Genomic DNA, 57,146 nt, shown 5'->3' with positions numbered 1-57,146 from the left:
TATTTGCGGAAGGCGCGGATATTGTCTTCCTGCTCCGGAAACTCGTCGATCAACAGCGCTTCCGCCTCTTCCCAGCTGCGGCCACGGTCCTGCTCGATGTTCCAGTCATGGGTGCAGACGGTCGCGAAGAAGGCCGCCCGCTCGTCCGGATCGGGAATGATCCGCTGAAACGGCAGGTTCGGATCGTAGTGGATGAGCACCTTGCCGATGTCGAAGACGATGTGGCGAATCTCGGTCATGTTTTATCCCTTAGGAGTTGGAAAGGCTGTCGGAATAGCCGCCACAATTGCCTTCTTCATGACAGTCGGCAGCGCTTCCCCATCAAGTTCCGCAACGGGAACCCAGAAACCGTGATCACCTTCGGGTGGATCGATCGGTCCGGCCCGGAAGATCGAGAGCCTCAGCTCGAAATGGGTGAAGACATGGGAGACGACCCCGGCCGTCTGCCAATCGGCGGGGAAGGGGGCAGCCACCACGCCGGTCTCGCCGTCCTGACGTGAGGTCCAGTCCGTTGTCGGCACCTCCGTCATGCCGCCCAAGAGCCCGCTCTCCACCCGCTTGCGCAACAAGAGCCGCCCTTCGCGATCAACCGCAATGAAGGCCGCCCCCAGGCGCACCGGCTTTGCCTTTTTCGCAGCCTTCACCGGAAAACGCTCCGGCTCGTCGGAGGCAAGGGCGATGCACGCGTCATTGAACGGACAGAGCGCGCAGGCCGGTCGCTTCGGCGTGCAGATCGTCGCTCCCAGATCCATCATCGCCTGGGCAAAATCGCCCGGCCGGTCGCTCGGCGTGAGTTCGGCCACGCGCGCCTTCATCTGCGGCTTGGAACCCGGAAGCGGCGCGTCGATCGCGTAGAGCCGTGAGATCACCCGTTCGACATTGCCGTCCATGACCGCAGACGGACGGTTGAAAGCAATCGCCGCGACTGCCGCCGAGGTGTAGTCGCCGATACCGGGCAGCGCCCGCAGGCCATCTTCCGTGTCAGGAAATTCCCCTCCAAAACTGAAGGCGACGGCTTCCGCACATTTCTTCAGGTTGCGCGCACGCGCATAATAGCCAAGGCCAGCCCAGGCAGCCATCACGTCTTCACTTGGCGCCTGCGCTAAGTCCGTCACCGTCGGCCAGCGACTGATAAACTTGGCAAAATACGCCTTCACCGCCGCAACTGTCGTCTGCTGCAGCATTACCTCCGACATCCAAATGTGATAGGGATCGGGTGTGACTCCACGTTTTGCGGCAGCCGGCGAAATGCGCCAGGGCAACTCGCGGTGGTGGCGGTCATACCAGGACAACAATGTCCGGGCATCGGGCTTCGTCTTGTGATGCATTCCGTTTCCGTCTACCTCTTCGCGCGAACGAGGACCTTCTCTTCTATGCGTGTATTCGACAGATCGATGGCTGAAAACAATATTGCAGCCCTCTTCGCTGTTTTCGGGCTGGCAGCGCTGGGCGGTTCCGTGGTCACCGCGCTCCTGGTAATGACTGCTGGTTGGGCTTTGATCTACCTCCTGATTGGCCGGCTGCCGCTGCGTCGTGATCCTCAACTCCTTATCTTCAGCGCGGTCCTACTCTTATATATTGGTACCAACGCCCTGTTTTTCCTGCTGCATTTTGGCAAAAACTTCGACTCGCAGCTTGCCGAATTTCGCAAGTTTGCGCCGCAACTGCTGTTTCTTGCCCCGATATTTCTGTTGCAGCGGCTCGCCGTCAGCCGCCGCGAAGACCTGCTCCTCACGCTATCGCGCGCAGCTGCCATCGGTGCTTTGCTGGTGTTGCCGCTCGCCTTGTACGAGAGTTTTGTTCTTCATACCCGGGCCGAAGGCGGCGGCGGTAACGCCATTCCCTTTGCCTTGATCTGCGCGCTGCTGAGCATGCTGTCGCTGCCCTGCTTGCTGGATGCCGACCGTCGTTGGCGCCTGGTTGGCGCCCTCGGCTTCGTGGCTGGCTATCTCTGCGTCTTCCTCTCCCAGACTAAGGGGCTGATGCCGGCGCCGCTCGTCGCTGCCTTGGTCTTTGGTGTCTTTCTCCTCAGCAAGCGTGCAAGCCGCGCCGAGTGTCTGGGGGCCGTTGGCGTCGTTTTCGCCGTCGCTTTGATCGGATTTTATGTCTCCGGCAGTGACAGTCGGTTCGACGAGGTCTCGGACCTTGTATCCGGCAGCAAAGAGGTCGTTTGGAGCGCGTCCTATACCGTGCGGCTGGATCTGTGGACGAAAGCTTTCGACCTGATCCAGTCTGGCCTGCTGAATGGCCACGGCCTCCAGAACCGTCGGGCGCTGATCACCGCCGCCGGATACAGCTATTCGCATTTCCACAACGGCTTCCTGACCGCTCTCGTCGACAACGGCATCCTCGGTCTCGTCGTCCTTGTGACCCTGCTGGTCTCGCCCTTCGTCATCGCCCTTCGGGCGCCGCGCGACGCGCTGTACGGCCCCCGCCTATTCATCGCCTTTTGCCTGGTCCAGACCTATGCGATCGGTGGCATGACCAATTTCATCTTCGGTCATGATATCTATGATGCGGTGTTTCTGTGGATCGCCACGGTGATCGTTGCGAGTACTCTCGGTTCCAACAAATCGGTGGTGTCGGTGGATGCTACCGGGGACCGCCAACGCAAGGTAGGCATAGAGGGTTGACCATGGAAAGCCGCAGTTTCACCCGCAAGGGTGCCAACCAGATCTCCGAGATTGCGAATGGCATCGTCGATCCGGTGCTGGCGCGTCGTGCCGGCATCAATACGGCGCTGCTCGGGTCCTGGGAGGATATCGTCGGCGAGAGTTTTGCCGATTGCACCCGGCCGGAAAAGATTGCCTGGCCCCGGCGCGGCGATCTTGCCGAAGACGGTGGCCACCGTCCCGGCGTGCTCACCATCGCCTGCGAAGGCGCCCGCGCGCTTTTCCTCTCCCACGCCCAGGGCGAACTGATCGCCCGCATCAATGGCTTTTTCGGCTATCCCGCCATCGGCCAGATCCGCATCGTGCAGAAACCGGTCTCCAATGCCGCCCTGCGTCGCCCGATCCCGAAGAAGTTGCAGGGCGAGAAGGCAAGGCATCTGGACAGCCTGATGGAGGGGATCGAAAGCGACAGCCTCCGCCGCGCGATCGAGCGCCTCGGCACGGCCGTTTTGTCCCGCTCCAAGGGTCCGAGCGGCCCGCGCTGAGGCGAGGGTTAGGTCTTTCTCAGCCTTGAAAATCAGCGCAATCGATTGCTTTTCAAGGGAAAACGAAAATGCTGCACTGCAGCGACCTTTTCTGGGCTGATCAGCCCGTCGCCGTTGCTGCCGATCATATGTGAGGTTTACCACTAGGGATAAGCCCCGCTTGTGGGGCGCTTCCTGTTTGGGATGCCTAGGTGACCCTTAACACGCCGACAAGCCAGCCTGGACCCTCACTCGACGCGGCGTCAGAGCCCCTGATCGGCAACGCCCCGGCCGCCCCGGACGCGCCGCAGCACCCCATATCCGCCACACGCCCATCCTCCGCCCCGTCGGATCGTTTAAGTAACCTCTCGGCCTCTCTCTTCTTTGCCCTTGTTGCCGGCATGGATGGGCTCAGCACCAGTATCGCCTTTTCAGCCCTGATCTTCACCGGATCGCTTGCCGCAGGCTTCGGCATGGGCGTTGGGCTCATCCTGCTGTCCAGCCTCGTGCTGGTGCTCGCCATGGCCTTGTTCAGCTCCCATCCGGCGAGCATTGGTCAGGTCCGCAAACCGAGCGTGGCCATCCTTGCGACCGCGATCGCCGGAATAACCTCGGCCATGGCGGACGCTCCGGTCGAGACGAAGATCCTCACCGCTTTCGCCGTCCTGGCGGTCAGCGGCCTTGTCACCGGCATTCTCTTCTGGTTTTTCGGCGCCTTTCGCTTCGGCAGGTTGATACGCTTCCTGCCCTATTCGGTCATTGCCGGCTTCCTGGCCGGCTCGGGCGCGCTGATGGTCCAGGGCGCGGGCATGATGGTGCTCGGCGAGGGAGGCATTGCGGGCCTGGTCCAGCCGCAAGGCCTGCCGGTGGCCGGCAATCTGATCGTCGCGCTTTTGTTTGCCGCGATCCTGCTGTTAAGCCTCGACCGCTTCTCCCATCCGGCCACAGGCCCCATCGTCATGCTCTTGGGCGGTCTGCTTTTCTACAGCCTTATCGCAAGCCTCGGCATACCGGTCGAGCAGGCCCGGCTCCTGCATTGGCTTCCCGCCATGCCGACAGCCCAGGGCCTGAACCTGCCATCGCCGCTCGAAACCCTGTCCGGTGCGGATTGGCTGGCCGTTGCACAAACCCTACCAGCCATCGCCTCGGTCGTGCTGCTCAGCATGATCGGCCTTCTGCTCAACACCAGCGGCCTCGAAGTCGCCACCCGCCGCGAGATCGATGCGGACCGGGAAATGCGCACCGCCGGCCTCGCCAATATTGCCGTCGGACTGCTGGGTGGACCGCCCGGCTTTTCCAGCCTGTCGATGACCATGCTCGCGAACCGCATGGGCGCACGCACCCGGCTCGTCGGACTGGCCACTGCGGCGGTTCTCGTCGTCATGCTGCCCTTCGCCAGCCAGCTTGCCGGCATCATGCCGATCTTCATCGCAGCCGGCCTGATGATGACGCTCGGCTTCGAATTGCTGCGGGACTGGTTGTGGAAAGCGCGGCGGAAACTGTCGGTCAGCGAGTGGCTGACCGTGCTTGCCATTCCGCTCGGAATGGTCTGTTTCGGCTTCCTCTGCGGCATGGGCCTTGGCCTTGCTTTGTCCGTGGTGACCTTCGTCTACAACTACGCTAGCCTCTCCGTCATTCGCGCCGAAACCTCGAACCGCGAACGCCGATCGAGCGTCGACCGCCCGATCGCGGAAAACGAACTGCTCGACCGCGAGGGCGAGCGGGTTCAACTGCTCGAACTGCAGGAGTTCCTCTTTTTCGGGACCGCCGAATATGTGATGGACCGCATTCGCCGGCGCCTGCGCGACCAGGCGCGACCGAAACTCGGCCACGTCATCATCGATTTCCGCCGCGTGAGCGGCATGGACGCGGCCGCCGCCGTGACATTCCTCAAGACTCGCAATCTTGTTGCCGGCAGCGGTGCTGTCCTCGTCCTCTGCGGTCTGTCGGCCGAGATCGAAAACACGCTCCGCCGCAACGGTGTGGACCTCGATGACGATCCGGCCGTATGGCTGATGGACAACCTCGATCAGGCCCTGGAGCGTTGCGAGCAGCATCTGCTTGGATCACTGCCGCGCGAGGAAGCCTGGCAGGATGTCGAGGATTGCCTGGCACGGACGATCGGGCCTAACGAGCGGATCCATGATCTCGTCGCGGTCATGCAGCGCATCGACTTCGCCGCCGGTGACCGGATTATCCGCGCCGGCGAAAGCGGCGATGATCTGTTTCTTCTCTGGAAGGGCCGCGCCAAGATCGAAGCCCGTCTGCCGAATGGCCGGACCTTGCATCTGCGCACGGTGATGCCGGGCGTGGTGCTGGGTGAAATCGCCCTTTACCGGGAGGGGCCCCGCACAGCCGACGTGGTGGCCGAACTGCCCTCCATTGCCTACCGCCTCGCAAGGGCAGACCTTCTTCAGCTCGAACAGTCGGATCCGCAGCTCGCCGTGCTCGTGCATCTGCTGTGCGCAACGACGCTTTCGGAGCGACTGACCATCGTCAACCGCGTGATCCAGGCGCTGCACGAATGACCTTGGCCGCTTCACGCAAAGGGCTTTCCCCTTCCGCTTTCACCATCGGCCAAGTTTGGGCGGATAGGGGGCAGGCCCGTTGTCGGGCCACGGGGCCGGGGCTACCAATCCGATCGAACTCCTCGCCCCACTAGCGCACGGACCGCCCGCTTGCAGGAATGGCCACGGTGAACGTCAGCACCACGAAATTCGAGCCGGAACTTCCCGCCGACGCCCTTGTGCCGGGGCCGGATGTCGTGGCGCCTCGGTTCGTCCCGAAGGGGCGGTTTGCGACCGCGGCCGCGCCCTTGCTCTTTGCCGCAATCGCCGGCATCGACGGTCTCGGCACCAGCATCGCCTTCGCTGCCCTCATTTTCACAGGACCACTGGCCGCCGGCTTCGGCATGGGCGTCGCCGTCATCCTGCTCTCCTGCATCGTCATCGCGCTGCTCATCGGTCTGCGCAGCCGCTACCCGTCGAGCGTCGGTCAGGTGCAGGAGGCAAGCATCGCCATTCTCGCCACAGCCATTTCCACCGCCATGGCGGCACCGGCGCTCATGGAAGGTACGGAAGCTCTCCTGATCCACACCGCCTTCGCCATTCTCGGAACCAGCGCCGTGCTCACGGGGGCAATCTTCTGGATTTTCGGCGTGTGCCGTTTCGGCAAGCTCGTCCGCTTCATGCCGTTTTCCGTGGTCGCCGGTTTCCTTGCCGGCTCCGGTTTCCTGCTCATCCAGGGTGCTGTGATGATGATCGTCGGCGATCGCTCCCTGTCCGATCTCCTCATCCAGCCGCTCGGCCACCAGGCGCTCGCCAACCTCTACATCGCGCTGATCTTCGCCATTGTGCTGACGTTGGCGTTGAAGAACTCCGCCAATCCCGTGACGGCCCCGCTCGTCATGCTGGTGGGCGCCCTCTTATTCTACGCCATGCTGGCATTCATCGGCGTGACCTCGGAAGAGGCACGGTTGATGCAATGGTTGCCATCCATGCCGCCGACCTCAGGCCTGCAATTGCCGTCGCCGCTCGGCATCGTCTCCGGCGCCGATTGGGGCGTGGTCGCCCACGCACTGCCGGCCATTGCCTCGGTGGCGCTGCTCAGCATGGTCGGCGTGCTGCTGAACACCAGCGGCCTCGAAGTCGCGACACGCCGCGAGATCGACGCGGATGCGGAACTGCGCATTGCCGGCATCGCCAACCTGCTGGCGGGTGGTCTGGGCGGCGCCCCTGGCTTCAGCGGCCTCAGCATGACCTTGCTCGCCAACCGTATGGGAGCGCACAATCGTTCGGTCGGCATCGCAACCGCCGTCGTGCTCTTGGCGATGCTGCCCTTTGCCGGACAGCTCGCCGCCGCCATGCCAAATTTCATCGCTGCCGGCCTGATGCTGACCCTCGGCGTCGAACTGATCCATGACTGGCTCTGGGGCGCGCGTCGGCAATTGCCGGTCAGCGAATGGCTCGTCGTTCTCGCCATTCCCGTAGGCATGATCGCCTTCGGCTTCATCGGCGGCATGGCGCTCGGCCTTGCACTCTCGATCGTCACCTTCGTTTACAACTATGCCAGCCTCTCGGTCATCCGGGCGGACAGTTCGGGCCGTGAACGGCGCTCGAGTGTCGACCGGCCGATCGCAGAGAATGCGGTTCTCGCGCTGGAAGGCGAGCAGGTCCAGGTTCTTGAGCTGCAGGAATTTCTCTTTTTCGGCACGGTCGAGCAGATCATCGGCGCCGTACGCCGGCGCCTCAACGACCGCACGAAGCTGTCGCTCCGCTTCGTCATCCTCGATTTCCGCCGTGTGAGCGGCATGGATGCCGCCGCCTGTGCCGCCTTCGTCAAGATCCGCAACATGCTGGTGGCGAGCAAGGTAACCTTGCTCGTCTCCGGCATGAACGCCAAGGTGGAGACGGCACTGAGGCGCAACGGCCTTGACGTCGTCGATGATCCGAGCGTCCGGGTCGAACGCGATCTCGACCACGCTCTGGAACGCTGCGAGGAGCGGCTTCTCGCAGGCCTGCCCCGCGAGGCGAGCTGGAACGATGTCGAGGACTATCTCGCCCGCACCATCGGTCCCAATGCGCGTCTGCAGGATCTTGTGGCGGCGATGGAAAAGATCGAGCTTCAGCCCGGTGACCGGTTCATCCGCGCCGGCGAGGCTGGCGATGATCTGTTCCTGCTGTGGAAGGGCCGCGCCAAGGTCGAGGCCCGCCTGCCGAACGGCCGCCGCCTGCGGCTGCGCACCGTGACCCCCGGCGTGGTGCTGGGTGAAATCGCCATCTATCGGGGCGGCCTCCGCACGGCCGATGTCGTCGCCGAAGTGCCCTCGACCGTCTATCGCCTTGTGCGCCAGCAATTGCGCCACATGGAAAAGGCCGATCCGCAACTGGCGCTGCTTGTCCACCGCCTTTGCGCCACGACGCTTGCCGAGCGGCTCACCAGCGCCAACCGCGTGGTTCAATCACTGCACGAATAGGGCAGGGCGCTACGAACCCCCTTTTGACAACAGCGACGCAGCCCTACTTGCTCTTCGCCGTAAACACGCCGTCCCAATCTTCCGGCGCCGTCTCCGGCAGGGCGGCCAGCCGCTCGCAATAGAGAGCATGGGTGCCAGACAGCGGGTTCTTGGGTTCGCCCACAAAATCCTCGATCATCCGTCGGCATTCGGCAAAGTCTCCCGCCTGCCAGGCGTCGATGAAGGCTTCGTGGCGCGTAACGAGGGGTGCCGTTTCGGCCAAAGCCGGATCGCCATCGCGGCCGAGCAGCGTATAGAGCCGAACCGCTCCGCGGCGTCCAACGACCCGTACGCGGTCGACTTCGGCGAAGACGAAGCCCGGCGATTGCCGGCTGACCTCTTCCGTCACCAGGATGGTCACGTCATAAAGCTTGGTCATTCCCTCGACGCGCGAGGCGAGGTTGACGCTGTCGCCAAGGCAGGAATAGCTGAAGCGCTGGTCGGAGCCGAGATTGCCGACGCAGGCCATGCCGGTGTTGAGGCCAATGCCGATCTTGAGCGCCGTGCCGCGCTCGCGGTTCATCGCGTCGAGCGCCTCGACCATTGCGAGCGCCGAGCCGCAGGCTTTGGCCGGATGGTCGGCGATGTCGAGCGGCGCATTCCAGAAGGCCATGATCGCATCGCCGATATATTTATCGATCGTCGCTTCGCGCTCCAGAAGCACATCCGTCATCGGCGTCAGGAAGCGGTTGAGGAGTGCGGTGAGTTCGGTCGGCGTCAGGCTCTCCGACAGCGTGGTGAAACCGCGAATATCGGAAAACAGGATGGTCAACTCCCGGTCTTCACCCCCGAGCTTCAGCCCTTCCGGGTTTTCCGACAGCCGCTCGACCAGCGTCGGCGAGAGGTAGCGGCCAAAACTTTCGCGCACGAAGCGCTTCTCGCGATGCGTCAGCATCAAGAGGAGGGGAAGGGCGGTCAGCAGCACCGAGGCAAGCCCGCCGAGTGGTAATAGCGGATCAAACAGGACCAGCGACTTCGAAAAGGCGAACCAAGAGATGGCGCCGATCATCGCAGACAGGAGCACTGCGGACAGCACCGCCATCGCCGGCGACCCGAGCGCCAGGACCACAAGCAGCAACAGCCCCGCCACGACCGCTAGCCCGCGTTCCGCCCCGATGATCCAGTCTGGCCGCTGCAGGAAGACCCCGCTGGCGATCTGGTCGATGATCTCCGCATGCACCTTCACCCCCGGCATGGCGGGATCGATGGGCGTCGCGACGAGATCGCGCAAGCCGACCGCACTGGTGCCGATGAGGAGTATGCGTCCCGCAACCTGCGCGGCAAGGGTCTCGGCCTTTGTCGGATCGATGAGATCGGCGGCGGAAATGACCGGCATCGCCGGCAGGCCGGAATAATAGATCCACATCTCCCCGCCCGGACCGACGGGCACTTCCAGCGCGCCGACCCGCAGATCCGTCATGGCGAGCCGCCCGCCGCTGGTTGCCGAACGCACGATGAAGGAACCGGCCTGCTGGGCGATGCGCAGGGTCTCGATGGAGAGCGCCGGATAGAGCTTGCCCTGCGCCGTCGAGACCAGCGGAAAGCTGCGGATGATGTTATCGGCCGACGGCGGGAACGAGAAGTAACCGATCGCCGAAGCCGCGTCGCTGAGTTCAGGAAGGTTGGACAAGGCGCCGGAATAGCCGGAAAGCGCCTTGGCCGGGTCTTCGCCCAGAAAGGAAAAACCGGCCTTGGGGGCAGGGACCGGAGCCTGGGACTCATTGGTGAGCGCAATGCCGAGCGCCACCGCATGGCTGCGTGTCGCCTCGGCAAGCGCGAGGTCCGGATCGGGAAGCGAGGTGGCTGCAATGTCGAGAGCCACACCCTGGCGCCGCATACTTTCGATCAGCCGCGCCGGCGCAGTTCTGTCCGGCTCGGAAAATACGATGTCCAAGCCGATGGCGGCAGCCCCGAGCGCGCTCGCCTGTGTCACCATGTCGCCCACGACGCTGCGCGACCAGGGCCACTGGCCAAGCTTGGCGATCGACGCCTCGTCGATGTCGATCACCACAACCGGCGGATCAGTCGCCTCACGCGGCTTGATCTGCTGGTAGCCGTCGAAGACGAGCGCGGTCAGCCGGAAAGCCTGATCGGCAAAGATGGCATGAAAGGTGATGAACCCGGTCAGCGCCGCGGCCCCGATCAGCATCACCCCAAGCCTGCGCCGCTGCGACGACGACAGCCGCCGCGAGCTTGGTCGACCCTGATCCTGCCGCGCCCCCGCCACAGCCCGCCTTATCGGCTGCCGGCGAAGATGCCGGTCGACGACCAGGTGCCGTCCTCAGCGGTGAAGCTGCCCATGATGCCCTTCACGTAATCAGTCCCGTTCGAGGCGAAAGCCCCGGTGACGCTGCTCGAAACGGTTCCGGTTGTCCCGGTGCCGCTGAAAGTAGCCGTGCTGGAGCCGAATGTGACTGCCGTCGTGAAGGTCCTGCTGTCGAAATTCGAGATCTGAACGCTGCCGGTGCGTGTGCCGAAGTTCATTGTCGAGGACATGTCGCCGGTCGCGATATACTGCGAGCCACCCGACAGCACCGTGCCGACTGCATGGCCGGCATAGGTCGCTGTCCCTGAGATCGGCACATTGCTGTTGTTGGGAGTGTCACCAATGATCCAGTTGCCTAGGTGGACCTTGTACTCGACTTCTCCATAGGAGTTACGGCCCCACCAGCCCCAGGTCATGAATTCACAACTGCTGCAAATTTCCGCAGATGTATTGTTGTCGAAGATTTTCGCCGGCACAGCTGCCGAGGAGACCATGTAAGTGCCATCCTTCGAGCTGGTTGCCGCGATCAGTTGGTCGCTCAAGTACGTCCGGTCATCTTCATCGTAGAAGTCAGCATAGTATGTGCCACCGGGGGAGGTGATCCCACCGTAAAAGGTCCCCGCGGCCGCGTCAAAGGTCAGGGAAACCCGGCCGGACTTGATGGTATCCGTTCCGTACTCCGTGAGCACCCAGGACGAAAAACCATTGAGCGTTCCGCTGAAGGTGCGGCTGGCCGTTGTGGTGGCCGTATCGTCGCGGCTGGCGACGTGAACATAGTCGTAACCTTCGAACTCTCCGTCATCGTCGCCGAACTCGACGGTCGGAAGGCTGCCCGTGCCGACGATCAGGTACTCGCCGTCGGATCCGTAAAACTGATCGGCTCCGCTCTTTGTGCCGATGGTCGTCGTGACGCCTTGTCCGTGTTCGACTGAGGAGCTACCTGTATCTTTACCGGAACCTGCGGTTGACCCCACCAATCCATAGCCGCCACCGGTCAGCAGTTCGATGTTGCCAGCCGTGACGTTGATGGCGCTTGTCTGGCTTGCTCCGGTGCCGTCGATCAGCAGGGAAGCTTGCATCGCACGCCCTATGACGCCAGTCGTGCTGGAGACGCCGGCAACAAGAAGGTCGCTGGACACGGCCGAAGCAGTCGCATAGCCGCCGGTAAAGGGAATGGTCGTCCCGTCGATGTTCACCATCCCCTGGTTCAGCGCGTCGGGCTCCAGCACATAATGGAGGATCTCGCCGCTGGCCAAAGCATTCGTGGCACTCGCAGCGGTGCCCCCGATGACATAGAATGGGTTGCCGGTACCTCCGGTGCCCGTCGTCAGCATGTAAGCCACAAAGCCGTTGCTGCCCGTGTACACGGTTCCACTTACGGCAGTCCCGTTTGCCGTGCCGGTGACGGTCTGAGAGGTGAGAATTGCCGTTGATGCGAGAGTCGGCAGCGTAAAACTGTCGGATCCATATGTCCCGGTGGTCGTGCCATCAGCATTGGTCTTAATGGTAGCGTAACTGGTGTTGGTCTTGCCGGAGGATCCGACACCGCCACTGGGCACCAGAACAGCGACTGTTTCGCCCGTCGTCGCCTCCGGCCGCGTCGTATCCCGCGTTGCCTCCGCAGCAATCTGCTCCGGCGATGTCACCGGCAACGGCCGGGGCTGCGGAACCGGAATGCTGTTTTTCGCCGGCGGCTGTTGCGAATTGTTGTTTGCCACCTGGCTATTGCGCACGCTGTTGTCGCTCGGCACGGTCTGCGCGCCGCCGGTCTGGCCGGGCCGGCCGGCGAGATATTGCTGCAGGCTGCTCACCCAGAGCGGCGGCGTGCGCTTGACGCTGTTGCCGCCATCGCCGGCAACGATGGAGAAGCCCGGACGGAACACGCGCTCCGAACTGCCGCGGCTGTTCAGTTCCACCTGCTTGCCGAAGACCAGCGAGACATGCGGCGGGATGACCTGGCCGTCGGCGGTCTTGCCGTCGAGATTGATGTCGACCACGGCGCCACGAATGCCGGCCGTGCCGATCGGGGTATTGATCGTCACATCGCCGCTCGCCTTCGAGGCCTTGCCGCCGATGAAGCGCAACGCCCCCTTGGTCATGGTGGCGGCGAGCGATGCCGTTTGCGTTTCCGGATCATAGACGAAGCTGTCGATGACGATGGAGGAGTTCGGCCCGACGGTAAACGAGGTGCCGTCGGCCAGCAGGATCTGCACGAGGCCCTGCGGTCCGGTCTCGATGCGCTGATTGCGCACCACCGGGTCGCCAAGCGAGATCAGCTTGCGTTTGCCGCTGCCCTCGACGACCGAGGCGGTTGGGTTCACCGCAGCGGTGACGCCGGCAACATTGGTTTCGGCATGGCTCAAAGAGGCGCCCGAAACGACCACGGCGACAGAGGCGGCGAGAAGCGCGGAGCTCGACAGGATGCGGTTCATGGTCATCTCCTAGAAGCTCGACTGGATGCCAAGGGACACACTGATATTATCGAAAGTCTTGATGTCGTAGTTCGACCAGACCTTGCGGTAGCCTGCCTCCGCCACCAGCGCCACGTGTTCGTTGAACGGTATAATCTGCCGCAGGTTGACGCTGAATTCGGTGTCCTGCTGGCTCTCGTCCGCATTGATCATGGCATCCGGGCCGTCATAATTGCGCCGGGAGAGGCCGCTGTCGAGCGCCAGAACCCAGGCCGGCCCCTCGCCCACCGGCGAGGCGAAGCGCCAGGCGCTGCCAAGGCCGAGGCCCACTTCCGTCGACGAAAGATAATCCGCTTCGGCGCTTCTGCGGGTGGCAAGCAACCGCGCTGAGAGGTTGAAATCTTCGGTCACCTGACGCGAATAGGAAAGCTGGCCGTCGAAGCGGTCGCCGGTCTGGTATTCCGCAGTCTTGCGCGACTTCGTGTTGTTATAGTCCTCGTAGCGATATTCGACCTGCGCGCCGATGCCGTCGCTTGGGGTGACCTGCCAGTTGAACACGGTCGAAGCCCCGATCGAGGCGAGATAACGGTCGCCCTCGATCAACACGCCGCTCGACAGCAGGAACACCGACAGCGTGCGATCATCGAGACCGAAGCGCGCCAGATCAAAGGTCGGGCCGACAAAGGCTTCGAGCGCACCCGTGTTAAGCGTGTCGCGATCCCGGTAGCCGGCGGTGTAGCCGGAAAGTCCCGCCTCGATCGCGATACCCTGTTCATCCAGCTCGTGGCGATAGCGGACGGAACTGGTGAGGAAGGCGTTGAAGTCTTCGCCCGCGACAGCCAGGCTGTCGAGCGTATAGGGCAGGCCGTTCAGCGTCACGGTCGAGTTGCCGGGACCGGCATTGGCATTGCTCTGATAGCGGATGCCGGCGCGCACCATCCCGGTGAGCGATGTCGGCGCTGCCCGCTTGTCGATCGCCGACAGATATTCCTCGACCTTGGCCGTCACCTCGGGTGGCACGTTGCCGGCAGACTGTGCCCCTTCGAAATATTGCCGCGCGGTCTCATAGGCCCCGAGCCGGTAATAGAGCACACCGAGCTCCAACTGCAGGCGCGGCAGGCCGGGCGCATAGATCAGCATGCGTTCCAAGGTCGAGACGGCACCTTCGAGGTCGCCTGCCTGCGATGACAAAGCGGCATATTGAAACGCCGTATCCAGATCGTCGGGCTGCGCCATCATCCGGGCAAACAGCGCCTTGCGTTCGGCCTCGATCGTCTCCAGCGACTGCCCTGCAGGGCGCGGCACGACATTCTGCGAAGACTGGGCAAGGGCATCAACAGCGCAGAGCGACAAGCCGCACGCGACCAGCATGCCGGCGATGGGAAGCGAAGAAAAAAAGAGCTTGCTGAAACTAGGGGATGAAAAAATCATGACGGCAACTCTTTGCAGCGGACGGATGAACGGCATTTACGATGAGTTGAACCGAAGTATGAAGCAGAGAAACGGGCCCTCAACGGCCAAGTTTGGGGCCTTCCCCGCCGAAACCACGCCTGTGTCACATCTGTAAAGCTGCAGTGCAGCAAGGGCAAGAGCCGGCCACGCGCTGTCGCATCTTGGTGGGGGCCGCTCCCGGGACCTCGATCTAGGTCCTGAACCGAGCGTGCAGTTCGTGCAAAAGGTCACGGAACTTTGATTTTTCTGCCCGGCCCCCGCCTTGTTTGCCGCAATCTGGCGTTATAACGGTTGAGCCCAGAATAACCGTCATTCCAACAGGTAAGAGACCGATGTCGATGTCTGAACTCACGATCACCAAGCGCCGCCTGCTGAGCGGCATTGCCATGGCTGGCGCGCTTGCCGCCCTGTCGGCCTGCAGCGATGAAAAGTCGGCCAGTGCCGAACAGCCGGTGCCGGCGGTCAGCAACGAGACCACGGCCTCGACCACCGCAGTGGAAATGCCGAAATCCGATCGCGATGTCGACATGGAAGCCGCCCTGAAGCCGGGCCCGCTCAAGGAAATGACGCTCGGCGACCCGAACGCGCCGGTCAAGATCATCGAATACATGTCGATGACCTGCCCGCATTGCGCGCACTTCCACGAAACCACCTTCGACGCGATCAAGACCAAGTATGTCGACAGCGGCAAGGCTTACTTCGTGCTGCGCGAATTCCCCTTCCCGCAGGACACGGCATCGCTCGCCGCCTTCATGCTCGCGCGCTGCACGACCGAAGACAAGTTCTTCCCCTTCGTCGGCATGTTCCTGAAGCAGCAGCGTGCCTGGGCAGCCCCTGACAACGGCGATGTACGTGCCGCCATGCTGCAACTGTCGAAACTCGGCGGTTTTACACAGGAGACCTTCGACGCCTGCTTGACGAACGCGAAGCTTGCCGGTGATGTGACGGCAGTCCGCGACCGCGGTGCACAGGAATTCGGCGTCAACTCGACGCCAACCTTCCTGATCAATGGCAAGGCCTATTCGGGGGACATGTCGGTTGACTCCATGTCGGCCCTCATCGACAGCCTGCTCTAATCGACGCTCCGTTCTGACGACGGGCGCCGGGGAAACCCATGCGCCCGTTTTTCATGCGCCCCAGCAGGGGATTGAGGCATGAAATTCAACCGCCTGCGTCTCCTCGGCTTCAAGTCCTTTGTCGAACCCTCCGAATTCGTCATCGAGCGCGGCCTGACCGGCATTGTCGGCCCCAACGGCTGCGGCAAGTCGAACCTTGTCGAGGCGCTTCGCTGGGTCATGGGCGAAAACTCCTACAAGAACATGCGCGCGTCCGGCATGGACGACGTCATCTTCTCCGGCTCCGGCAACCGTCCGGCCCGCAACACGGCGGAAGTCGGCCTCTATCTCGACAATTCCGACCGCACGGCACCGGCCGCCTTCAACGATGCCGACGAGATCCAGGTCACCCGCCGCATCGAGCGCGGCGCCGGCTCCGTCTACCGCATCAATGGCAAGGAAGCCCGCGCCAAGGACGTACAGCTTCTCTTTGCCGATGCCTCGACCGGCGCGCGTTCGCCCTCGATGGTCGGCCAGGGCCGCATCGGCGAACTGATCCAGGCGAAGCCGCAGGCCCGCCGTCAATTGCTGGAAGAAGCCGCCGGCATTTCCGGCCTGCATTCCCGCCGCCACGAGGCGGAACTCAGGCTGCGCGCCGCCGAGACCAATCTGGAGCGGCTGGAAGACATCACCGCCCAGCTCGAAAACCAGATCGAGAGCCTGAAACGCCAGGCCCGCCAGGCCAACCGCTTCAAGCAGCTGTCGGCCGACATCCGCGCCCATGAGGCCATGCTCTTGCACATCCGCTGGTCGCAGGCCAAACAGGCCGAGGGCGAGGCCGAAAGTGCGCTGAACCAGGCGATGTCGATCGTCGCCGAAAAGGCGAACCACCAAATGGAGGCGGCCAAGCTCCAGGCCATTGCCAGCCTGAAAATGCCGGAGCTGCGGGAGGAGGAGGCGAAATGTGCCGCAGCGCTCCAGCGCCTGCAGATCGCCCGCAGCCAGCTCGACGAGGAAGCAAGCCGCATCCTGCGCCGCCGCGACGAACTCACCCGGCGCTTGGCCCAGCTCGACGAGGACATCCGCCGCGAGGAGCGCCTGGTCTCTGAGAATGTCGAGGTCATCCAGCGGCTGGCGGAAGAGGAGGCCGAACTCGAGGAAACTCTCGCCGATGCCGGCCGCTTCGCCGAAGAGGCCAAGGAGATCTTCGACGCGGCTGCCGCAACCCTTGCCGACAGCGAACGCGACTTCACCCGGCTGACTGCCGAACGCGCCGAGGCCGCCGCCGGCCGTAACCAGCTGGACCGCGCGATCCGCGATCTTGCCGAGCGTCGCGCAAGGCTGGAGCGTCAGGTCTCCGACGCTTCCCGCGAACTCTCCGACATCTCCGACCGGATCGCCGCTCTCCCCGATCCGGACGAAAAGCGCGAAATGGTCGAGATCGCCGAACAGGCCGTCGCCGATGCTGAAAGTGCTGCCATGGAGGCCGAGGCGGCGCTCAATGAGGCCCGCCGCACCGAAAGCCATCTGCGCCAGCCGCTCGAAGCAGCCCGCGCCCGCGTCAACGGTCTGGAGACCGAAGCCCGCACCATCGCCCGCATCCTCGCCTCCACCTCGACGGGCGACTTCCCGCCGGTCGCCGATGAACTCTCCGTCGATCGTGGCTTCGAGACCGCACTCGGTGCCGCCCTCGGCGACGACCTCGATAGCGCCCTCGATCTCACGGCCCCCGCCCACTGGCATGGCAATGGCGACGGAGCAGGGGACCCGGCGCTGCCGTCAGGCGCAAAACCGCTGATCGCCCATGTCCGTGCACCCCCAGCGCTCACCCGCGCGCTCCGCCAGATTGGCGTGGTCGAGGAAGCGGATGCGCTCCACCTGATGGCAAGCCTCGCCCCTGGCCAGCGTCTGGTCACCCGCGACGGCGCCGTCTATCGCTGGGACGGCCACGTCACGGGCGCCGATGCCCCGAGTGCCGCAGCGCTTCGCCTTGCCCAGAAGAACCGCCTCGCCGAAATCGAGATCGAGACCGAAGAGGCCCGCGACCAGATGGTCGAGGCCGAGGATCGCTTGAACGAGGCCGCCGATGCCATCCGCACGGAAGAGGCGCGTCTGACCGACGCCCGTGACCGCAGCCGCCTGACGGTCCGTGCGCTCGCCGAAGCCCGCGATGCCCTTGCCCGGGCCGAACGCGCCTCGGGCGATCTCATCCGCCGCCGCGAGGTGATCGAGGAGGCGGTGAATGGCCTGAAGGGGCAGATCGAGGAAATCGTTGAGCAGGAAGAGACTGCCCGCATCGAGATGGAGGAGACGCCTGATCTCTCCGCCCTCGACGCTCGTCTGCGCGATGCCGAATCCGTCGTCGCCCGCGACCGTGGCCTGCTCGCCGAAGCTCGCGCCCGTTTCGAAGGCCTTGCTCGCGAGGACGAGATGCGCCGCCGCCGCATTCTCTCGATCCGCCAGGAAAAGCAGAACTGGCAGAACCGCGCCAAGTCTGCCGAAGAACACATCGCGACCCTGCGCGAGCGCGAGGTCGAAGCACGGGAGGAGATCACCGATCTCGAAATGGCACCCGACGAGTTCGAGGACAAGCGCCGCAACCTGATGACCGCCCTCGACAAGGCCGAGAAGGACCGCCGCGACGCCGCAGACCGTTTGATCGAAGCCGAAACCCGCCAGCGCGAGGCCGACCAGAAGGCGGCCGCCGCGCTCGCCGAACTCGCCGAGTCCAGAGAAAAACGCGGCCGTGCCGAAGAGCGCCTCGTCTCCGCTCGCGAATGGCGCGTCGATGCCGAAGCCCGCATCGCCGAAGCCCTCAACGTGCCCCCGCACGAAGCCTTCCGCCTGACAGGCCTGAAGGACCCCTCACAGATCGGCGACCTGCGCGAGGTCGAGCGCAATGTCGACCGGCTGAAGATGGAGCGCGAAAGGCTCGGCGCCGTGAACCTGCGTGCCGAAGAAGAGCAGAAGGAACTGTCGGAGAAGCTTGCAGCGCTGATCAAGGAGCGCGACGACATCATTGATGCGATCCGCAAGCTGCGCGGCGCGATTCAGAGCCTCAATCGCGAAGGCCGCGAACGCCTGCTCGCCGCCTTCGATGTGGTCAACGCCCAGTTCCAGCGCCTCTTCACCCACCTGTTCAATGGCGGCACGGCCGAACTGCAGCTGATCGAAAGCGACGACCCGCTCGAAGCCGGCCTCGAAATCCTCGCCCGCCCGCCGGGCAAGAAGCCGCAGACCATGACGCTGCTGTCAGGCGGTGAACAGGCGCTCACCGCCATGGCGCTGATCTTCGCCGTCTTTCTCACCAACCCCGCGCCGATCTGCGTGCTCGACGAAGTCGACGCACCGCTAGACGACCACAATGTCGAACGCTATTGCAACCTGATGGACGAAATGGCCGCCTCCACCGAGACCCGCTTCGTCATCATCACCCACAACCCCATCACCATGGCCCGCATGAACCGTCTCTTCGGCGTCACCATGGCCGAACAGGGCGTTTCCCAGCTCGTCTCCGTCGACCTGCAGACGGCGGAGGCGTTGCGGGAAAGGGATCAGGTTTAAAATCTACCGCCTTGTTCCCAGATTGGGAACGTGTTAGGGTTGTGCATGCGCGTTATCGCCCGATCCGCGTTACTTGAATTCTGTGAACGCCTTCCGACCGGGGTGCGTGTGTCTGCACGTGCCGCAATGCTGGAGTGGCATACCAGGGTAGAAGCGGCTCGCTGGCATACTTTCGCGGACGTAAGGGCGACGTTCAATTCGGCGGACTATGTGACGGACGGTAAGATCGTTTTCGATGTCGGTGGCAACAAGTTCAGGATCGTGGCGTTGGTTGGTTTCAGAACCGGGCGCGTCTTCATTCTGTTCGTTGGCACCCACAAGGAATACGATGGGATCGATGTTGCCAAGCTTTGAGGAATTGTAATGAACATCAGCACCATCCGGACATTGGCCAACGAAGCCGAATATCGCGAGGCGCTCATCGCGATCCGTCCATATTTCGATAATGAACCGGCAGAGGGCACACCGCAGGCCGCACATTTCGATGCTTTGGCGCTGCTGATCGAAGAATATGAAGATCGTCAATACCCAATGCCAAAGGCGGCTCCGGTGGAGGTGATTAAGGCCGTGATGGCAGCAAACAACTATACGCGTGCGGATCTTGTGGGGGTTCTCGGTTCCAAGTCGCGAGCGGCGGACCTTCTGAACGGACGGCGCGAGATCAATCTTGACCAGATCCGCAAGATCAGTCGTGCCTGGGGAATCCCGGCCGGCGCGTTGATCGGCGAAATAGCGGCCTGATGAGAAAGCGACTGGTCTCCGCGTTGCTGGTGTGCAGCATCAATCTTGCCCACGCCCAATCCCCCGACACCTCCCTCTCCGGAAACTTCCTGCCAAAAGTTCTCGAAGCCTCTGCAGCGCATCGCGACAGTCTGCTGGAGATGATCAAGGGCAAGCCGGGGCTTCCCTTCTGGGTGCGCGCTCTGGTGCGCGAGCCGCATTATGTCGCGCTCGCCTCGGAAGAAGTCGTGATTGCCGGGGAGCGGCGGCAGAAATTTCGCGCCTGCGAAGCGGGCTTTTGCGAGGCGAGCTGGCTGGTCGTGATCTTCACAGCCGACGGCAAACATGTTGTGCTGAAAGTCTCCGACGCCAAGCTTGGCGTCAAATTCTTCGGTGATCCCACGCCCGACGAACTGGTCGCACTGGCGAATTGAAGACGCCGCATCAGGCGGACGCCGGTCCCTTCTCCACCCTGACCGGCAGGGCCGAGCTCGCAAAAATCGACCCCAGAATGAGCGGCAGGCAGACGAGATAGGCGTTGCGGATGCCGAAAGCTTCCGCGACGAAGCCGAGGAGCGGCGGGCCGAGGAAGAAGACGACGAAGGCCATCTGGCCGATCGCCGCCACATTGACGACCGCCGGCCTGTCCGTCCGCTGGGCGGCGGCCGTCACCGCCATCGGATAGACCGCGCTGCAGCCGGCCCCCATCAGGGCAAAGCCGAGCAGGGCGAGATACGGATGTGGCGCCAGCCACACCAGCGCGATCCCGAGTGCCGCCACCGTCAGCAGAACGCGCCCGACGAGACGTGCCCCATGCCGGTCGACCACCGGATCGACGGTGAGGCGGGCCAGCGCCATGAAGAAGCCGAACAGGGTGAGGCCCGAGCCGGAAATGAAGGGCGAGACCTCGAACACCTCGTTCATGTAGATCGTCGACCAGTCGATGCCGGCACCCTCGATCAGGAAGGCCGAGGTGCCGATGATGCAGAGCGGAAGGAGACCCAGCGTCGGCAGGGCGAAATGCGGTTGATCTTGCGCCGGGCCGGCATGCACGAGATGCGGCGCATTCTTCATTCCGGCGATCGTCACGGCGGCGATCACGAACATCACCGCGAGCAGCACATGCATATGCGTCTGCATGCTGATCTCTGCCTGGCGCACCAGGGAGGCAGTGATGGCGGTCACGAAAAAGCCGAGGCTCCAGCAGCCATGCGCCCGGTTCATGATGCCAAAGCCGATCTGCGCCTCGATCCGGCCGATCTCCACATTGAGACAGATTTCCAGCGCACCGGCCAAGAGCCCCATGACAAAGAGCGTGGCAAAGACCAGGGGGGCATTGGGCAGAAGCGGAATGGTCGAGAGCAGCGCCATCACGCCGAGCAAAGAGATGGCCAGCGTCGTGCGCGTGCCGAGCCGGACGATCAGCGGCGAGGAGAGGGTCAGCGAAATCAGCGATCCGATCGCCATGCCGATCAGCGTCATCCCCAGTTGCGCCTTGTTGACCCCAAGATGCGCCTGCAGGTCCGGCAGCCGCGAAAACAGCGAGCCGGTCGACATGGCGAAGAGGAAGAAGGCGATATAGACGCGAAACTGCGGGGGGATATGCATCAGGGCGACTCGACTTGTCAGACAACTCGTCAGGGACGTGCCAGCATTCGCCCAACAAGTCCAGCCATGCGAGACGTCGATCGGTTCGCCACCGGACAAGGTCATTCGTTGGCGCTGCTCGCCGAGGCATATGGCGGGCACCGAGACATGCCCCATACGCGCCGTCATCCTCGGCCTTGTGCCGAGGATCTGCCAAGGGTGGCGATGAATGGGACGCCTAAGGGAAGGTTCTAAACGTCGAACCAATAGCGACGGCAGTCGATCCTCGGGACAAGCCCGAGGATGACGACCCGGGGAATGGCGCCGCGCCAAAGAAGAAATGCCGGAAGCCGTAACGCGACATTCGACCCGTTGCCAATCGCCCATCCGCCGGCCCAGACACGCTGTCATCCTCGGCCTTGTGCCGAGGATCTGTCGAGGGTGGCCATGCATGGGAGGCGTGCGGGAGGGGCCGTGAACGTCGAGCAAATAGCAGCGGCAGTAGATCCTCGGGACAAGCCCGAGGATGACGAAGGGGGTCGTGAAAACGAAAACGCCGGAAGCAAGCTCCCGGCATCCCTCAATTGGCGACTGCCTATTCGCTAGCGCTCAGCCCGCCGAATTTATCTGCCGCGCCACCACATCATGGTTCAGCCACAGCACCGGCGCCGAAGGGTTCGCCACCTCCCCGAAAATCAGCGCGCCGGTCGCTTCGACCACGAGCACGCTCAGATAGTCTGAGATCAGCGCCTTGCCGTCCTTGTGCATCTGGGCGATCTCGGTCGAGGTGCCGATGGTGATGTCGGACTGGCCCTGGCTGTTGGGCATCGGCCACTTGTTGAAGTCGTAGAACGGCTCCATCACCGCGCTCACCTGGAAATCGGCGATCTTCTGGAGAACGTCGTCGATGGTGGCACCATCGACCAAAAGCGCCTGGCAGTCAGCCCAGATCTTCTCAGCCCGCGCGCCGCCGTTTTCCTTCTTCAGCGCCTTCAAGAGCGGCAGAAGCGGCAGTTCGATGCCGGCAAAGACGTCGGACGAATTGGTGCGGATCTCAGGGCAGTTGAACACAGTCGCCTTGATGCCGGATGCAAAAGCCTCTTCGGCAATCGCCTCGAGCTTCATCTTGGCATAGCCCTGGGTGTAGTTCGTATAGGTCTGCCAGCGGTATTCGTCGCCGATCAGGATGCCGGTGCCGTGGTAGCCATAGGCCGAGTAACGCACCTGGCCACCGCTGTTTTCGATGCGGGCGCGGATCGCGGCACTGCCTTCGATCAGGTGGCGGAAGGTGTTGGCCGAGACTTCATCAAAATTCTGCAGGATCAGTTTGCCAAGATCGCTTTCCAAGAGCACCTGCGAGGACATGTGACGCGCGCCACGACCCTTGTAGATGCGGTTGGCGAGCACCAGGAACACCTTGGCCTTGGGAATGCCGCCAGCCATGGTGTGGGCGAAGTGGACGTTCTTGCCGTCGGCGATCATGCCTTCAAGCTCGGCCATGATCTTGGCAACGGCATCCTGAAAGCGCTTCACGCCGATCTCGCGGCACTTTTCGATATGCGCCCAGTCGAGCTTTTCGGTTTCCCAGTTTTCCAGCGTCAGCGCGCCGAGGAGGTCGGTCGGCGTCGGTTCGCCTTCCGGCGCATCGAGGTCGAAGCCGGCCATGGCGGGCACATTGATGATCCGGCCGCCGAGATTGGCCTCCGCCTGCGCCAGTTCTTCTTCGTTAAGCGGGCGAAGCTTGTTGTTCTCGTCACGGCGACCAACGGTGATCCCGATGATCTCCATGCCGGCCTTTTTGGCCTGGTCGAGAAGGCCAGTCACATAGCCGCGACCAAACAATTCACCGAAGAGAACGAAGACATCACCCTTTTTATACAGGGTATTCTGCGGGATCTGCGTCAGGGAGACCGGGCTTGTCAGGGGCATTTGCGAATCCGGATTACAATACTCGTGCAAGCCCACTACCAAAGTCTTGGCCGCAGTGCATCATCTTGAAGCGATTTCTCTGGTCATTTTAAGTGACCGTTTATCGCATTGCGTGATGACTTGTAACAATTGCGATGGATACCCGACCCGAAGGCCCCGCGTGACAGCATGCACAAACGGCGCATGCCGCAGCCCCCGTCTTCTGATCCGGGCTGCCGTTTCATCATCCGCTTCCGTCCCCGCGAGCAGGATTGCCTCTCTCTGCTGCAATTATGATGCATTGCAGCATAAACTTGGACCTGTGACGTTTCCAATCCGTCACATTTGCTGTAAACGGTGGAAAATAAAGCCTGTTTGGGTGGAGAGGGCAATGCGCAAGTGGGTTTACACCTTCGGCGGAGGAAAGGCCGAGGGGAGTAGGACCGAGATCGACCAGCTGGGAGGGAAGGGGGCCAATCTCGCCGAAATGGCGGCGCTTGGCCTGCCGGTTCCGCCCGGCCTTACGATCGTGTCAGACGCCTGTGGCATCTATTACAAGAGCGGCAAGACCCTTCGCGACGACCTGAAAGCCCAGGTTCTCTCCGGTATCGCAGGCATCGAAGCCGCAACCGGCCGTGCCTTCGGCGACACCAGCCAGCCGCTTCTCCTCTCTGTCCGCTCCGGCGCGCGCACCTCCATGCCCGGCATGATGGACACGGTGCTCAATCTCGGCCTCAATGACCACACCGTCGAGGCGCTCGGCCACCATTCCCGTGATGCCCGCTTCGCCTGGGACAGCTATCGCCGCTTCATCCAGATGTATGGCGATGTCGTCATGGGGCTCGACCACGAAATCTTCGAGGAAATCTTCGAGGACGAGAAGGGCCGCCTTGGCCACGAACTCGACACCGATCTCTCTGCCGTCGAGCTGCAGCATGTCGTCTCGCTCTACAAGGATCTGCTCGAAAACGAGCTCGGCCAGCCCTTTCCGCAGGACCCGCATGTCCAGCTTTGGGGCGCAATCGGTGCCGTCTTCTCGAGCTGGATGAACCCCCGCGCCCAGACTTACCGGATGCTCCATAACATTCCCGGCGAATGGGGCACGGCGGTCACTGTCCAGACCATGGTCTTCGGCAATCTCGGCTCGACCTCGGCCACCGGCGTCGCCTTCACCCGTAATCCCTCGACGGGCGCAAAGGAACTCTACGGCGAATTCCTCGTCAATGCGCAGGGCGAAGACGTCGTGGCCGGTATCCGCACGCCGCAATCGATCACCGAAGCCGCCCGCATCGACAGTGGTTCCGACAAGCCCTCGCTCGAAAAGCTGATGCCGGAGGCCTTTGCCGAATTCCAGGCAATTTGCACCCGCCTCGAAGCTCATTACCGCGACATGCAGGATCTCGAATTCACCATCGAGCGCGGCAAGCTGTGGATGCTGCAGGCCCGCTCTGGAAAACGCACCACCAAGGCCGCGATGAAGATCGCCGTCGACATGGTGTCGGAAGGCCTGATCAGCGAGCAGGAAGCGGTGATGCGCATCGAGCCGTCCTCGCTCGACCAGTTGCTGCACCCGACCATCGACCCGCGCGTCACCCGCCACGTCATCGGCTCCGGCCTTCCCGCCTCGCCGGGCGCTGCCACAGGCGCCATCGTCTTCACGGCGGAAGAGGCCGTCGATGCCGAAGCCGAGGGCCGAAAGGTCATTCTCGTCCGCGTCGAAACCAGCCCCGAAGACATCCACGGCATGCATGCCGCCCAGGGCATCCTGACGACCCGAGGCGGCATGACCAGCCATGCGGCGGTCGTCGCCCGGGGCATGGGCATCCCTTGCGTCTCGGGTGCCGGCACCATGCGCGTTGATCTGCGCAACGAAAAGCTCATCGGCATGGGAGTGACGCTGACCAAGGGCGACATTGTCACCATCGATGGCTCCTCCGGCCAGGTGCTGAAGGGCGAGGTGCCCATGCTGCAGCCGGAACTGTCGGGGGATTTCGCCCAGCTGATGGTCTGGGCAGACGCGACCCGCCGCATGACCGTGCGCACCAATGCCGACACGCCGGGCGATGCCCGCGCCGCCCGCTCTTTCGGCGCAGAGGGCATCGGCCTTTGCCGCACCGAACACATGTTCTTCGAGGGCGAGCGCATCCATGTGATGCGCGAAATGATCCTCGCCGAAGACGAGGCCGGCCGTCGCGCAGCGCTCGACAAGCTCTTGCCCATGCAGCGCTCCGATTTCACCGAGCTCTTCACCATCATGCATGGCCTGCCGGTGACGATCCGCATGCTCGACCCGCCGCTGCATGAATTCCTGCCGAAGTCCGACGAGGAAATCGAGGAAGTGGCGAACGCCATGGGCCTGGAACCCGGCTTCATGCGCCGCCGCATTGATGCGCTCCACGAGTTCAACCCCATGCTCGGCCATCGCGGCTGCCGCCTTGCCATCTCTTATCCCGAGATCGCCGAAATGCAGGCCCGCGCCATCTTCGAGGCCGCCGTTGCCGCAGCGCGTGAAACCGGCGCTGCCGTCGTTCCCGAAATCATGGTGCCGCTCGTCGGCCTGCGCTCCGAACTGGATTACGTGAAAGCCGTCATCGACCGGGTCGCGACCGAAGTCATGGGCGAAGCCGAACTCGAAATCTCCTATCTCGTCGGCACGATGATCGAGCTGCCCCGCGCTGCGATCCGCGCCCATATCATCGCCGAAGCCGCCGAATTCTTCTCCTTCGGTACCAATGACCTGACGCAAACCACCTTCGGCATGTCCCGCGACGACGCCGCCCGCTTCATCCCGACCTACCAGAAGAAGGGCATCATCATCCAGGACCCCTTCGTGTCCTTGGATTTCGACGGTGTCGGCGAACTCATCCGCATCGCCGCCGAACGTGGCCGCAAGACGCGCCCCGATATGAAACTCGGCATCTGCGGCGAACACGGCGGCGACCCGACCTCGATCCACTTCTGCGAGGATGTCGGGTTGGATTATGTGTCGTGTTCACCGTTTCGCGTGCCGATTGCGAGATTGTCGGCGGCCCAGGCGGCGATCAAGGCTAGGGGGTGAGGAGAGGCGGCTGAGTTTGCCTCACCGCGCGCTACCAGCCCGAGAGCCTCAACCCGTCACAGGCGCCATCCTGGATACAGCACGATGGCCTCATCATTTCACGCTTTGTAAACGGCACACATGGCAGGTCCTTGCGACTGGACCTGTCTCCACCCGCCATAGGATTTCCGACGTGCCAAGATTGCCGCTCTACGCCCTCCTGCTTGCCGCAGCGCTTTCCGCCCCAGTGCTGGCCGAGGAAGATAAGCTGCCGGATCATGCGTCTCCCTCTGTCTGCGTGGTGATCATCGGCCTTGCGCTCCAAAACGGCGTCATCAACGCCGCTGACGAGAACGAGTACAAGACCGCCGCCGAGACGTTTCGTCAGAAGTCCGAGGAACTCAATGGTGGCAAGGATGCCGCCAACCAGATGATCGGCAGCAGTGTGGCCTTTTTCGACGGGCTGAGTGCGGGCGATCTCGAAGAGGGTGCCGACATGTGCTTGAGCGCCGAAGATGAAAGCTTTGACGCCGACGAGTAAGGTGCCCCTTACGGGGCAGGATTGCTGCCTCCGGAAACTCTTAGACGCCAGACATCCCGTCCCTGATGTCCGCTCGCGCGCGCAAAGAGAAACCCGCCGAAAAGTCGACGGGTTTGCAATCAGCCTAAGGTGCGCGAAAGCTTCCTGTCTTCAGCCTCAGCTCGCAGGCTTCAACGAGGCCAACATGTCACCCAGTTCCTTCTGGTGCTGGGCCTGGGTATCCTTCGAACCCCAATAGGTGAAGATCAGAACCTTGTCGCCCGCCGCGGCAAAGCCAAGGGACACATCGACCGGACCGCTCTCGTCCGTCCCCTCGTAGTCGAGCGAGGAAATCTTGAGGCCGTTGACGTCGGTCTCGCCAGACTCTTTCACCGACTGAGGATCGATCTTCACGCCGTTCTTGGTCAGAAAGTCGATGGCAATATCGGTTGTCTTGTCCGAAGACGCGGCGTCTGCCACATCGATCGAGAAATAGACGGCCCCGTCTTCGGACGTGGCATCAACGCCGGTCTCGGTTTCCTTCGGTCCCCAGCTGTCGGGAATAGTGATGGACGCAACCGGCGCATCGCTGGGGAAGATGAGTTCAGCGGCAGAGGCGCCGAACGGCATGGAGATCGCGAAAACCGAGGCTATCAGAAGTTTTTTCATGGGTGTCCCTTCGAAGTATTTCCGGTCGGGACTGTAGGCGATCTGCAGCAGCATCTGTATATCCTTATCAAACAATCCCCTAAATTGAGACGAGGGTTAACGCCCCGCGATGAGGCCTTCGCCTTTCCCGCCGTTTCGCCAAAACGAACGATACAATCGCTGGAGAGCTCACGCTTCTTACCTGGGCGGACATGAAATGAGCCGAAAAATTCCTCGACCCATGTCACATTGACCACCCCCCGCTCGTCATGATCTCGTACTCAACAAAAGGAACCGACATCATGACCGCAACACTCGATCCTTTCGCAGCCTCCCCCACGCTGATGAAGAAGTGGATGGCCGTCTCGAACGACGTCGCCGCAAGCCTCGAACCTGGTCTCATCGAGCTCGTCAAGATCCGCGCGTCCCAGATCAATGCCTGCGCCAATTGCATCAACATGCACACGGCGGAAGCGCGCGCCAAGGGCGAGACGGAGCAACGCATCTATCTCCTCTCGGCCTGGCGTGAGGCGCCGTGTTATACGGAGCGCGAACGGGCGGCCCTCGCCTGGACCGAAGCCCTCACCACACTTGCCACCGGCCATCCGCAAGAGGCGGCGCGCCGCGATCTGCAGGCGGCCTTTACCGAGGAGGAGCAAGTGAAGCTGACGCTGATGATCAATGTCATCAACGGCTGGAACAGGCTTGCCGTCGGCTTCGGCCTCTGGTTGGAAACGCCTGCCACCCGCGCCCAGGGAGTGGCTGCCTGATGTTATCCTCCGAGCACACAGATGCGGCAGCGAGTTTCGATCCCCTGAGGCAGAAGCTGATGCGGCTCGCCTATCGCATGCTGGGCTCGGTCGCGGATGCCGAAGACATGCTGCAGGAGGCCTTCATCCGCTGGATGAGGGCCGACCGCGGCGAGATCCGCGAGCCCGAGGCCTTTCTGGGCCGCGTCGTCACAAGGCTGTGCCTCGACCAGCTGAAATCGGCCCGGCTGAAGCGCGAGACCTATATCGGCCCCTGGCTGCCGGAACCCGTGGTCGAAGACGAAGACGAGCCAGAGGATGTGACCCTGCCGCTGATGCTGGCGCTGGAGCGGCTGTCGCCCCTGGAGCGGGCAGCGCTTCTGCTCCATGATGTCTTCGGCCAGCCCTTCGAGGAGATCGCCGAGACCCTCGACCGCGACGTCGCCGCCTGCCGCCAGCTGGCAGCAAGGGCACGCCGGAACGTTCGGGAAGAGCGGACCCGCTATACCGTTGACGCCAAGCGCGGGCTGGAAATGGCAGAGGCTTTCTTCAAGGCCTCGCGCAGCGGCGACATGACGGCGCTTTCCGCCATGCTCGCATCCGATGTCGGCCTGCATTCCGATGGCGGTGGCAAGCGAAAGGCCGCCATCGCCCCGATCCTCGGCCATGCCGCCGTGATGAAGGTCCATACCTATCTCTCGGAGAAGATCTGGCCCGCAGGATCAGCCCTCTTGCGTGTGGGCCTGATCAATGGCCTGCCGGGTTTCCTGACCCTCGAGGCGGACGGCGAGTTGCAGACGACGGCGCTGCAGATCGAAGATGGCGCCATCAGCGCCATCTATGTCATGCGCAATCCCGACAAGTTGAGGCATCTGCATTAACACCGGTCATTCGCTGAGACCTAACCCGGAGAGGTCGATCCGTATGCACCCGCGGCTTGCCCACCGCAGGCTGCGGCTGCCACCCGCTTTTGCCATGCAGCGATTGCCCCATGGGCAGCCAGGAGCTAACGTCCGGACACCGTACGCCCCTCCATCCCCACCCGGAGACGTCAATGCCCGGCTATTCCGCCCGCCCGCCCGCCATCCCGACCGTGATCCTCGATGATGCCGTCACGCGCATCACCCGCTGGGATTTCGAACCCGGTGCCGCGACCGGCCACCACACCCATGGACTGGGCTATGTCGTCGTGCCGCTCACCGATTGCCATTTCCTCATCGAGAATGCCTCGGGCGAACGCCGCGTAACATCAAAGGCCGGCGAAGCCTATCGCCGCGATGCCGGTATCGAGCACAATGTCATCAATGGTGGCAGTGCGCCGATGAGCTTCATCGAGATCGAATACAAATGAGCAGGGGTGACGTCCAAGCGGCGCCGCATTTCGTCACCACCTTCGACCCGCAGCATGGGGTGGCGGTGCCTGTGGCCGAAGGCGTCCAGCGCCTGACCGCGCCCAATCCGAGCCCCTTCACCTTTCACGGCACCAATACCTACATTATCGGTGAAAAATCCGTCTGCGTCATCGATCCAGGCCCGGAAAACGATGCGCATTTCGAGGCACTGATGACAGCGCTCGAAGGGCGCGAGGTGACCCATATTGCCGTCAGCCACACCCACCGCGACCATTCCCCGCTCGCCCGCCGCCTGAAGGAACGGACCGGGGCCATTATCGTTGCCGAAGGCCCGCACCGCCCGTCGCGCCCCTTGTTCGAAGGCGAGGTGAACCCCTTCGCCGAAAGCTCGGACACCGATTTCATCCCCGACCTGGCCCTCGCGGACGGGCAGACGGTCGAGGGAGACGGCTGGCGCCTCACCGCCGTGCACACGCCGGGCCACACCGCCAATCACTCAGCTTTTGCGCTCGAAGACACCGGCATCCTCTTTTCCGCCGATCATGTCATGGCCTGGGCCACCTCGATCGTCGCGCCCCCGGATGGCGCCATGAGCGACTACATGGCCTCGCTCGACCGGTTGCTCGCGCGCGACGACCGCCTCTATCTCCCCGGCCATGGCGGCCCGGTCACCGAGCCTCAAGGGTTCGTCCGGGCGCTGCGCACCCACCGCCTGATGCGCGAGCAAGCGGTGCTGGCGCGGATCCGGCAAGGCGACCGGCTGATACCCGATATGGTCAAGACCATCTATGCCTCCACCGACCCCCGCCTGCATGGGGCGGCAGCATTATCCGTCTTCGCCCATCTGGAAGATCTGGTGGAAAAAGGCTTGATCGCGACGGATGGTCCGCCGCGGCTTTTGGGTGAATATCGGCCTGCCTAACCGTTGCCCTTAGCAACGCCGACCTCGGTGAGTGGTGACGGTGAGGAGTGAGATCACGTCCACTCGGGGTGAAGAGATAACCTTTACAAGCTACGATCCGCATGGTGGTCTAGTCAGCCGCCAGGCGGCACGCTATGTTTAGGGCAGGAGATGCGTGATGGCAGAGAAGCGTAAGAGCAGGCCGGTTAGGGTGACGAGGACGGGGAAGGGAACCCGAACTAGCCGTGATGGTGTGTCCGGGCGCTTTAACTATTCTGCGAAGACCGCCGCAGCTTCGGCACTTACCCGGGGGGAAAAGCCGAAGCCCACGCCGTCGAAGATGGTGCAGGCCGCCCCCATCGAAGGGGACATCGATCCTCATAAGTTCGCCCAGGATCTCCTGGTGAGCGACAAGTGGATCATGGAATACCTCTCCCGCTGATGTTGGTGCCGCGCTGGATCGAAACCGATCAGGTCGTTGCCCTCAATCGTAGCATACTGACAGGCTCAACCGAGCGGCATCTTCTCCGCGATCGCGGATCACTTGAGTCTGCAGTTGCCCGCCCACGGAACTTTTTCGCTTATACGGGCGATGCGTCCGTGGCGATGCTCGTGGCCGAGCTAATTTATGGACTTGGCCGTGCCCATGCGTTCGAGCAGGGCAACAAGCGCACCGCCTGGGCAGCTGGCCGCATGCTGGCTCACCTGAATGGCTTTGTCATCGCAGTGGCGCCCGATAAAAGTCAGATCGTCTGGGCTATGATGGTGGAGCAGGCTATTACCCAAGACCCTCATCCAGGGCTCCTTGCCCACTTCATCGAAAGCGCACTCAAGCCTTTCAAGTAGGTCACGGATCACCTGCCGTATTCCAAGCGTCGCTGACGCCAACACGTCGTGCCGAGCCTCAATTCCCCGAAATCCCCAGAAGCTCCGCATCCAGCGCATGCAGGAAATCCTCCGCGATCTCGTCGCTGAAGCCGAGGTCGTGTGGCCCGAAGCGCGAGGCAACGCGAATGTCGACCAGCGTCATTTCTGCTTCTTCCTTCAGCCTGACGACGGCATCAAAGGGAAGGCCGAGCACGAAGGTGCGGGTGGAAAGCTGCAGCCGCGCCTCGCCTTCCGGTTCGCCGTCAGCGGCCTCGGCGGCGCCGATCAGGGCTGCGATGGCATCCGGCCGCCGCATCGGCAGTGGGCCGCTTTCCGGCAGCGCTTCCTCGGCCGGCGGCGTGCCGGTTGCGGCAGAGGGCGGCGTGGTGGTCTGGCCGTCTTCGGCCGGGCGCAATTGCAGATCCGGCAGGGCATAGTCCTCGCCGCGGCTCGCGGTCACCACCAATCGGTTGGCCGCGGCCACCTTGCGCACCGCCTCGTAAACGCGGTCGATCGCCCCTTCGTAACGCCGCCCGTTGAGGCCGGGATAATGCTCGGTCTGCATCACATTCGCCGCCACCGGAAGCGACGGCCTTGGCAGGAACTGCTGATTGGCATCCGGCACCGATACCCAGGCGGGTCGGTCGGTGAGGTCCGTGGAAACCTCTGTCAGCTTCGGCCGGTTGTCGTAGAGGTAAAAGCCATAACCCGGCAGCGCGAGCGGCAGGGCCGCATAGACAAGCGCCTGCACCGAGGCGATGCCCCCGAGCGCGCCGATCTGCCAGAGCCGGGCAAGCCCGATTAACGCCAGCGGCACGGCAAGCGCCGCCGGCAGCGCCGCCACCAGCACCAGGGCAATGAAATCGGGCGTTTTGACCAGACCGAATCGATGCGCCAGGACGACGACCAAAAGCATCACCAGCGCAAACACGCCCAGCCGTCGCGCAAGGAAGGCGGAGCGGGACACGGGACGGTCGTAGCGGACGATCATGCAGGCGACACCGGAATCAGAAGAAGGACCAGCCCCTTGTGTACCCGCTCGACCGGGAGGCGTCGATATCAAACGGCAGCGGTCAACTCACGGTTTCGGGTCTTCCTCGCGCGGCAAAAACAGATCGGATCCGTCGCCGCCGGGGGCCTCTTCCAGGCCCTCCTCGATGGCCGGATCGAGCGGCGGCAGGCTCGGGCTGTCGAGCGAGCCGATCCCCGGCATCATCACATCGGGTGCGGTGGGGTCGCCGAGCGGCGGCTGTTGCTGCGGCGAGAGCGGCACATAAAGCGACACCGTCACGATGATCGCGATCACCACCAGCCAGGAGCCGATGATCCGGGCCGGAATGATCAGCCAGGCCCCGCGAAACGGCCGCAACAGCAGGCCGGGCGACAGGAGGATCCAAAGCGCGCCCAGAACGGCGGTGAGTGTGAATTCCTTGATCCCGATGCCGAAATCGTCGAGCCCGATGAACAGCGACAGCGACAGCGCCACCACCGCGGCAGCCACGGCTGCCCCGAAAACCCGAAACCGCGCCGGCAGCCACAGCGCCAGACCCGACAGCACCACAGCGACCGGCGCGATCAGAAACAGCTCGTCGCCGAGCGGGCTCTGCAGGATGACCGGGAAGACCGTGTCGAACAAGATCAGCATCGGCAGAAGGACGACGAGAAAGGCAAAGGCGATCCAGCCGATCTCGCGGCCGCGCGCAGACATCGCGACGACGACGGAGAGGCCAAGCATGGCCAGCACCAGATCATAGATCGACAGGGTGAACAGGAAGCCCAGTTCGAAGAAGGCAAAATCATGCGGAATGGAAAGGGAGAGCGCCACCGGAAGCACGCCGGCGAGGAAAAGCGCCAGCGCCAGCTTGAAGCCGCGCGTGGCAATGCCCGCCCGGAAGCGGGCCCGCGCGGCACTTTCGCCTGCCGCAGCCCCGGCAACCCCACCCGCTGCTTCTCCGCCCGCTGCAGGCATTCTCTCTGTGGTTGAGCCAGCGATAGACGTGCTCGCCGCTGCCGGTGCCACCCGCCGCTTTTGCTGCCCGCCGCGCTGCCGCTGTTTTTTCATGCCCGCCGTCCGTCATTCGATTGCCTGAAAGCCTATTCCACAACAGGCTTGATTTGTCACCGCCAGGCGCGCCACACTGGTTGGACGAAGCGGAGGTGAGGCCATGCGCGCCCTGATCATGATGACGGCGGTCACGCGGGTGGACCGCAGGCTTGCGACCCAGCTTGTCTTCGACACGGTGAACCGGCTCGGCGGCTGGATCGACGACACCAGGATGTTTTCCAACGTGATGAACACCATTCGCCTGATCCTGCCGTCCGGCGCCTTTTCGTCATTTGCGCAGGCTCTCTGCGAGGCCGGCATTGCCATCGACCCACCGCAGAACCAGGGGGGCAATCCGGACGCCGAACGTATGGCGACCCTCCAGATTACCTTCATCCACGATGAGCCGGACCTGCGCCGCGACGTGCCGGCGATCCCCGGTTGACCGGTGGTGCAATGACGCCCATGGGCGGACGTGGCACTGCGCGAGAGAGTGCCGGAGGCGGGGCGTTCGCGGGGTCGAACCATGAAGTCGGCGCTCGGGAAGGGGCAGCAGACCTCGGCCCGGCGCCTATATGGGGCTGAATAGCCCCGTCGTAGGCGCGTTCGGGCCACTCTCTCTCTCTCTCTCTCTCTCTCTCTCTCTCTCTCTCTCTCTGTCCTGTCGCCCCGTCCTCCGGCGGGGAGGGAAGAACCTCTCCCGGTCGGTCCGCCTGGCTGCCAAACCTCACACGCGCATGTCGTCAGTGGAGCCGAAACGAAGAAAGGCCCGGCGGAGATCGCCGGGCCTCAAAATCATAAACCAGCCGCGAGCCTTGTAGGCGGCCCGCCGGAATGCGAGCGAACCGGTCAGGCCGCGCGGCGCTGATGGCGGCCTTCCTCCACCTCCTCGACGATCTTCGCCACAAAGGCATCGAGGTCGCCCGGATTGCGCGAGGTGACGATGCCCTGATCGGTGACCACGGCCTCGTCGCGCCAGTCGGCCCCGGCATTGATCATATCGGTCTTGATCGAGCTGAACGAGGTCGCCTTGCGGCCCTTGACGGCGCCGGCCTCGATCAGCAGCCACGGCGCATGGCAGACGGCGGCCACTGTCTTGCCGGATTTGACGAAGGAGGAGATGAGATCCACCGCCTTGCGCTCCTTACGCAGGAGGTCGGGATTGATCTGCCCGCCCGGCAGCACGATCGCATCGAAGTCATCGACAGACACCTGATCGAGCATCAGGTCGACATCGACAGTATCGCCCCAGTTGTCTTCATCCCAGCTCTTGATCGGCGCCTTCTCCAGGGAGGCAATGAGAACCTTGGCGCCGCGTGCGCGCAGCTGCTCGAGCGGCACGCGCAGCTCCGAGCGCTCGTAGCCATGGGTGGCAAGGATGAGAATACGTGCGGATGTGATGGAAGGCATGAGATGTCCTTTCGTCTCTGTTGCGCTTGGGGATGCAAGGCAAACGGGGTGGCCCCGTGATCGTTCCGCAAAAAACGCTTTCCCGGACGACAAGACCTGTTGCCGCTCGGCTCCCGCTTTGCTAATCAGGCGTCGATTTGCGGCGCGACCTCATGCACCCGCAATCTGTTGGGGCGTCGCCAAGCGGTAAGGCACCGGTTTTTGGTACCGGCATTCCCAGGTTCGAATCCTGGCGCCCCAGCCACAGTCATTCTTTCGTTTGTTTTCATTGTGTTAAGCTGTGTGCTATGGGCGCTAACGGAACGCTTTCTCGGTGCAGACATTCTGAATTAGCGATTGTCTTGACCAACCTCGTTCGTTGGGCTGCCTAACGTGAATCAGCTCTGCCTGGTGCCGCTCCAGAGCTGAGTATCTGTTAATCGCCTGACGAGGTCCGTCATATGGGAAAGACCGTCAGGTAAGATAAACCCGGCGCAGGAAGTGCATTTCGCGCTTCAGTAAAAATCCAGGCGCGAGGCATCAGAGGGGACCCAATTCAAAGTCTGACTTGTCTCCCGAATGTCGACCTGGAGGCTTTGCATTAGCCTCTCAACGGATTCGGGACGACCGCTTATCCTCCCGATTAATTTGAGCAATCTCGGTGGGACGCGGACGCTGTACGATCGACGTCCAGATTTGACCGCCAGCGTCTCGAGCAGTTCATGGGTCGAATAATCTCGGTCATCGCTGATCAAGAAAATTCGATAAGCGGCGCTTGGATGATCAATCACTTTGATCAGCAGGTCGCACAGGTTGGAGACGTGTACGAGTGACCGCTTGTTATTCACTGCTGCGAAGAGAGACGGCAGTCCGTATGAAGCCCACTTTGCCAGACTCCGGAAGTTTCCACGAACGCGTGGGCCGTACACGAGCGGAGGGCGGATAATGGTGATCTCCATGCCGGTTTCGTGCCCTAAAGCCATCAGTGCCGCTTCAGCCTCGGCTTTCGATACGCCGTAAGGGCCCTGTGGGTTAGGCGGGTGGGCTGCCGTAAAGGGCCGGCCGGGCGCAGTGAATTCGCCGTTCACTTTGATGGAGCTGACGAAGATGAAGCGACGTACGCCCGCTTCCGCTGCCTGGCGTGCGAGGTTGATCGTGGCCGTGACATTGGCCTCTCGAAACATCGAAAGCGGATCAGATGCGGTTTCTTGCATGACATGAACGCGTGCCGCGAGATGAACCACGGTGTCGACGGTATCGAGGCAGTCGCTCCAATTCATGTCGGCCCCGTAGGATGGTATGTTCAACAGGTCCGGCTTGGCTCCCCTGGTGATACCGCGAACCGGCAGACCACGTCGCCTCATCTCCTCGACAAGATGGGAACCGACAAATCCCGAGGCACCGGTCACCAGGGTCAATCCCATATGTCTGATCCGTTCATCATTGAGCCATCGCTGCTGTGGCCGCCCGCTTTATTCGCAGTCATGCCGAGGCGGAACCACAGGTCCGCAGTTTGCTGGACTTCGTTCCGAAGACGAACCCTTCAGAAGGATGCTTCTAGCCAGGGCCGAGGTTTCGATCGAGAACTTCGTCTTCCGAAATCAGTGCGAACAGGAGTGTCCTCGCCTCTGCCTCGTCCTCCGCCGCGATAGCATGCTCGAGTTTTTGCAGCCAAGCTGAGATATCGTAGTTTACAATCGCGGAAGAGTCGGCGCGCATGATTTTCGGGTGGCGGGTCGATTGTGCATTTTTGCGGTCGTAGAATAGCTCCTCGAAGAGTTTTTCTCCCGGACGCTTCCCGATCACCTCGATGGCTATCCCCCTCTCCGGATTTCTTTCGTCTCGGATATTGAAGCCGGCCAGTCGGATCATGTTCTCCGCAAGGTCGCCGATACGCACCGGCTCGCCCATGTCGAGCAGGAAAACATCTCCACCCGTCGAAAGAGCCCCGGCCTGGACAATCAACTCGGCGGCTTCAGGGATTGCCATGAAGTAACGGGTCATGTCCGGATCAGTGATGGTCACCGGCCCGCCTTTGGCAATTTGCTCTTTAAAAAGCGGCACAACCGAGCCGTTTGAACCGATCACATTGCCAAAGCGCACCGCGCAGAAGCTATGCTTCTCCGGCCTCTCCCGCACCTCAATAGCGATCTGTCGGACGACGAGTTCAGCCCAGCGCTTTGTTGCACCCATCACATTAGTCGGCCGTACCGCCTTATCCGATGATATCAGCACGAAGCTTTCGACATTTTGGCGCGCGGCGATGGTTGCAACTGTCAATGTGCCGAAAACATTGTTGCGAATTCCTTCGAGCGCATTCGCTTCGACGAGCGGGACATGCTTGTGTGCCGCGGCATGATAGACAACCTGGACTTCGTGGGCTCGGATGGCCCGCTCGACTGTCCTGGCATCTGTCACAGAGCCGAGCAGAGGAATGATCGGGAAGTCACCTGTCGCCAGTATTTCCTGTTCAATCCGGTAAAGCGCGAACTCGCTCGCTTCGAATAAGATGAGCTTTTCTGGCTTCCTGCGAATGATGAGGCGACAAAGTTCTGAGCCAATAGATCCGCCAGCGCCCGTCACCATAACGATCTTGCCGGCGAGTGCCTGGTCGAGCAATTCAGGATCGGCCGGCACAAAGGACCGACCGAGCAGTTCGTCGATCTCTATTTCCCGGATCTGGCTCACGATGTAGCGACCGTCGACCAGGTCCGAGATATCGGGTAGGCTCAGCACTTTCACGCCGAGGCCTGTCACGCGCCCGAGCACCGCCTGTCGTTTGTCCATTGGGATGGACGACATGCTGAGAACGATTTCCTTGATACCGTAGCGATCGATCAACGAGGGCAGGTCGCGGGCCGGATAGACCCGGTAACCGGCGATGTCCCGCCCGTGATTTGTTGGGTCGTCATCGATCAATCCCATCACGTAGCGATTGCCGTGGCCTCTGAGGGCGCGTGCGAGTTGAGCGGCGGTTGGGCCCGCGCCATAGATAAAGATCGGCTGTTCGTTGCGGCGCAACCCTGTCCCCGACATGAGGATCCATTTCGCGGCAAATCGCATACTGCCGACAAGGAGTGTTCCCAAGATGAAATAGAGGAAAGGGACTGAGCGGGGGACAATGCCCTGACCGGCCATCTCCATCAGGAAGATGATGATGACCCAGCTCATTGTCGCAATCAGCATTGCTCTGATGATAGTCCAGATCGCGGCGTCCGGCAGGTAACGGATTACCGAGCGATACAGGCCCAACCGAATAAATATCGGGATTGCCACCAAAGGTGCGAAGGTTGCGAGCGTCAGGCGTTCAATGCTGATTGCAGGCGTCCAGTCCGCCAGCCGGATTGCGTAGCTGGCCCAGAGCGCAAACATAAGCGCTATGAAGTCGAATGCGATCAATAGCACCCGTTTCCAGAAGCGGGGCGTTTTGATGATGTTCTCTCTGATGCGCTTGACCAGAGCCTGGTTTACCCAATTGGAAGCTAGCATGATCCTGCCATTCAACTCACTAGTGGTGGACGCCAGCGGCACGCACGACTTTTATGGCGGTCAGGCCGAGAATACGCAAATCGAAAAGGAAGCTCTGACGCTGCAGGTATTCAACATCGAGCACGACTTTGTCCGGGATCGCCAGCTCGTCTCGTCCATTCACCTGAGCCCAGCCCGTGAGCCCCGGCACAAGCGTGTGCACATTGTGTGCGGTCCGCGCCGCGATAAGGTCATCCTGATTGAAAAGCGCCGGACGAGGCCCAACGAAACTCATGTCTCCTGTTAGGATGCACCAGAGTTGTGGAAGTTCGTCCAGGCTGGTTTTGCGAAGAAAGCTGCCGACAGGTGTCAGATGCCGTGCAGCGTCACCCAGAAGATGTGTCGCGACAACGGGTGCGTCAGTCCGCATCGTGCGAAATTTCGGCATGGAGAAAAGGCGATTGCCGCGGCCCACCCGTTGCGACCAGTAAAGTGCGGGCCCCTGAGACGTCACGCGGACGGCAAGTGCCACAACAGCCATTGGTAAGGCGAAAATCATGAACGCCAGGATGACGCCGGCAATATCGCATGTTCTCTTCAAAAACATTGGTGATTTGACCCACGCTGAACCCGGAAAACTCGTTGTGCGTGTCCTTAAGATAAATCGTTGCCGATCGCTAGCGGCGAAAGTCTAGGCGTGTCATCCCCGGAACCTTTGGCGCTTCTTGCACCTGCATGGCTGGCACCCGTCATCAGTCGACGCGACCGATAGAACGGCGCACCATAAGCGTTGGAACCTGCAGGTGATAAAGGCGGGGTGCCGGTTGTCGGTCATGCGACTCGATCCCCGCGGTGAAGCTCCGTCGATCATAAGGGATAGCGCGGCCGCAAGCTTCGTTGAGTTTGAGCGGCGTAGTGAAGGTCATCATCTCCGGTAGCGACCTGCTGGTGAAGGTGAATGCTGATGGCAACGGTTTCGTGACGGCGTACACCTTAGTCGGTGCATCATCTGTAAAGGGAGTCAAGGTAACTGTCGGTGGTCCGGAAGATACGCTCACGCCAATTGCCGCCGCAGACCCCATCATCCTCGACCTCGACCACAACGGCTTCGCTTTCTCGTCGATCGACAATGGTGTCACCTTCGACATCAATGCCGATGGCAAGGCGGATGAGATCGCTTGGACCAGCGACGATGGAATCCTTGCCTATGACGTCGACGGCAACGGCCTGACAGACAATGGCTCGGAAATCTTCACGCCGGACTTTAACGGGGGCAAGTTTGCCAGCGGCGTGGCGGCTCTCGCCTCGCTGGACAGCAATTCCGATGGCAAGATTGACGTTGAAGACGATGCCTTCTCCAAGCTCTAGGTCTGGGTCGATACCAACAACAACGTTGTCAGCGACGAGCGCGAGCTGTCGAGCCTCTTCAACAACGGCGTCACCAGCATCTCGTTGACGACTGACCAGACGGGCGGTTCGGAAGACGGCCAGACGATCTTCGCCGAGGGTGAATTCACCTTCGAGGATGGTTCGACCGGCAACTTCGTCGAAGTCGGTTTCGACACGATCTTCGGATCGGAGTCTGAGGGCCTGACGCTGCATGGCGGCATGGGCGAGGTGGTAACGACCGGCAGCGCCGGTGCTGACACCTTCGTCTTCGATGAGACAGCACTCGACGATCTCGACGTTGCCGATGTCATCACGGACTTCAGCTCGGAAGAAGGTGATGTGCTCGACGTGACGGCGCTTCTCGACAGCCTGCTTGGCGAGCAGCCCGATGCAACTGTCGCCACGTACGTGCAGGCCACTCTCGATGGCAATGGCAACACGACCGTCAGCGTCCAGGCCGAGCCGGGCCTCTAGAAGGATGTGGTCGTTCTGCAGAACCACGAGGCAGCCATCAAGGTCCTTTTCGACGACAAGCATGTGACTGTTACGCCGCACGACTGATGCTCGCGGTCAGCTAGGTATCTTACACTCGAGAGGGGCCCGCTACGGCCCGTCTCTTCTTGTGGGGCGCTATTTTGTTTCTCTGCACTGAAGCACACTCGGAATCACTGCTACCGAGATAGCGGAATAGACGCCGACAGCCCCCTACACATCGACAGAGTCCGAATATTGTTGGTCATCTGCCTCGGACTGCCTCAAACGGTTCATTAAGACGCGGTGGCGCTCGTACTCGCGCGCCACGAGAGCCTCTGGGTCCAGCGTCATCCCGGGACGTGCTCGCCGTATGGTCTTCGCCTTCGCTTGTTTGTCCTCTTCATCCATCGTACCAAGCTCCGTGGTCTGTACGCATCTGATGCGAGCTCTTTCGCTCAGTGTTCAGCTTCCGTCTGAGGATGGCCCAGGGGGGAACGGCCGCGATACCAGGGATCGGCCGTCCTGACCCTCGTAAGAATTATGCCTCAGTTGGCGGCTTGGCCAATGCCCTCGCAAGGCGTCGAGCGATGGCGCTGGGTTTCACCACGGGCCCGTCGCTCGCCGAATGAATGACGTCGAGCCACTGCTGCTCTTCGTCAGAAATAGAGCAACCGAGCATTTTCTGGAACGTTGAAATCGTCTGCTCATCGTAGAACTGGCGCATCGCCATCCGGAACAGCTCATGCTTGTTGCAGTCCAGCAGCACTGCGGTTTTCTCAACGCGATCCAGCGGCAGCTTCGCGTCTCCGAACAAGATAAGCTGGAAGAGGCGGGTCCCGAGAAAGCCTCCGGGGCTATCGCTCTGTGCGACGGCACTATGCCGATTGTTGAGGTATTCAGTGATTGAAGACTCGATCATGTTTTCGTTCCTGCTTGCGTCTCGATACATGATTTATAGCGTCTGCAGATTGGGATAGCTGATGTCCCAGTAGGGGAGCTTAGCCGGTCAGACTGGTTCTGCCGCGGCCTGCTCACAGGCATATGTGGCGCCGAAACAGGTCCATGCACCAATCGTTGTTGTCCTGGGCTAGACACATCATCAGGATCTTTCGTTCATCGAGATCCAGGGCCTTTGCGACAAGCGGAACCTGCCAGAGATGCAGCTTCGAATAACCGGCAAGGTATGAGCCGAATGAAGACGCCGTGGTGAAGCCGGTCAGCTTCATGAATTCCAGGCGATCGATCCCAAGTTCTAAGATACGATCAGCTATCAAATGCGCGAGTGCGAGACGTGCCTCAGGATTAGACATCGACACCGGTCTCCTTAGCCTACTTATTTTTGCTCTTGGGCTTCTTTCTCCAGACCTTCAGCATCGCATCGATACGGGGCTGTACACGAGCGCGCGCTTCCTCACGGTCCATCCCGTTCAGCAGCAAGGTCTCGTAGTCGGTCATTTGGTGACGGAGACAACTCTGCATCGTGACGCCGACGGCTTTACCAAGCGTGGCGCCTTGCCATTCCTTACGGGCAATCTCTTCAGAGAAGAACGAAACGGCAAAATCGGGGCAGCCGGGGTGCTTGCGGCGTAAATGATCAACGACGGCTTCTTTTGAGAAAGTGTTACGCGGGTTCTCCTGTTGGCGGGCGAGCTCTTTTATGGTGCACGATAGGTTGTGCTGTCGAATAAGCGGCAACTTACTTTCCACAGGTTTCTGGCTGCTGGAGCCAGGTGGAAGGGATTTGGGGGGGGCGGCTTGGTCGGAACCCGCCGTGCGTTAACGTGGACCCAAATCCGTGGTCACAGCGGGATGTCGGTCAGCCGTGAAAGCGAAGTCTTAGGAAGGGGTGCGTGGAGGCAAGGGGATGCCTTTTGTGGCCGGAGCAGATTGGTGATCCTATTCTCATCAATCGAGCATCCACAGTTCAGGACTTCTGGACAATCCGAAACGTGAAAAATTTTACATCGGTGCGGTTGGGCGCAAGTTTATGTAAACGTCAGACGCTGAATTGGGGAGAAAATAGCTATTCGATGCAAGGTTCGCGTAAAGGTCCTGAGGAATAGCAGTGGGCCTTTTCCGGCTAAACATTGACGAAACTTTACACTATCTCGACAGAAGAGGCAGTTTTTCGATTTTTCCTGAAAGTGTAAAGGTCGCGGATCGAGAGAAGGCGGACTTAACGGCGTGCTGCCGGCCGCACAGTCCTCAGCTCTTTGGGCTTGTGATGGGGTCATCGCCGCCGATCCCCCGGGAGGCGTCACTTGGCAGTTGGGAAACCTGAAAAGCCAACGCCAAAAACATATTCGCATGGTCCTAATCGTCATGTCTTCCGCTGCTGTGCAGTGACCGGAAAAGCGGCTTCCACAACCTGGTTGCGCACTTCATCTGCCGGGCACCGACAGCGTCACCGAGACACGGTCGTAGCGGCGAAGGGGGCTCTATACAGCCAGCAGCTGATCCATATCGTGGTGCCGGTGAACAGAGCCTCCTGTGTGAGGATGAGCCGATCGATCTCGCGATCGGCTCAACGGCCAGTCAGACTGCGATTGTTGCGAGCTCGCGTCGCAGGCGGGTCAGTTCCTCGGTGTCGTCGTAGCTGTCGATCATCATCTCGAGTTCGTAGCGGATGCGATCCACGTTCGCGATAGCAGCGTTGACGTTGCCACGGTGGATCTTCTGGCTGTCAGTCAGATCGTCCCAATCATCTTCCTCTGCGACAATGTTCGTCAGGCTGTTGCGGATGATGATCTCTCCGTCAGGATACGTGTCGGGATAATGCTGTGCCGCCTGGCGCAAGAGAGCAGCCTTCACGGGATCCTTGTCGTCAGCCTCCCTTGCAAGCAGTTCAAACAGGCGGCGGATCGACATGACGAAACCGGTGGCGCCCAATTCCTTGGCGAGCTCATCCGGATACGGCAGGCAGAAGTTGGCGCAGTTCATGTTCGGGACAAGTGTTCGGACATATTAGCCTCTCGAGAAGTTCTAGGGCCCAGCACCATGCTGTAGGCCTCGGCTCTCCAACGACGCTCCCACTCCAGCCGAGAGGTGAGCGAGGTCAATCGAGGTCTTGGTGCTCGTCATGGCGGTCTCTAATTGGTCACAAGGACAGTTATAGCGGTCAGTCCGTTGAACTGCGCAGGAAGTCGGAATTTTCTCGCTTCACATCTGGATACGCCTCTTTGGGCGCCATGATCGCGACAGTGCAATCGGCCGGCACTTATCCGAAGCCCTTGGACATAAACCGGAATCAGAATAGGGCAGCACACCACCGTGCATGAACTAGGCAGGCAGCACATGTTGCATCAGATCACTCTATACCGGGCCAAAGGCGACAAGGATCCGGTGGGCCTGACTTACATTGAGGAGCCCCTCAGGCCCTCACAGGCGCTCACAGGCGCGCTTGGCGAACCGGACGACTCTCACCCCTCAGATAGAGCTCGGCAGCTACCAGTGCGCCGCTGGGATCGATTGCGTTGATGTCGAAATTGAACTGACCCACCGCGCACAGTATTGGCACTTGAACGACCTCGTTGAGAACGTAACTGCCCGGAAGGAATTTCCTGAAGCTCTCGATCTCGGTGAGGGCAAAACCGCGACACGATACAAGCTACGGGTTCAGGAACCAGATCTCGAAATGGTTCGGAAAGTGATTGAGGCGATCGGCAACAAGTATGGCTTGACGACGGCTCCAAGCGTAGCCGGGATTGAGATTAGCATCGACTTCTACGCTAACAAACCGAGCGAGGCAGCACGTGCTCGGTTGCATGGCGTTCTAATTCGGCATTTCTTTCCAACGACGCGGGTACTGAAAGCGAACCTGATGTGGCCGCGGTTCATGCCCGGAGGGATCAAGAAAACCGATTACACCGTCGGTCGAAACGAGAGTGACGACAGTATGGACATAGGTAACCGGATGGCGCCCGGCACGGATCGTGTGCCTCTATATGGCTCGACATACTACCTCGGTGAATGCGACGATTCTCGAGCCTTCTGGCGCATTCAAAACAAGGTTTTCGATAAGCAGAACAAAGCAGCCGGGACGAGGGACAAGCTCGCAGATGAAAAGAAGCGCGTTCGGATCGAGGTGACGCTCGGACGAGAAGGATGCCGCGAAATCGGACTAGAGCAATTTACTGATCTGGAGGCATTGGGGACCGCACGCCTGCAGAAGGGCTTCTTCCAGTTCATGAAGCCTACCTTCGCAATCGTCCGTCCGAGCGCTGCTCGCCCAGTATCGACCGCAGTGAAACGCAAGGCCGAGGAATACAGGAGAGAAAGGTTCTTGAACGCTGGCGTGGTGGGACTTCAGATCCGCGAGGATGCCAGAGAAGAGCTACGTGCTCTGGAGATGCCAACGATCAGGAAGCTGCACCGCAGGTAGGGAACCAAGATGCCATTCAGAGTGCGCGCCGGCTCAGGTGCATACGGCACGATGGTTGCGTATGAGGAGCTGACACGGGTGGTAGAGCGCGCGCTGGCTGGTCTTCAGAGGAAGGTAAGGAGGGAGATGGGTGTGTGAGGGGGCAGTAGGCAGAGGCTTTGTATATTAACAAGTTATTAGGTTCTAATTTTCGGTCGGCGTGGCTTTGTGTGGATTATTGCGGTTTTCGGCAACCTAAAGCACGTTGGGTCCACGGAACCCTTCGAGAAATACTTGCAACGAGCCTGATGGCCTTGGTTTACCAGAGTCTTACCTGAAGCGGCCCTCGGTGCGCGGGCTGGAACTGAACCATTCTAAAATAGAACAACTCCGGCAGCCTTCGTTGCCTGCGGCCTGCTTAGAAGCCGATGATCGGTCCTGCGTGAGGGGCGGCCATTTAGCGACAGCGTTTTAATGCTCAACATACCTTGCTCGATAGACGTGAGTGGGCTTGTCCACATCTGAACCTGACTGATGAGTCACAACTGGTTTGCCAATCCTAGGCTGTGCCCATACAACCTCAAGCCGTTGACCCGCGGAGAGAGTGTTATGACACAAATACATAGTCCTGCTTTCATGGCTGGCGGCAAAGGCACGCGGCTTGACTCTTGTCGCGCTCCAGCGCGAGGAAACAGCTCATCTAGCTGATCCTTGAAAAAACGCTCATGCAGAAGGCCCTGGATCTGGTCGCACTTCCACCGCTCGGAACACTGGATCTGCGTTAAGGGCACGGCCGAACTGACTGTCGGCGAGCAGGTGATGTTCGTGCGCGAAAATGAATCCGTCTACATCCCGCAAGGCGATCTGCACCGGCTCTATAACCCCGGCAAGATCATGCTGGAGATGATCGAGGTGCAGACTGGGTCTTATCTCGGCGAAGATGATATCGTCCGGGTGTCCGACGAGTTCGGACGCGGCTAGCTGCTGCTTCCAGAGAATGGAGGCATTGACCGGGCAGATGGCGCCACAGGCGGATTGAATTCGAGGATATTGAAATGCGCGTTCTTCATGTCTTCAAGACCTATCATCCGGATACATTCGGCGGTGTTGAGCGGACAATCCACGCAATCGCAAAAGGGGCATTGGCGCACGGTATCCAGTCCGATGTGCTGTCGCTAAGCCGCGATCCGGCTGCCAACACCGTCGAGTTCGACGGTCACATGGCGTACAAAGCGAAACTCGATCTCGAATTCGCCTCCACCGGCTTTTCGCGCGAGGCTTTTTCAATGTTCAAAGACCTGAGCGCAAAAGCCGATGTCGTGCACTACCACTTTCCCTGGCCGTTCATGGATCTGCTGCATCTCCTGCATCCGCCGGCAAAGCCCACTATCGTCACCTATCATTCCGACATCGTGAAGCAGAAGCTTCTGTTGCAGCTCTACAAGCCGTTGATGCATCGCTTCCTGTCGAGCGTGACGCGGATTGTTGCGACCTCGCCGAACTACCTGCAGAGCAGCGAGGTGCTGCAGCGATATCGCGACAAGACAGACGTCATCCCGATCGGCCTCGACGAGGCGGATTACCCTCGCGCAGCGCAGGAGCTCAAGGATCACTGGAGGTCACGCTTTCCCCAGCCCTTCTTCCTGTTTGTTGGCGTGCTTCGCTATTACAAGGGCCTGCACACGCTGATTGAGGCGGCGAAGGTGGATGCCGACATCCTGATTGCGGGGGAGGGGCCCATGGAAGGGCAACTGAAGGCGCAAGCGATATGTGCGGGGCTTACCAATGTGCATTTCCTCGGCGCCGTCAGTGACCTCGACAAGGCGGCATTGCTCGAGCTTTGTACAGCCTTTGTGTTTCCGTCTCATATGCGGTCGGAGGCCTACGGGCTGTCGCTGGTCGAGGCGGCGATGTTTGGCAAGCCGATGATCAGCTGCGAGATTGGAACGGGGACAAGCTTCGTTAACAGGCATGGCGAAACGGGAATTGTGGTGCCTCCTGAAGATGCGGGGGCGTTGGCAGAGGTGATGATGATGTACATCAATAATGATACATACCGCATTGATCACGGGACAGGTGCATTCAGGCGTTACCGATGCGAACTGCGCGCCGCGACGATGGTGCAGCGTTATTGCCAAACTTATTCGCAGTTGCTTGGCAGATGCTAGTGGTGGTTCCACTCACTCCTTAATCGTGCCCTCGGACCGCTGCGTGTAAACAATCATCTGCCTCGGTCCTAGCATTCTTCTAAACGGCGAGAGCCGCCTCGTAAGCTTTCAGCGTCTTTTCAGCGCACCGTTGCCAGCTAAAGGTGGAGACCTGAACGAAGCCTTTGGCGATCGCTTGCTCCCGCCACTGCTCATCTTCCAGGCCACGATAAATATGATCAGTCAATATTTCGACCGCAGCTGGATCACAAGTAAGGGCGGCATCGCCGGCAACCTCGGGCAATGATGAACTGTTGGAACAGACGACAGGTACGCCAGATGCCATTGCTTCAAGTATTGGCAATCCGAAGCCCTCATATTTCGAGGGAAATGTGAACAGCCGCGCCCCGGAATAAAGGAGCGGTAAGTCTTGTGCCGGTAGGAAGCCGAGGTAGCGCGCCCAACCCTGTAGTTCGGCGTCACGGATTTGCTGCTGTATTGTTTCATTGCGCCAGCCCTTGTAACCGCTGAGCACCAGAGGCCATCGGCGGCGCACTGCGTCCGGCAGGCGGGAATATGCTGCCAGCAAAACAAGAAGATTCTTGCGTGGTTCTATCGTTCCGACAAAGAGGCTGTAGCCACCGGCATGAAGGTCGTACTTTGCCAATGTTTCGCGTATTTCGCTCTCCGAACGTGGAGCAAATTCCGGGCTGCATGCCAACGGTACTGCGTGAACCTTTTCTAACGGCCAGGAAAAGAAGCTAGCGGTTTCTTGCCGGTTGAATTCGGCATCGGTGATGATGACGTCCGCGACCCTTGCGCTCTGCTTCATCGCATTTTGTAAGATGCGGATGGTTTGGGGCTCATTGCAGTCTGGAAACCGGAATGGCGACAGATCGTGAAAAGTCACAACCCGGCGGCCGCCAAATTGCGGCAAGTAGTAGTTCGGGCCGTGATACAGAAAATCCTCATGTCCGCGCAATGCTCTGCTCTTGAGCGTATTGAGACCGAAGCTGGCGAGCCTGCGGGCGATGTCGCTCTTCTGCACCCAGCGCTTTAACCTGTGATTCCCATCCGATGTATTGGAAGGCACCGGCAGATCTGCCGTAAAGCGGAACCCAGAGAGAAAGCGGAGATCTGAGATCTCTGTTGATTGCTGCAAATGCCGGCCAAGTTCAAATGTGTAACGGCCAATTCCGGTCAAGGGGAAACGGATGGGATCAATGGATAAGATCGTCTTCATTGCGTACCAAGCATCCAGCGCAGTGTCGTTTCTAGCGGAAGACTTTCCCAATCGCCGATGAGCCGGCGCAATCGGCTCGCATCGCCCAAAAGCCGCGGTACTTCTTTTTTGCGAACGAATTTTGGGTTTACCTCGATGCGAAGATGATGCCCAGTTATCTTGGAGCACATGTCGATTACATCGCGTAGGCTATACTCTTTGCTCGAACAGATGTTGACGACTTCGCCAACTGCATCGGCCTCAACAAGTTTCCGGTAGCTCTGCACGACGGAACGCACGTCACTGAAGTCCCGCCAAATATCCAGATTGCCCAGTTCGATGAAATCCGCCCCGCATTTAAAATGCGCAACGATCTTTGGAATCAGGAATTTCGCGTCTTGCCCCACGCCTGTGTAATTGAATGGCCGGGTAATGGTGACCGGAAGACGATCCATCCATAGGCTGGCCATATACTCCATCGCCAGCTTGCTGACCGCATAGTCGCTGGCCGGTGCTGGAGGTGTTGTTTCCGTCAGCACGGACGTGTCCGGTGTCCCGTAGACGTTAGCGCTGCTGGCCAACAGAACGCGTTCTGGCCGTTGGGGAGCACCGGCCAACGCTGCTAGCAAATTTCGTGTGCCCAATACATTAACATTATACATCGAATTGGCATCGTCAGCTGCGACAAAGGTCACGGCTGCGAGATGGAAGACAATATCGGGGCGAACCGCCGCGACGACGGTATTGATCGCATCCTTGTCCAAGAGATTTGCGCGACAATAGTTCGGGATGCTGGCGGGTTGCGCTCCCATGCTGAACACTTGATATCCCGCGGCTTCCATTTCGGCTTTCATGTAGGAACCGGTAAAGCCTTCACTTCCGGTAATGAGCACCTTCTTGGAGCGTACCATCAGTAAGCTTGCCCTCTTTCGACACGCCGCAAATCCGCCTCGACCATCATGCCGCACAGTTCCTCAAGCGTGGTCTTCGGCTCCCATCCCAATTTCTGCTTTGCCTTCTCGGCGCTTCCAATCAGAAGGTCGACTTCCGCAGGGCGGTAGAACTTGGGATTGACCCGAACCAATACTCGGCCGGTTTCCGTGTCGATTCCAACTTCTGCCTCTTCCTTGCCTTCGAAGCGAAGACTGTATCCCGCCGTCTTGAAAGCCATTTTGACGAAGTCTCGGACCGTTTCAGTGCGACCTGTAGCCAAGACATAGGTGTCGGGCTCATCGGCCTGCAGCATGCGCCACATCCCCTCTACATATTCTTTCGCAAAACCCCAGTCGCGTCTCGCATTCAAATTGCCAAGCTCTAAGACTTCCTGCTGCTTAAGATGAATGGCAGCGACCGCATGCGTAATTTTTCGCGTCACGAATTCCAACCCCCGCAGCGGCGATTCGTGATTGAACAAAATTCCGCTCGCGCCAAAGATGCCATAGCTTTCCCGATAGTTGATCGTAATCCAGTGTGCGTAGAGTTTGGCGACACCATAAGGACTGCGCGGATGGAAGGGCGTGTTTTCAGTCTGCGGTATAGCCTGAACCTCACCGAACATTTCAGACGTGCTCGCTTGGTAAAAGCGAATTTTGGGGTCAACGATCCTGATCGCTTCCAGTAAGTTCAGCGCGCCAAGTGCCGTGATTTGAGCCGTTGTTACAGGCTGACTGAAGGAAACTGCCACGAAGCTTTGAGCCGCGAGATTATAAACCTCCATCGCTTCGCTGGTCTGCAACAGACGAATACATGATCCCATGTCGGTCAAATCAATGTCGACGAGGTGGAGATTTGGGTGATTGCGGATGCCCAGTTCTTCGATCCGCCAGAAGTTCGGTGTCGTGGTTCGACGAAAAGATCCGAAGACTTTGTATCCTTTGTCCAGCAAAATCTCTGCAAGATACGCTGCATCCTGCCCAGTGATTCCTGTTACCAGAGCGGTATTAGTATCTTGCATGCTAACCTCATGAACCAAAAGTATAAACGCTTCGACTTGTAGAATCATAAGCGATGGTGGGAGCCGTGAGGATCCTTGCCGCTATCCGGGAATGCGGGTGTCACTCCAACATGTTCAGCCCTTTGAGAAGATTCCTTAGGGTGTTGGCATGCACGCTTTCGGTGGCCGAATACAGATTGTTAGCGTTGTGCGAACTTAGAACAACATTCTCCAAAGTCTTCAATGGGCTATCGCTGGCTAAAGGTTCGACCTCGAACACATCAAGCCCCGCGCCGCCGAGTTTCCCGGATTTCAACGCGTCGATTAGGTCCGTCTCACAGACCAACGGCCCGCGGGCCACGTTGATGAGATAAGCCCCGTCCTTCATCTGTTCAATGCTGTCAGCGTTGACCATGTGGTGGTTTTCAGAAGTGAGGCTGCAGGACAGGCAGACGATGTCTGCCTTCTGCAGCAATGTCTCCAGCTCAACCTGCTGAATGAAGGCCAGGGGAGCGGCCAGATTCAAAACTTGCGCATCATTTGCGATGACATTCATGTCCATCCCCAGCGCGCGCTTGGCTATGCCTTGCCCGATCGCACCCATGCCGATGATACCCAACGTTTTGCCGACCAGGCCGGTTCCGCTCGGCTTCGGCCATAGACCACGCCGTACGGCCCGGTCAACAGCGCCGATATGACGGGTCAGGTCGAGCATAAAAGCGATGGCCACCTCGGCGACAGCATCCTTGAAGGCGCCGGGAGAATTATAGACGGGAATGCCGAGCTTTCGTGCTGCTTCCAAGTCTATGGAATCTAAACCTGTGCCCCATTTGGAAATCACCTTAAGGCGCGGCAATGCTTTGACAAGCACAGCTTCGGTAATCTGGTCGTCGCCAGCAAGCCAGCCATCGAAATCACCGATAATTTCGAGGAGTTCATGTTCCTTCAAGAATTGCGAAACCTCGGGGAAAAAGGGTTCTATGCCATTCTCAACGAGTATTTTTTCAAAACGGGATTGCTCTCGTAGCATCATGATATTCGAAACGAGTACGCGCATGGTTATCGTGCCTTCATGACGTTGAGATAGGCTTGAGCGATGCTCAGGTCGACTTCGGTCTTGATGGCGTGGCCTGCCATGGAATTGACCGGGAAGAAGCCAATGCTGCCGGAATAGGTGGCGCACTTGCCCTTAGCCACCGCCTCAAGAAACGCATTGCGTTTCCAGCCGGTGATACTCCAGGTCACCCGATGCACCGGTGTCAAATCCTGCGAATTGGTCTTCTCATCGAAGGTGAAGTTCACCGGCTGTCCCTTGTAGGCAACTTCGATCTGATCAGGGATTGCCGACAACATGACGTCGTGGCCAGATGTGACGAACGCATTGGTGAAGGCGACGACTTCATCCGTGGTCAACAGGGGCGTGATCGAGTGGACCTGGAAGATATACTCGCAGTCGTGGTGGGACAGGAATTCGGTGACGAATTGTTCGCTGGTCGTGTTGTTGTCTCCCAGTTCTTGCGGGCGATTATGAAATCCAACATCTTCCTGTGCGGCGATTGATGCAAATTCCTTGTCTTCAGAATTTACCCAGATCTCATCGAAACAGGCTGCGCTCTTGCATTTGCGGATTGCCCGAGTGATGAGCGGAACCCCGTCGAGTTCGCGCAGATTCTTCTTTATCAAGCGCTGGCTTCCCATACGAGCGGGGATCATGGCTATCGTTTTGGGCATCGGCATCTCCACAGGCTAGTAAAGTAAGGACATCAAATCCTCGAGCTGCTCCAGCAACTCTGGTTCGGCGGATACACTGAACAGGTGTTTGTCCGGGTCGATTATGTTGATCGGCTTGCCGATATCGAAAACGGGACTGCTGTACCGCATGCCGGATTCGCTTGCGACGAGCGCGCCGGCGACATCGTCCCACAGTTTCGCTTCGACCGAAAGATTGGCGCGCAGCCTTCCGGAGGCAACATAGCAAAGCTGCAAGGCCTGGGACCCCAAGACACGGATCTTGCCGGACTGGCGCAAAGTCTCAAACGATTGCGGGCTACGGCTGATCAGGCGATCAAGAAAGCCGGTGCTGACGGCGATGAAATCGCTCGGACGACGGTCTGGTTCGCAGCTGATCGCTCGGCCATTGAGCCTTGCGCCGCCGTTTCTGACTGCGTCAAAAATGTCTCCATGCACGAAGTCGCACACGGTCGCCATTTCCACGACGCCATCAACCAGCATCGCAATGGAAATGCCGTAAAGAGGAATGCTGTTGACGAAGTTCATGGTCCCGTCGAGGGGATCGATGATCCACGCGACCTCCGCCAAAGCTTGCAACTTGGCACCTTCTTCGGCCAGCACCTGGTGCGCCGGGAACCTTTCGGAGAGCCGGCCGACGACGTAGTCCTGAAGGCAATGGTCGATGGTCGTCACGAAATCCTGACGGCCCTTCGCGTGTATCGCCACGTCCGATGCAGATGCCTCGTCAAAGATTTTGCGCGAACCTGAGATCACCGACCTCAGCCAGTCGCGCGCCTGATTGAGCTCAGCAATCGTCATCGCGGAGAGACCACGAAGGAGAACGCGCCGAGATCTGCAAAATCGACTTCGATCTTTTGATCGCTTGGCAGGGGTAGGCAGGACGTGCAGCCGCCTGTCGCCACCCATTGACCGGCTCTAAGCGTGGCGCCATTGGCGAGTGCGGTTTTGGCAAATGCCGCCAGTGCCCCGATCGGAGTGGTCAAAATATGGTTGGCAGATCCGGTTTCGACCACGTCCCCATGTGCAATGCTGATCGACAGCGTGTCGATGCTTGCTTTGACCGCAGCATCGATCGGCAAGGCATCGCCCAGCACAAGGGCTCCGTAGGCGCAGCCGTCTGCGATCAGAGCGTTCAGTCCGTGTCGTGGCAGGTCGTCGACGGTGGATGCCGGCAGCTCGATTGACGGGGCGATCCTGTCGACGAGTGCCCAGGGATCCTGGGGAAGGGCGTCGCCTTCGACGGCAGCAGACAAGCGAAACGCAACCTCCGCCTCGCCTTTGGGGCCACCCAGCAGATCTTGCGGAACAGTGGTTGGCGCCAGCAAAACACGCCCGGCAAAAACGGGGCCGTAATAAACATCCTGCGTGTTGAAGATTTGCCGGGTCGCGGTCGTGGCGCCGCCAAGCTTCCAGGCCTCCACGGGGCCCAGGCACTCAATCAGGCGGTTTTGCACAGCGTAGGCCTGCGCGAGTGTCAAGGGGCAGATCCCGGCCGGCAAGGACTGATTATAGCGTTCGTCCTGACGAGCCTTGATGAACCAGTTTGCGCTTCGTTCGAGTTCAGACTGCTGCATTGTAATTCACCACAAGTTGGTCAAAATCCACGCGCTCGAGCACTTCCAGATGGCCACCACGCGTGGCGTTTTTCAGAAAGCCGTTTTGCGTTCGAAGAGCATCGTCGCAAGCGCGCAGTGCATGTTCGATATTGCCGACATTGGGCGGGCACCAGGGGCGACCGCTTCGGTAGCCTTTGATGAAATGATTGCCTTCACCCAGCACGAGACCGGAGCCCGGCGCCGTCTGCTTTTCGAAGTGGAGCGAGTGATCGATGCCGTACAGGTAAATCTCCTTCATCCCCATGAAGCTTGCAATCTGGACTGCCGCAGCAATAACGCTGTCGCCCGTGGAGACAAATCGCCTGATATCCGGCGAGAACTTGAAGGTCTCGCCGCGCAGCGGCAGAAAATAGCAGCCGGCCGGAACCCGATCGATGTCCGCGTGACCCGCAAACACCGGGGTCTTCGCCAGTCGTGCAATCTCGTTGCCGAAATCACCGATCATATAAGGGTCGATCATCACGGTATAGTCAGGCCTGAAAGGCGTCGTTTCATAGGCCATGTGGAACCGGTTGCAGCAGAAGGTGGTGTAGCGTCCGGCCAGGGCTTCAAGATCATCCAGCCGCACGGATGGCCCATTGCCGATAATCACGCAGCGGCGGCCCGAATGCAGGTCCCGGAACTGCGTGTTGGCCCGAACGCGTCTGGCGGTGAGATACATCCGACGAAGTTTTTTCAATATTCGGTTCATCAGAACGAATCTGCTTCTATCCGGCCGGCATGCATATCTCCTGCCTTATGCGGGAGAATGCTGTGACAGGCAAGCCGCGCGCATCCTGTCGCGCGCCACGATGCACCGATTGTGCAGGCAAAAGCTGGCGGCATCACGGCCAGATCGACGCTGTGTCTCGTGCAAAACGGATCCTTAGCGGCCCGGATCTACCGTTCGCGAACCAGACCCCTTGGATCGTGACCTTCACCTGCAATCTCATATAAAAAAATGCCGATGTAGCAAGAGCTAATTGGCTGCACGACCAGTGTTGTGGTCACTGACCTGCCTGGCAAAGTCGATCATCGGTTTCTCGATAAATCTGTAGGAGTGCCACGAAACCAAGGCAATCAGCGGGACAGAGGCGGCACTCAACAGGAAAAAATGCAACCATCCATCGAACGGAAGAAAACGAGACAAAAGCGAAACTACAATCATGTGCAGCAAGTATACACTATACGACATCTGGCCTGCCTTAAACGAAATGCTGCTTTCGGACACGTCAACGAACAGGAAGGGGCAAAATCCCGCCCAGACAGCAATTCCTACCGATTTGGTGCAGATGAACACCAGCAGGAAAAGTAGGACACCGACACACGTCGCTGATTTGAGTTCAAGACGATGCGATCCTTGTGGAATTTGGCGGACGACCAAAAAGCTCGCAATACCGATCATGAAATAGCGGAAAGCGTATAAAATGTGTGAATTGTGCGGATAGGTGAAGCTTATGCCAAAAAGTTCAAAGCTACGGCTTTGGGCGATGCCGACAACCATAAGCGATACAATTGCGGCGGCTGAAGCGAGGGTTTTAAGAGCAGTCGGCCGATAAAGCACGGCAATAAGAGTGGGTGCCAGAAGGTAGAATTGGAACTCGACAGAGATACTCCAATTAGGTTGCAGCAATGGCCGGCTGCCGTCCACTAATATCTCTTGGGGAACGAGACCATGAAACATTGTTGCGCCAATCAACCAGTACTTCCATGCCGCACCATCGAGAACTCCGTAGATTGGGAGGCCGACATAGTACAACATCAGGGCGACGGTCAGTCCGATTATATGGACAGGATACAGCCGCCAAAATCGGCGAAAAATATACCGCGTGTAGGGTTCGCGCTTGTTGATAACTAGGTTGGAAATTACAAACCCGCTCACGATCATAAAAACTTCAACTGCAAGGCTTCCATTTCGAATGAACGACATCGGGTTGCCTCGGTCAAAGTTAAGTCCCGAAGTGCCAAGCAGGTGTGCCGTGACCACCCACCAAGACAAGATACCACGGAGAGGTTCAATTGCCGGAAAGTTCATCATGCGCCTGCCGGTCATGGTGGCCCTCTAGGTGTGCTTCAGTTTCTATGAGCATTAAACACGTTCGTACACAAATCGCGACGTTCTGCCGAGGCTATTAACTTGATGCCATAGCCACATTTTCCTAAAGGCTGTCTGGAAAGGACGGCGCCGCCAACACTGCGGGGCGGAACCACCCTATCTTGCCGTAGTGTAAGCGAGTGATGATCAATCTCTTATCCTTGCGTACAAGTACCTTCGCATAGGGGCTTCGAAATGCGCATTTAAGAGTTTCGAAGCGAAAACAAGGATGGCGGAATAAAGTAAAATCAGAGCAACTGCTTCAAGCCATTTTGATACAGAGATGCCCGCGCCCGAAAACGTCAATACGTAAGAAAATATTGCAATTATTGTCACGTGCAACAGGTATAGGCTGTAGGAATAAGCTCCGGCATTGCTTAAAAATTTTAGTGAAAGGACTTTCTTAACCAGAGATCTTTCGATGCTTGCGCTCAAAACCAGAACCGCAATAGGCGCGAGCGCGAGGAAGTCGCTTTTCCCTGTTTTTCCGAAAAAGATCACGCAGAACAATATTGCAAATGCTGGAATTTCAAGTGCGCGGATACAAAATTCGTACCTTTGCACACTGTATCTTTTGTGAAACGCAGAGATCAGCACTCCGAGGCAGAAACCTGCTGTCGCCCGCGCCAACCCGACATCGATATAAATGTGGGTGGGGCGGCTATGAGTACTCAGGCTCCCCTGGTCCACATAGAGCAAAGCGTACAGGCTCACTGCGAAAACGATGCAGAGTGGCACAAGAAGGCGAGGGCGCAGAAACAGCGCAGCCAGTGCAATGCTCACAAACAATTCACTGCTTACGCTCCAGCTCGGATAATTCCACGTCGCGTCGAACTGATGAAAGCCGATGCCATTGAGGAGGAGAGCATCGGTGAGCAGCGAGTACAGGCGGCCGTCACCATAGTTCCGGCCGTCATTGAGCGCTGGATAGCCCGCAAGACTGAATGTGCTCTGCTCCATAAAGTTCACTGACAGTGTACCGACAGCATAGACGAGGAGGAGCAGCGACAGGCAAAACAGGTGCAAAGGCGCGAGCCTTGCGAAACGCTTTTTCACGTACGAGACGTAGCGCAGTTTGCCGCTAATGATGTCATTGGCATAGCGATAATGGATCACAAATCCACTGAGCACAAAGAATGTCTCCACAGCCAGTGCTGGTCGTGAAAACAAGCTGATATTCGGCATGAGACGGGCATCGAAATGCGCGAGCGCAATAATCAACGCCATCACACCCCTCAAGCCCTCCAGTCCGAGAAGCTTTCCAGCGCCGCGCGCGGGATTGGTCGCGCTGCCCTCTGCCATCGTCTCGCGCGGGCTATCCATGGGCTACACGACGGAGTATTCGGCTTTGCCTATGACCATATCGACGGCCGCGGTAAGCCAGATCATGTGAATGCACTCAACGATGTTGTAGGCGTGGCTGTCGACCCAGAAATTGATGTCCCCGAGCTGCTTGAGCGCGTTCGTTTCCTGCTTGCCGGTAAAGGTAACCACGGTCATCCCGTTCGCCTTTGCGTATTTGGCGGCCTCGACGACGCTCGGTGACGTGCCGCTGACACTGATCAGCACCACAGCATCCCCGGCATCCCCATAGAACTCCACGGACTTGGCCATCCACTTGTCATAGCCATAGTCATTCGCAAAGCAGGTAATGAGGTCGGCTTCGTTAAAATTGACCGCGCGAACGCCGCCCTGCTTGGTGAAGTCGACCGATCCGTGCGCCGCGATCGCAGCGCTTGCGCCGTTGCCGGCAAACATCATCTTTCGCGATTGCGCCTTGATGGTGCGCGCCAGTTCGGCAAAGGCGATCAGCTCGCCATAGTGTTTCTGATCGAATGTCAGGCGCTTGTATTCGTCGAAATAGTCGTTGAGCCAGTCGTGCGTGATAGCGGTCATGAGGGGCCTCGAATGAAAATCAATCTTTGATCGTCTGCAAAGCGGTGTTTAGATTTTCGGCTTCATGGCGATCGTTCTCATAGATGCGGTCAATCAGGTTCATCACCTTGTAGGCATCGGCGGTGCTGCCGGCAACAATAGGCCTGTCATGCTTGATGGCATCATAAAAGTTTCGGGCTTCGCGCTCCCACGACA

General features: G+C 60.1%; 52 protein-coding genes, 1 tRNA gene and 1 pseudogene (2 of these 54 cut by a window edge). 24 read left to right on the top strand and 30 right to left on the bottom strand.

Annotated elements, in window-relative coordinates:
* Together ASE36_RS03690 and mutY are read right to left on the bottom strand one after the other, a co-directional pair.
* Nucleotides 1-239, bottom strand: the start of a protein-coding gene (locus ASE36_RS03690) for an HAD family hydrolase (RefSeq protein WP_062275684.1). Its footprint begins 373 nt before the window's first position; 239 of the gene's 612 nt are visible here — the first part of the coding sequence; its start codon is at nt 237-239; its stop codon lies off the left edge, out of view.
* Nucleotides 240-242: 3 nt separating this feature from the next.
* Nucleotides 243-1,328 carry an A/G-specific adenine glycosylase gene (gene mutY, locus ASE36_RS03685; protein ID WP_062275682.1) on the bottom strand — a complete coding sequence of 362 codons (1,086 nt, stop codon included), beginning with the start codon at nt 1,326-1,328 and terminating at the stop codon, nt 243-245.
* Between the two features lie 45 nt (nt 1,329-1,373).
* Between mutY and ASE36_RS03680 the strand changes: the two genes are divergently transcribed.
* The 4 genes from ASE36_RS03680 (at nt 1,374) to ASE36_RS03660 (ending at nt 8,111) form a co-directional block, all read left to right on the top strand.
* On the top strand, nt 1,374-2,633 hold the full coding sequence (locus tag ASE36_RS03680) for an O-antigen ligase family protein (protein ID WP_062611254.1): 1,260 nt from the start codon (nt 1,374-1,376) through the stop codon (nt 2,631-2,633).
* Between the two features lie 2 nt (nt 2,634-2,635).
* Nucleotides 2,636-3,157 (top strand): DUF721 domain-containing protein, encoded by a 522-nt coding sequence (locus tag ASE36_RS03675; protein WP_062275678.1) that lies wholly within the window; start codon nt 2,636-2,638, stop codon nt 3,155-3,157.
* Nucleotides 3,158-3,348: 191 nt separating this feature from the next.
* Complete coding sequence (locus ASE36_RS03665) at nt 3,349-5,664, top strand: SulP family inorganic anion transporter (RefSeq protein WP_156378555.1); 2,316 nt, start codon at nt 3,349-3,351, stop codon at nt 5,662-5,664.
* Between the two features lie 167 nt (nt 5,665-5,831).
* A complete protein-coding gene (locus ASE36_RS03660; RefSeq protein WP_062611251.1) occupies nt 5,832-8,111 on the top strand; it encodes a SulP family inorganic anion transporter in 2,280 nt (759 codons plus the stop codon).
* Nucleotides 8,112-8,154: 43 nt separating this feature from the next.
* Here ASE36_RS03660 and ASE36_RS03655 read toward each other — a convergent pair whose 3' ends face one another.
* The 3 genes from ASE36_RS03655 to ASE36_RS03645 form a co-directional block, all read right to left on the bottom strand.
* A complete protein-coding gene (locus tag ASE36_RS03655) occupies nt 8,155-10,299 on the bottom strand; it encodes a CHASE2 domain-containing protein (RefSeq protein WP_062275671.1) in 2,145 nt (714 codons plus the stop codon).
* 86 nt (nt 10,300-10,385) lie between these two features.
* Nucleotides 10,386-12,848, bottom strand: coding sequence for a FecR domain-containing protein (locus tag ASE36_RS03650; RefSeq protein ID WP_062275669.1), 2,463 nt, complete (start codon nt 12,846-12,848; stop codon nt 10,386-10,388).
* Between the two features lie 9 nt (nt 12,849-12,857).
* A complete protein-coding gene (locus ASE36_RS03645; protein ID WP_062275667.1) occupies nt 12,858-14,258 on the bottom strand; it encodes a tetratricopeptide repeat protein in 1,401 nt (466 codons plus the stop codon).
* A 353-nt stretch (nt 14,259-14,611) separates the two neighbouring features.
* Here ASE36_RS03645 and ASE36_RS03640 point away from each other — a divergent pair, with 353 nt between their 5' ends.
* From ASE36_RS03640 to ASE36_RS03620, 5 genes are all read left to right on the top strand, one after another.
* The gene (locus ASE36_RS03640) at nt 14,612-15,355 is read left to right on the top strand and encodes a DsbA family protein (RefSeq protein ID WP_062275665.1); all 744 of its coding nucleotides are present in this window, start codon (nt 14,612-14,614) and stop codon (nt 15,353-15,355) included.
* A 78-nt stretch (nt 15,356-15,433) separates the two neighbouring features.
* Nucleotides 15,434-18,898 carry a chromosome segregation SMC family protein gene (locus ASE36_RS03635; RefSeq protein ID WP_062275663.1) on the top strand — a complete coding sequence of 1,155 codons (3,465 nt, stop codon included), beginning with the start codon at nt 15,434-15,436 and terminating at the stop codon, nt 18,896-18,898.
* A gap of 45 nt (nt 18,899-18,943) precedes the next feature.
* Entirely contained in the window at nt 18,944-19,252 is a 309-nt protein-coding gene (locus ASE36_RS03630; protein ID WP_062275661.1) for a type II toxin-antitoxin system HigB family toxin, read from the top strand.
* A gap of 9 nt (nt 19,253-19,261) precedes the next feature.
* A complete protein-coding gene (locus ASE36_RS03625) occupies nt 19,262-19,639 on the top strand; it encodes a helix-turn-helix domain-containing protein (protein WP_062275659.1) in 378 nt (125 codons plus the stop codon).
* The gene (locus tag ASE36_RS03620) at nt 19,639-20,052 is read left to right on the top strand and encodes an Ivy family c-type lysozyme inhibitor (protein WP_062275657.1); all 414 of its coding nucleotides are present in this window, start codon (nt 19,639-19,641) and stop codon (nt 20,050-20,052) included. Before ASE36_RS03625 ends, ASE36_RS03620 begins: the two co-directional genes overlap by 1 nt.
* 10 nt (nt 20,053-20,062) lie before the next feature.
* On the opposite strand, the gene ASE36_RS03615 is transcribed toward ASE36_RS03620, so the two are convergent.
* Nucleotides 20,063-21,226 carry an MFS transporter gene (locus tag ASE36_RS03615; RefSeq protein WP_062275655.1) on the bottom strand — a complete coding sequence of 388 codons (1,164 nt, stop codon included), beginning with the start codon at nt 21,224-21,226 and terminating at the stop codon, nt 20,063-20,065.
* Nucleotides 21,227-21,814: 588 nt separating this feature from the next.
* Nucleotides 21,815-23,128 carry an enoyl-acyl carrier protein reductase FabMG gene (locus tag ASE36_RS03610; protein WP_062277987.1) on the bottom strand — a complete coding sequence of 438 codons (1,314 nt, stop codon included), beginning with the start codon at nt 23,126-23,128 and terminating at the stop codon, nt 21,815-21,817.
* Nucleotides 23,129-23,504: 376 nt separating this feature from the next.
* Here ASE36_RS03610 and ppdK point away from each other — a divergent pair, with 376 nt between their 5' ends.
* Complete coding sequence (gene ppdK, locus ASE36_RS03605; protein WP_062275653.1) at nt 23,505-26,171, top strand: pyruvate, phosphate dikinase; 2,667 nt, start codon at nt 23,505-23,507, stop codon at nt 26,169-26,171.
* 172 nt (nt 26,172-26,343) lie between these two features.
* Complete coding sequence (locus tag ASE36_RS03600) at nt 26,344-26,691, top strand: hypothetical protein (protein ID WP_156378554.1); 348 nt, start codon at nt 26,344-26,346, stop codon at nt 26,689-26,691.
* A 156-nt stretch (nt 26,692-26,847) separates the two neighbouring features.
* Here the strand turns inward: ASE36_RS03600 and ASE36_RS03595 are convergent, their stop codons facing one another.
* Entirely contained in the window at nt 26,848-27,393 is a 546-nt protein-coding gene (locus ASE36_RS03595; RefSeq protein WP_244474653.1) for a histidine kinase, read from the bottom strand.
* 227 nt (nt 27,394-27,620) lie between these two features.
* On the opposite strand from ASE36_RS03595, the gene ASE36_RS03590 reads away from it, so the two are divergent.
* The 6 genes from ASE36_RS03590 (at nt 27,621) to ASE36_RS03565 (ending at nt 31,166) form a co-directional block, all read left to right on the top strand.
* On the top strand, nt 27,621-28,088 hold the full coding sequence (locus ASE36_RS03590) for a carboxymuconolactone decarboxylase family protein (RefSeq protein WP_062275648.1): 468 nt from the start codon (nt 27,621-27,623) through the stop codon (nt 28,086-28,088).
* Nucleotides 28,088-28,948, top strand: coding sequence for a sigma-70 family RNA polymerase sigma factor (locus tag ASE36_RS03585; RefSeq protein WP_062275646.1), 861 nt, complete (start codon nt 28,088-28,090; stop codon nt 28,946-28,948). The genes ASE36_RS03590 and ASE36_RS03585 overlap by 1 nt, the downstream gene beginning before the upstream one ends.
* Nucleotides 28,949-29,121: 173 nt before the next feature.
* Nucleotides 29,122-29,418: a cupin domain-containing protein gene (locus ASE36_RS03580; RefSeq protein ID WP_062275644.1), complete on the top strand. Its 297-nt coding sequence runs from the start codon at nt 29,122-29,124 to the stop codon at nt 29,416-29,418.
* Entirely contained in the window at nt 29,415-30,341 is a 927-nt protein-coding gene (locus ASE36_RS03575; protein WP_062275642.1) for an MBL fold metallo-hydrolase, read from the top strand. The genes ASE36_RS03580 and ASE36_RS03575 overlap by 4 nt, the downstream gene beginning before the upstream one ends.
* A 157-nt stretch (nt 30,342-30,498) precedes the next feature.
* On the top strand, nt 30,499-30,762 hold the full coding sequence (locus tag ASE36_RS03570) for a hypothetical protein (protein WP_062275641.1): 264 nt from the start codon (nt 30,499-30,501) through the stop codon (nt 30,760-30,762).
* Nucleotides 30,762-31,166, top strand: coding sequence for a type II toxin-antitoxin system death-on-curing family toxin (locus ASE36_RS03565; RefSeq protein ID WP_062275639.1), 405 nt, complete (start codon nt 30,762-30,764; stop codon nt 31,164-31,166). The genes ASE36_RS03570 and ASE36_RS03565 overlap by 1 nt, the downstream gene beginning before the upstream one ends.
* 58 nt (nt 31,167-31,224) lie before the next feature.
* Here ASE36_RS03565 and ASE36_RS03560 read toward each other — a convergent pair whose 3' ends face one another.
* Both ASE36_RS03560 and ASE36_RS03555 read right to left on the bottom strand, forming a co-directional pair.
* Complete coding sequence (locus tag ASE36_RS03560) at nt 31,225-32,178, bottom strand: DUF1499 domain-containing protein (protein ID WP_062275637.1); 954 nt, start codon at nt 32,176-32,178, stop codon at nt 31,225-31,227.
* 87 nt (nt 32,179-32,265) lie between these two features.
* Nucleotides 32,266-33,249 (bottom strand): hypothetical protein, encoded by a 984-nt coding sequence (locus ASE36_RS03555; RefSeq protein ID WP_200945150.1) that lies wholly within the window; start codon nt 33,247-33,249, stop codon nt 32,266-32,268.
* A 103-nt stretch (nt 33,250-33,352) separates the two neighbouring features.
* On the opposite strand from ASE36_RS03555, the gene ASE36_RS03550 reads away from it, so the two are divergent.
* Nucleotides 33,353-33,676 (top strand): hypothetical protein, encoded by a 324-nt coding sequence (locus tag ASE36_RS03550; protein WP_062275633.1) that lies wholly within the window; start codon nt 33,353-33,355, stop codon nt 33,674-33,676.
* A 404-nt stretch (nt 33,677-34,080) separates the two neighbouring features.
* Here the strand turns inward: ASE36_RS03550 and ASE36_RS03545 are convergent, their stop codons facing one another.
* Nucleotides 34,081-34,641: a type 1 glutamine amidotransferase domain-containing protein gene (locus ASE36_RS03545; RefSeq protein WP_062275631.1), complete on the bottom strand. Its 561-nt coding sequence runs from the start codon at nt 34,639-34,641 to the stop codon at nt 34,081-34,083.
* A gap of 169 nt (nt 34,642-34,810) precedes the next feature.
* Here ASE36_RS03545 and ASE36_RS03540 point away from each other — a divergent pair.
* Nucleotides 34,811-34,885, top strand: a tRNA-Gln gene (locus ASE36_RS03540).
* 250 nt (nt 34,886-35,135) lie between these two features.
* Here ASE36_RS03540 and ASE36_RS03535 read toward each other — a convergent pair.
* The 3 genes from ASE36_RS03535 to ASE36_RS03525 all read right to left on the bottom strand — a co-directional run bounded on the left by ASE36_RS03535 (nt 35,136) and on the right by ASE36_RS03525 (nt 38,695).
* Nucleotides 35,136-36,044, bottom strand: coding sequence for an NAD-dependent epimerase/dehydratase family protein (locus ASE36_RS03535; protein ID WP_062275630.1), 909 nt, complete (start codon nt 36,042-36,044; stop codon nt 35,136-35,138).
* Nucleotides 36,045-36,177: 133 nt separating this feature from the next.
* Complete coding sequence (locus ASE36_RS03530; RefSeq protein WP_413813643.1) at nt 36,178-37,992, bottom strand: polysaccharide biosynthesis protein; 1,815 nt, start codon at nt 37,990-37,992, stop codon at nt 36,178-36,180.
* Between the two features lie 136 nt (nt 37,993-38,128).
* Nucleotides 38,129-38,695, bottom strand: coding sequence for a sugar transferase (locus ASE36_RS03525; RefSeq protein WP_062275628.1), 567 nt, complete (start codon nt 38,693-38,695; stop codon nt 38,129-38,131).
* A 308-nt stretch (nt 38,696-39,003) separates the two neighbouring features.
* On the opposite strand from ASE36_RS03525, the gene ASE36_RS03520 reads away from it, so the two are divergent.
* Both ASE36_RS03520 and ASE36_RS03515 read left to right on the top strand, forming a co-directional pair.
* Nucleotides 39,004-39,456 (top strand): hypothetical protein, encoded by a 453-nt coding sequence (locus ASE36_RS03520; protein ID WP_062275625.1) that lies wholly within the window; start codon nt 39,004-39,006, stop codon nt 39,454-39,456.
* An 84-nt stretch (nt 39,457-39,540) separates the two neighbouring features.
* Nucleotides 39,541-39,951 (top strand): type I secretion C-terminal target domain-containing protein, encoded by a 411-nt coding sequence (locus ASE36_RS03515; protein WP_062275624.1) that lies wholly within the window; start codon nt 39,541-39,543, stop codon nt 39,949-39,951.
* 538 nt (nt 39,952-40,489) lie between these two features.
* Here ASE36_RS03515 and ASE36_RS03510 read toward each other — a convergent pair.
* The 4 genes from ASE36_RS03510 to ASE36_RS03495 form a co-directional block, all read right to left on the bottom strand.
* Nucleotides 40,490-40,870: a hypothetical protein gene (locus ASE36_RS03510; RefSeq protein ID WP_062275622.1), complete on the bottom strand. Its 381-nt coding sequence runs from the start codon at nt 40,868-40,870 to the stop codon at nt 40,490-40,492.
* A gap of 112 nt (nt 40,871-40,982) precedes the next feature.
* Nucleotides 40,983-41,261: a hypothetical protein gene (locus ASE36_RS03505; RefSeq protein WP_062275620.1), complete on the bottom strand. Its 279-nt coding sequence runs from the start codon at nt 41,259-41,261 to the stop codon at nt 40,983-40,985.
* 19 nt (nt 41,262-41,280) lie between these two features.
* The gene (locus ASE36_RS03500) at nt 41,281-41,646 is read right to left on the bottom strand and encodes a DUF2293 domain-containing protein (protein ID WP_244474652.1); all 366 of its coding nucleotides are present in this window, start codon (nt 41,644-41,646) and stop codon (nt 41,281-41,283) included.
* A gap of 840 nt (nt 41,647-42,486) precedes the next feature.
* Nucleotides 42,487-42,891: a hypothetical protein gene (locus tag ASE36_RS03495; protein ID WP_062275617.1), complete on the bottom strand. Its 405-nt coding sequence runs from the start codon at nt 42,889-42,891 to the stop codon at nt 42,487-42,489.
* Nucleotides 42,892-43,351: 460 nt separating this feature from the next.
* Between ASE36_RS03495 and ASE36_RS03490 the strand changes: the two genes are divergently transcribed.
* From ASE36_RS03490 to ASE36_RS03480, 3 genes and pseudogenes are all read left to right on the top strand, one after another.
* A complete protein-coding gene (locus ASE36_RS03490; protein ID WP_244474651.1) occupies nt 43,352-44,332 on the top strand; it encodes a hypothetical protein in 981 nt (326 codons plus the stop codon).
* A 729-nt stretch (nt 44,333-45,061) separates the two neighbouring features.
* Nucleotides 45,062-45,292: pseudogene (locus ASE36_RS03485) on the top strand (cupin domain-containing protein); the annotation flags it as partial.
* Between the two features lie 74 nt (nt 45,293-45,366).
* Nucleotides 45,367-46,479, top strand: coding sequence for a glycosyltransferase family 4 protein (locus ASE36_RS03480; RefSeq protein WP_062275613.1), 1,113 nt, complete (start codon nt 45,367-45,369; stop codon nt 46,477-46,479).
* Between the two features lie 79 nt (nt 46,480-46,558).
* On the opposite strand, the gene ASE36_RS03475 is transcribed toward ASE36_RS03480, so the two are convergent.
* The 12 genes from ASE36_RS03475 to ASE36_RS03420 all read right to left on the bottom strand — a co-directional run.
* Nucleotides 46,559-47,701: a glycosyltransferase family 4 protein gene (locus ASE36_RS03475; protein WP_062275611.1), complete on the bottom strand. Its 1,143-nt coding sequence runs from the start codon at nt 47,699-47,701 to the stop codon at nt 46,559-46,561.
* On the bottom strand, nt 47,698-48,591 hold the full coding sequence (locus tag ASE36_RS03470; protein WP_062275609.1) for a GDP-mannose 4,6-dehydratase: 894 nt from the start codon (nt 48,589-48,591) through the stop codon (nt 47,698-47,700). The genes ASE36_RS03475 and ASE36_RS03470 overlap by 4 nt, the downstream gene beginning before the upstream one ends.
* Nucleotides 48,591-49,634 carry a GDP-mannose 4,6-dehydratase gene (gmd, locus tag ASE36_RS03465; RefSeq protein ID WP_062277957.1) on the bottom strand — a complete coding sequence of 348 codons (1,044 nt, stop codon included), beginning with the start codon at nt 49,632-49,634 and terminating at the stop codon, nt 48,591-48,593. Before gmd ends, ASE36_RS03470 begins: the two co-directional genes overlap by 1 nt.
* A 100-nt stretch (nt 49,635-49,734) precedes the next feature.
* Nucleotides 49,735-50,670 (bottom strand): phosphoglycerate dehydrogenase, encoded by a 936-nt coding sequence (locus ASE36_RS03460; protein WP_062275607.1) that lies wholly within the window; start codon nt 50,668-50,670, stop codon nt 49,735-49,737.
* A gap of 2 nt (nt 50,671-50,672) precedes the next feature.
* Nucleotides 50,673-51,344: a cytidylyltransferase domain-containing protein gene (locus ASE36_RS03455; protein ID WP_082510799.1), complete on the bottom strand. Its 672-nt coding sequence runs from the start codon at nt 51,342-51,344 to the stop codon at nt 50,673-50,675.
* A gap of 15 nt (nt 51,345-51,359) precedes the next feature.
* Nucleotides 51,360-52,163, bottom strand: coding sequence for an inositol monophosphatase family protein (locus ASE36_RS03450; protein ID WP_062275605.1), 804 nt, complete (start codon nt 52,161-52,163; stop codon nt 51,360-51,362).
* Nucleotides 52,160-52,939 (bottom strand): 2-keto-4-pentenoate hydratase, encoded by a 780-nt coding sequence (locus ASE36_RS03445; protein ID WP_062275602.1) that lies wholly within the window; start codon nt 52,937-52,939, stop codon nt 52,160-52,162. Before ASE36_RS03445 ends, ASE36_RS03450 begins: the two co-directional genes overlap by 4 nt.
* Complete coding sequence (locus ASE36_RS03440) at nt 52,926-53,660, bottom strand: 6-hydroxymethylpterin diphosphokinase MptE-like protein (protein WP_162244201.1); 735 nt, start codon at nt 53,658-53,660, stop codon at nt 52,926-52,928. Before ASE36_RS03440 ends, ASE36_RS03445 begins: the two co-directional genes overlap by 14 nt.
* A gap of 279 nt (nt 53,661-53,939) precedes the next feature.
* A complete protein-coding gene (locus ASE36_RS03435; protein WP_062611249.1) occupies nt 53,940-55,013 on the bottom strand; it encodes an acyltransferase family protein in 1,074 nt (357 codons plus the stop codon).
* A gap of 189 nt (nt 55,014-55,202) precedes the next feature.
* Nucleotides 55,203-56,378, bottom strand: a complete 1,176-nt coding sequence (locus tag ASE36_RS03430) for an acyltransferase family protein (protein WP_062275597.1) — start codon at nt 56,376-56,378, stop codon at nt 55,203-55,205.
* A 3-nt stretch (nt 56,379-56,381) separates the two neighbouring features.
* Entirely contained in the window at nt 56,382-56,951 is a 570-nt protein-coding gene (locus ASE36_RS03425; protein ID WP_062275594.1) for an SIS domain-containing protein, read from the bottom strand.
* A 19-nt stretch (nt 56,952-56,970) separates the two neighbouring features.
* On the bottom strand, nt 56,971-57,146 hold the final stretch of the coding sequence (locus ASE36_RS03420) for a Gfo/Idh/MocA family protein (protein ID WP_062275592.1). It continues 856 nt past the right edge of the window; 176 of the gene's 1,032 nt are visible here — the last part of the coding sequence; its start codon lies beyond the right edge, outside the window — the gene reads right to left on this strand; its stop codon occupies nt 56,971-56,973.

The organism is Rhizobium sp. Root274, from assembly GCF_001429245.1.
In the GTDB taxonomy this organism is placed as follows: domain Bacteria; phylum Pseudomonadota; class Alphaproteobacteria; order Rhizobiales; family Rhizobiaceae; genus Allorhizobium.
This window is presented reverse-complemented; position numbering and strand designations above follow the sequence as displayed.

Excerpts from the sequence above, each read along its gene's own strand:
- mutY (WP_062275682.1), bottom strand. The coding sequence starts at position 1,328 with ATGCATCACAAGACGAAGCCCGATGCCCGGACATTGTTGTCCTGGTAT.
- ASE36_RS03510 (WP_062275622.1), bottom strand. The coding sequence starts at position 40,870 with ATGATCGAGTCTTCAATCACTGAATACCTCAACAATCGGCATAGTGCC.
- ASE36_RS03445 (WP_062275602.1), bottom strand. The coding sequence starts at position 52,939 with ATGCAGCAGTCTGAACTCGAACGAAGCGCAAACTGGTTCATCAAGGCT.
- ASE36_RS03460 (WP_062275607.1), bottom strand. The coding sequence starts at position 50,670 with ATGCGCGTACTCGTTTCGAATATCATGATGCTACGAGAGCAATCCCGT.
- ASE36_RS03545 (WP_062275631.1), bottom strand. The coding sequence starts at position 34,641 with ATGCCTTCCATCACATCCGCACGTATTCTCATCCTTGCCACCCATGGC.
- ASE36_RS03675 (WP_062275678.1), top strand. The coding sequence starts at position 2,636 with ATGGAAAGCCGCAGTTTCACCCGCAAGGGTGCCAACCAGATCTCCGAG.
- ASE36_RS03435 (WP_062611249.1), bottom strand. The coding sequence starts at position 55,013 with ATGACCGGCAGGCGCATGATGAACTTTCCGGCAATTGAACCTCTCCGT.
- ASE36_RS03585 (WP_062275646.1), top strand. The coding sequence starts at position 28,088 with ATGTTATCCTCCGAGCACACAGATGCGGCAGCGAGTTTCGATCCCCTG.
- ASE36_RS03680 (WP_062611254.1), top strand. The coding sequence starts at position 1,374 with ATGCGTGTATTCGACAGATCGATGGCTGAAAACAATATTGCAGCCCTC.
- ASE36_RS03425 (WP_062275594.1), bottom strand. The coding sequence starts at position 56,951 with ATGACCGCTATCACGCACGACTGGCTCAACGACTATTTCGACGAATAC.
- ASE36_RS03430 (WP_062275597.1), bottom strand. The coding sequence starts at position 56,378 with ATGGATAGCCCGCGCGAGACGATGGCAGAGGGCAGCGCGACCAATCCC.
- ASE36_RS03595 (WP_244474653.1), bottom strand. The coding sequence starts at position 27,393 with ATGCTGCTGCAGATCGCCTACAGTCCCGACCGGAAATACTTCGAAGGG.
- ASE36_RS03625 (WP_062275659.1), top strand. The coding sequence starts at position 19,262 with ATGAACATCAGCACCATCCGGACATTGGCCAACGAAGCCGAATATCGC.
- ASE36_RS03590 (WP_062275648.1), top strand. The coding sequence starts at position 27,621 with ATGACCGCAACACTCGATCCTTTCGCAGCCTCCCCCACGCTGATGAAG.
- ppdK (WP_062275653.1), top strand. The coding sequence starts at position 23,505 with ATGCGCAAGTGGGTTTACACCTTCGGCGGAGGAAAGGCCGAGGGGAGT.
- ASE36_RS03550 (WP_062275633.1), top strand. The coding sequence starts at position 33,353 with ATGCGCGCCCTGATCATGATGACGGCGGTCACGCGGGTGGACCGCAGG.
- ASE36_RS03565 (WP_062275639.1), top strand. The coding sequence starts at position 30,762 with ATGTTGGTGCCGCGCTGGATCGAAACCGATCAGGTCGTTGCCCTCAAT.
- ASE36_RS03635 (WP_062275663.1), top strand. The coding sequence starts at position 15,434 with ATGAAATTCAACCGCCTGCGTCTCCTCGGCTTCAAGTCCTTTGTCGAA.
- ASE36_RS03475 (WP_062275611.1), bottom strand. The coding sequence starts at position 47,701 with ATGAAGACGATCTTATCCATTGATCCCATCCGTTTCCCCTTGACCGGA.
- ASE36_RS03470 (WP_062275609.1), bottom strand. The coding sequence starts at position 48,591 with ATGGTACGCTCCAAGAAGGTGCTCATTACCGGAAGTGAAGGCTTTACC.
- ASE36_RS03580 (WP_062275644.1), top strand. The coding sequence starts at position 29,122 with ATGCCCGGCTATTCCGCCCGCCCGCCCGCCATCCCGACCGTGATCCTC.
- ASE36_RS03450 (WP_062275605.1), bottom strand. The coding sequence starts at position 52,163 with ATGACGATTGCTGAGCTCAATCAGGCGCGCGACTGGCTGAGGTCGGTG.
- ASE36_RS03575 (WP_062275642.1), top strand. The coding sequence starts at position 29,415 with ATGAGCAGGGGTGACGTCCAAGCGGCGCCGCATTTCGTCACCACCTTC.
- ASE36_RS03615 (WP_062275655.1), bottom strand. The coding sequence starts at position 21,226 with ATGCATATCCCCCCGCAGTTTCGCGTCTATATCGCCTTCTTCCTCTTC.
- ASE36_RS03530 (WP_413813643.1), bottom strand. The coding sequence starts at position 37,992 with ATGTTTGCGCTCTGGGCCAGCTACGCAATCCGGCTGGCGGACTGGACG.
- ASE36_RS03620 (WP_062275657.1), top strand. The coding sequence starts at position 19,639 with ATGAGAAAGCGACTGGTCTCCGCGTTGCTGGTGTGCAGCATCAATCTT.
- ASE36_RS03555 (WP_200945150.1), bottom strand. The coding sequence starts at position 33,249 with ATGAAAAAACAGCGGCAGCGCGGCGGGCAGCAAAAGCGGCGGGTGGCA.
- ASE36_RS03570 (WP_062275641.1), top strand. The coding sequence starts at position 30,499 with ATGGCAGAGAAGCGTAAGAGCAGGCCGGTTAGGGTGACGAGGACGGGG.
- ASE36_RS03505 (WP_062275620.1), bottom strand. The coding sequence starts at position 41,261 with ATGTCTAATCCTGAGGCACGTCTCGCACTCGCGCATTTGATAGCTGAT.
- gmd (WP_062277957.1), bottom strand. The coding sequence starts at position 49,634 with ATGCAAGATACTAATACCGCTCTGGTAACAGGAATCACTGGGCAGGAT.
- ASE36_RS03480 (WP_062275613.1), top strand. The coding sequence starts at position 45,367 with ATGCGCGTTCTTCATGTCTTCAAGACCTATCATCCGGATACATTCGGC.
- ASE36_RS03535 (WP_062275630.1), bottom strand. The coding sequence starts at position 36,044 with ATGGGATTGACCCTGGTGACCGGTGCCTCGGGATTTGTCGGTTCCCAT.
- ASE36_RS03655 (WP_062275671.1), bottom strand. The coding sequence starts at position 10,299 with ATGCTGATCGGGGCCGCGGCGCTGACCGGGTTCATCACCTTTCATGCC.
- ASE36_RS03560 (WP_062275637.1), bottom strand. The coding sequence starts at position 32,178 with ATGATCGTCCGCTACGACCGTCCCGTGTCCCGCTCCGCCTTCCTTGCG.
- ASE36_RS03630 (WP_062275661.1), top strand. The coding sequence starts at position 18,944 with ATGCGCGTTATCGCCCGATCCGCGTTACTTGAATTCTGTGAACGCCTT.
- ASE36_RS03495 (WP_062275617.1), bottom strand. The coding sequence starts at position 42,891 with ATGAACTGCGCCAACTTCTGCCTGCCGTATCCGGATGAGCTCGCCAAG.
- ASE36_RS03455 (WP_082510799.1), bottom strand. The coding sequence starts at position 51,344 with ATGCCCAAAACGATAGCCATGATCCCCGCTCGTATGGGAAGCCAGCGC.
- ASE36_RS03645 (WP_062275667.1), bottom strand. The coding sequence starts at position 14,258 with ATGATTTTTTCATCCCCTAGTTTCAGCAAGCTCTTTTTTTCTTCGCTT.
- ASE36_RS03650 (WP_062275669.1), bottom strand. The coding sequence starts at position 12,848 with ATGAACCGCATCCTGTCGAGCTCCGCGCTTCTCGCCGCCTCTGTCGCC.
- ASE36_RS03640 (WP_062275665.1), top strand. The coding sequence starts at position 14,612 with ATGTCGATGTCTGAACTCACGATCACCAAGCGCCGCCTGCTGAGCGGC.
- ASE36_RS03525 (WP_062275628.1), bottom strand. The coding sequence starts at position 38,695 with ATGTTTTTGAAGAGAACATGCGATATTGCCGGCGTCATCCTGGCGTTC.